36 protein-coding genes are annotated in these 41,371 nt (G+C 75.9%); 17 read left to right on the top strand and 19 right to left on the bottom strand.

Annotation, left to right across the window (positions count from 1 at the left end; translation table 11 throughout):
- On the bottom strand, positions 1–399 hold a 399-nt coding region (locus ACFU5J_RS19630; RefSeq protein WP_430579843.1), incomplete at its 3' end, for a hypothetical protein.
- A 120-nt stretch (positions 400–519) separates the two neighbouring features.
- On the opposite strand from ACFU5J_RS19630, the gene ACFU5J_RS19635 reads away from it, so the two are divergent.
- Positions 520–1,098 (top strand): YbjN domain-containing protein, encoded by a 579-nt coding sequence (locus ACFU5J_RS19635; protein WP_430579844.1) that lies wholly within the window; start codon positions 520–522, stop codon positions 1,096–1,098.
- Positions 1,095–1,682, top strand: a complete 588-nt coding sequence (locus ACFU5J_RS19640; RefSeq protein ID WP_430575215.1) for a YbjN domain-containing protein — start codon at positions 1,095–1,097, stop codon at positions 1,680–1,682. The genes ACFU5J_RS19635 and ACFU5J_RS19640 overlap by 4 nt, the downstream gene beginning before the upstream one ends.
- Before the next feature lie 18 nt (positions 1,683–1,700).
- Here the strand turns inward: ACFU5J_RS19640 and miaB are convergent, their stop codons facing one another.
- Entirely contained in the window at positions 1,701–3,344 is a 1,644-nt protein-coding gene (gene miaB / locus ACFU5J_RS19645; protein ID WP_430579845.1) for a tRNA (N6-isopentenyl adenosine(37)-C2)-methylthiotransferase MiaB, read from the bottom strand.
- A 186-nt stretch (positions 3,345–3,530) separates the two neighbouring features.
- Here miaB and ACFU5J_RS19650 point away from each other — a divergent pair, with 186 nt between their 5' ends.
- The 4 genes from ACFU5J_RS19650 (at position 3,531) to ACFU5J_RS19665 (ending at position 6,951) form a co-directional block, all read left to right on the top strand.
- Positions 3,531–4,325: an amino acid ABC transporter ATP-binding protein gene (locus ACFU5J_RS19650; protein ID WP_430579846.1), complete on the top strand. Its 795-nt coding sequence runs from the start codon at positions 3,531–3,533 to the stop codon at positions 4,323–4,325.
- Positions 4,326–4,381: 56 nt separating this feature from the next.
- A complete protein-coding gene (locus ACFU5J_RS19655; RefSeq protein ID WP_430579847.1) occupies positions 4,382–5,236 on the top strand; it encodes a glutamate ABC transporter substrate-binding protein in 855 nt (284 codons plus the stop codon).
- Between the two features lie 108 nt (positions 5,237–5,344).
- Positions 5,345–6,034, top strand: coding sequence for an amino acid ABC transporter permease (locus tag ACFU5J_RS19660; protein WP_430579848.1), 690 nt, complete (start codon positions 5,345–5,347; stop codon positions 6,032–6,034).
- Positions 6,031–6,951 (top strand): amino acid ABC transporter permease, encoded by a 921-nt coding sequence (locus tag ACFU5J_RS19665; RefSeq protein WP_430579849.1) that lies wholly within the window; start codon positions 6,031–6,033, stop codon positions 6,949–6,951. Before ACFU5J_RS19660 ends, ACFU5J_RS19665 begins: the two co-directional genes overlap by 4 nt.
- Before the next feature lie 64 nt (positions 6,952–7,015).
- On the opposite strand, the gene ACFU5J_RS19670 is transcribed toward ACFU5J_RS19665, so the two are convergent.
- The 5 genes from ACFU5J_RS19670 to ACFU5J_RS19690 all read right to left on the bottom strand — a co-directional run bounded on the left by ACFU5J_RS19670 (position 7,016) and on the right by ACFU5J_RS19690 (position 12,463).
- Positions 7,016–7,747 (bottom strand): regulatory protein RecX, encoded by a 732-nt coding sequence (locus ACFU5J_RS19670; protein ID WP_430579850.1) that lies wholly within the window; start codon positions 7,745–7,747, stop codon positions 7,016–7,018.
- A 79-nt stretch (positions 7,748–7,826) separates the two neighbouring features.
- Positions 7,827–8,945 (bottom strand): recombinase RecA, encoded by a 1,119-nt coding sequence (gene recA, locus ACFU5J_RS19675; protein ID WP_430579851.1) that lies wholly within the window; start codon positions 8,943–8,945, stop codon positions 7,827–7,829.
- Positions 8,946–9,102: 157 nt separating this feature from the next.
- A complete protein-coding gene (locus tag ACFU5J_RS19680) occupies positions 9,103–10,029 on the bottom strand; it encodes an MBL fold metallo-hydrolase (RefSeq protein WP_430579852.1) in 927 nt (308 codons plus the stop codon).
- Positions 10,026–12,170, bottom strand: a complete 2,145-nt coding sequence (locus tag ACFU5J_RS19685) for an alkaline phosphatase family protein (RefSeq protein WP_430579853.1) — start codon at positions 12,168–12,170, stop codon at positions 10,026–10,028. Before ACFU5J_RS19685 ends, ACFU5J_RS19680 begins: the two co-directional genes overlap by 4 nt.
- A 59-nt stretch (positions 12,171–12,229) precedes the next feature.
- Complete coding sequence (locus ACFU5J_RS19690) at positions 12,230–12,463, bottom strand: DUF3046 domain-containing protein (protein WP_430575205.1); 234 nt, start codon at positions 12,461–12,463, stop codon at positions 12,230–12,232.
- Positions 12,464–12,552: 89 nt separating this feature from the next.
- Here ACFU5J_RS19690 and ACFU5J_RS19695 point away from each other — a divergent pair, with 89 nt between their 5' ends.
- Entirely contained in the window at positions 12,553–17,631 is a 5,079-nt protein-coding gene (locus tag ACFU5J_RS19695; protein ID WP_430579854.1) for a DEAD/DEAH box helicase, read from the top strand.
- 9 nt (positions 17,632–17,640) lie between these two features.
- Positions 17,641–18,444, top strand: coding sequence for a DNA-formamidopyrimidine glycosylase family protein (locus ACFU5J_RS19700; RefSeq protein WP_430579855.1), 804 nt, complete (start codon positions 17,641–17,643; stop codon positions 18,442–18,444).
- A 79-nt stretch (positions 18,445–18,523) separates the two neighbouring features.
- Here ACFU5J_RS19700 and ACFU5J_RS19705 read toward each other — a convergent pair whose 3' ends face one another.
- From ACFU5J_RS19705 to pgsA, 3 genes are all read right to left on the bottom strand, one after another.
- Complete coding sequence (locus tag ACFU5J_RS19705; RefSeq protein WP_380315827.1) at positions 18,524–18,871, bottom strand: helix-turn-helix domain-containing protein; 348 nt, start codon at positions 18,869–18,871, stop codon at positions 18,524–18,526.
- 234 nt (positions 18,872–19,105) lie between these two features.
- A complete protein-coding gene (locus tag ACFU5J_RS19710; protein WP_430579856.1) occupies positions 19,106–19,624 on the bottom strand; it encodes a CinA family protein in 519 nt (172 codons plus the stop codon).
- Positions 19,621–20,223: a CDP-diacylglycerol--glycerol-3-phosphate 3-phosphatidyltransferase gene (gene pgsA / locus ACFU5J_RS19715; RefSeq protein WP_430579857.1), complete on the bottom strand. Its 603-nt coding sequence runs from the start codon at positions 20,221–20,223 to the stop codon at positions 19,621–19,623. The genes ACFU5J_RS19710 and pgsA overlap by 4 nt, the downstream gene beginning before the upstream one ends.
- A 97-nt stretch (positions 20,224–20,320) precedes the next feature.
- Between pgsA and ACFU5J_RS19720 the strand changes: the two genes are divergently transcribed.
- Positions 20,321–21,613: a CapA family protein gene (locus ACFU5J_RS19720; protein ID WP_430579858.1), complete on the top strand. Its 1,293-nt coding sequence runs from the start codon at positions 20,321–20,323 to the stop codon at positions 21,611–21,613.
- Between the two features lie 45 nt (positions 21,614–21,658).
- Here the strand turns inward: ACFU5J_RS19720 and ACFU5J_RS19725 are convergent, their stop codons facing one another.
- Complete coding sequence (locus ACFU5J_RS19725) at positions 21,659–24,475, bottom strand: DNA translocase FtsK 4TM domain-containing protein (protein WP_430579859.1); 2,817 nt, start codon at positions 24,473–24,475, stop codon at positions 21,659–21,661.
- A 64-nt stretch (positions 24,476–24,539) separates the two neighbouring features.
- On the bottom strand, positions 24,540–24,953 hold the full coding sequence (locus ACFU5J_RS19730; RefSeq protein WP_430579860.1) for a hypothetical protein: 414 nt from the start codon (positions 24,951–24,953) through the stop codon (positions 24,540–24,542).
- Positions 24,954–25,047: 94 nt separating this feature from the next.
- Between ACFU5J_RS19730 and ACFU5J_RS19735 the strand changes: the two genes are divergently transcribed.
- The gene (locus tag ACFU5J_RS19735; RefSeq protein ID WP_430579861.1) at positions 25,048–25,629 is read left to right on the top strand and encodes a TetR/AcrR family transcriptional regulator; all 582 of its coding nucleotides are present in this window, start codon (positions 25,048–25,050) and stop codon (positions 25,627–25,629) included.
- 13 nt (positions 25,630–25,642) lie between these two features.
- On the opposite strand, the gene ACFU5J_RS19740 is transcribed toward ACFU5J_RS19735, so the two are convergent.
- From ACFU5J_RS19740 to ACFU5J_RS19755, 4 genes are all read right to left on the bottom strand, one after another.
- Entirely contained in the window at positions 25,643–26,428 is a 786-nt protein-coding gene (locus ACFU5J_RS19740) for a DUF4328 domain-containing protein (RefSeq protein WP_430579862.1), read from the bottom strand.
- Positions 26,429–26,523: 95 nt separating this feature from the next.
- Positions 26,524–28,209, bottom strand: coding sequence for a ribonuclease J (locus tag ACFU5J_RS19745; protein ID WP_430575194.1), 1,686 nt, complete (start codon positions 28,207–28,209; stop codon positions 26,524–26,526).
- 22 nt (positions 28,210–28,231) lie between these two features.
- Positions 28,232–29,170, bottom strand: coding sequence for a 4-hydroxy-tetrahydrodipicolinate synthase (gene dapA / locus ACFU5J_RS19750; RefSeq protein ID WP_430575193.1), 939 nt, complete (start codon positions 29,168–29,170; stop codon positions 28,232–28,234).
- A 42-nt stretch (positions 29,171–29,212) separates the two neighbouring features.
- Entirely contained in the window at positions 29,213–29,740 is a 528-nt protein-coding gene (locus tag ACFU5J_RS19755; RefSeq protein WP_430579863.1) for an AAA family ATPase, read from the bottom strand.
- A 94-nt stretch (positions 29,741–29,834) separates the two neighbouring features.
- On the opposite strand from ACFU5J_RS19755, the gene ACFU5J_RS19760 reads away from it, so the two are divergent.
- From ACFU5J_RS19760 to ACFU5J_RS19780, 5 genes are all read left to right on the top strand, one after another.
- Positions 29,835–31,301 (top strand): NAD-dependent succinate-semialdehyde dehydrogenase, encoded by a 1,467-nt coding sequence (locus ACFU5J_RS19760; RefSeq protein WP_430579864.1) that lies wholly within the window; start codon positions 29,835–29,837, stop codon positions 31,299–31,301.
- A gap of 94 nt (positions 31,302–31,395) precedes the next feature.
- Complete coding sequence (locus tag ACFU5J_RS19765) at positions 31,396–32,106, top strand: AzlC family ABC transporter permease (RefSeq protein WP_430575190.1); 711 nt, start codon at positions 31,396–31,398, stop codon at positions 32,104–32,106.
- Complete coding sequence (locus ACFU5J_RS19770) at positions 32,103–32,423, top strand: AzlD domain-containing protein (protein WP_430575189.1); 321 nt, start codon at positions 32,103–32,105, stop codon at positions 32,421–32,423. Before ACFU5J_RS19765 ends, ACFU5J_RS19770 begins: the two co-directional genes overlap by 4 nt.
- A 71-nt stretch (positions 32,424–32,494) precedes the next feature.
- A complete protein-coding gene (locus ACFU5J_RS19775) occupies positions 32,495–33,004 on the top strand; it encodes a GNAT family N-acetyltransferase (protein WP_430575188.1) in 510 nt (169 codons plus the stop codon).
- Positions 33,005–33,120: 116 nt separating this feature from the next.
- Entirely contained in the window at positions 33,121–35,445 is a 2,325-nt protein-coding gene (locus ACFU5J_RS19780) for a glycoside hydrolase family 3 C-terminal domain-containing protein (RefSeq protein ID WP_430579865.1), read from the top strand.
- A gap of 117 nt (positions 35,446–35,562) precedes the next feature.
- On the opposite strand, the gene ACFU5J_RS19785 is transcribed toward ACFU5J_RS19780, so the two are convergent.
- A complete protein-coding gene (locus ACFU5J_RS19785) occupies positions 35,563–36,198 on the bottom strand; it encodes a TetR/AcrR family transcriptional regulator (protein WP_430579866.1) in 636 nt (211 codons plus the stop codon).
- 176 nt (positions 36,199–36,374) lie between these two features.
- Here ACFU5J_RS19785 and ACFU5J_RS19790 point away from each other — a divergent pair, with 176 nt between their 5' ends.
- Positions 36,375–37,721 carry an MFS transporter gene (locus ACFU5J_RS19790; RefSeq protein ID WP_430579867.1) on the top strand — a complete coding sequence of 449 codons (1,347 nt, stop codon included), beginning with the start codon at positions 36,375–36,377 and terminating at the stop codon, positions 37,719–37,721.
- On the top strand, positions 37,721–39,604 hold the full coding sequence (locus ACFU5J_RS19795) for a glycoside hydrolase family 3 N-terminal domain-containing protein (protein WP_430579868.1): 1,884 nt from the start codon (positions 37,721–37,723) through the stop codon (positions 39,602–39,604). The genes ACFU5J_RS19790 and ACFU5J_RS19795 overlap by 1 nt, the downstream gene beginning before the upstream one ends.
- 16 nt (positions 39,605–39,620) lie before the next feature.
- Here ACFU5J_RS19795 and ACFU5J_RS19800 read toward each other — a convergent pair whose 3' ends face one another.
- Together ACFU5J_RS19800 and ACFU5J_RS19805 are read right to left on the bottom strand one after the other, a co-directional pair.
- The gene (locus tag ACFU5J_RS19800) at positions 39,621–40,244 is read right to left on the bottom strand and encodes a response regulator (RefSeq protein ID WP_430575183.1); all 624 of its coding nucleotides are present in this window, start codon (positions 40,242–40,244) and stop codon (positions 39,621–39,623) included.
- On the bottom strand, positions 40,241–41,371 hold a 1,131-nt coding region (locus ACFU5J_RS19805), incomplete at its 5' end, for a sensor histidine kinase (RefSeq protein ID WP_430579869.1). The genes ACFU5J_RS19805 and ACFU5J_RS19800, both read right to left, overlap by 4 nt.

The raw sequence follows: 41,371 nt of genomic DNA on the forward strand, positions 1-41,371 counted from the left end.
GGCGTCGTCGCCGGGCCCGTCCGCGGCGACCTCCACCACCGCGTCCTCGTCCTCGAGCCCCGCCCGGTCGAGGGCCGACCGCAGGGCGACGAGCGCGACCGACGCGGGCACGTGGGCGGCCTCGCCGCGCGGGTCCGGCCAGGCGGCGACCGCGGGCACCCAGCGGTCCGCCACCCCGGCGCCCGCGAGCGAGGGGCGCAGCCGGCCAATCCGCCCGCCCGCCCCGCGCGGGACCGGCGCCAGCACGACGAGAGGTCCGTCACCCGCCGGCGCCGCCGTCACGAGCCGGTCCAGCGCCTCGTCGACGGCGCGCCGGACCTCGCCCAGCCGGTCGGCTCCCCCGCCGGCACCGGGCACGAGCAGGGGCGTTGCGGGCAGGACCACGGCGCGGGCAGGCACCCGTCCAACCTACCGTCGGCCCTGGCCGGCGCACCGCGCCGGGGCAGGTGGGGCGCCGCGCCCGCACCATCACCCGGCCGCGCCCGGCGACACCCGGCCGACGACGTGTAGCGTGGACGGGTGAGGTTCTTCGGTTCACGCCGGGCAAGCAGGATCCGGCCGACCTCCGTCGGCCGGGACGACGAGCTCGCGGACGACCTGCGCGACGACGAGCTCCACGACCGCATCGAGGGTCTGCTCGCCGACCAGGTCGGCAGTCCGGACGACGTGCTGTCGCCGCTGTCGCGCGACCGCGTCACCGACTGGATGGAGCGGTCCGGTTTCTCCTACTTCGTCGACTCCGACGGCGACGTGGGCGGCCTGTGGCACGGGTGGCTCTTCTACTTCCTCGTCCTGGGCGAGCGCGCCGAGGTGCTGCAGGTGCGCGGTCAGTGGCACCGCGACCTGACCATCGACCGCCTGGGCGAGATCCTCCAGATCTGCAACGAGTGGAACGCCGAGCGGATCTGGCCCAAGGCCTACGTGCGGGTGCGCGACGACGGCTCCGTCGTCGTGTGCGCCGAGGTCACCGTCGACGTGGGCAGCGTCGTCGGCGAGGCGCAGCTCGACCAGCTCCTGCAGTGCGGGCTCAGCACCGGCTCGATGTTCTTCGAGCACCTCGACGCAACGTTCCGCGACCCGCTGCGGGACGCGGCGTGACCGGCACGGACCGGTCGGGCGGCCTCGGCCGGCGGGTGCTGCGCGGCGCCCGGCGGGCCGCCGACGCCGTCGGCCGCGCCGTGCAGGACGTCGGGACGCGCGTCGCGACCCGCACCGACACGGCACCCGTCCGCCCGGGCCGGCCGGCCGCCGGCCCGCGGCCGCTGTCGAGCGCGCGCGTCGCGGACGACCTCTCGCGCCGCGGCTACCGGTTCCGCACCGACGACGACGGCGACGTCACGGGCACCTGGGACGGCAACCGGTTCTGGTTCCTGCTGCTCGGCGACCACGAGGAGATCCTCCAGGTGCGCGGCCGCTGGGCCGGCACCGTGCCCGAGGGCTCGCGGATGGCCGTGCTGCAGGCGGCCAACGACTGGAACCGCGAGCGCGTGTGGCCCAAGGTGTACACCCGCCCGGAGGGCGACGGGCTCGCCCTCTACACGGAGGTGTCGGCGGACTTCGAGCACGGCGCCACGGACGAGCAGCTCGCCGCGACGGTGTCGTGCGGCCTCGTCACGTCGTCCCAGTTCTTCAGCACCGTGGGCGCGCTCGCGCCCGGCCCGGAGCCGGACGACCTGGACTGACCGGGCGCTCCGGCCCTCTCAGGCGCGCAGCGACGGCATCCCGAGCACCACGGGCCCGCCCGCGGGGGCGGCTCCGCCGTGGCCGTGCTCGTCGTCCCCGCCGCCGAGGCGCGCGGTCTCGCGCTGCGCCCACGCGTCGCCCGACCGGGTGCGCCGGACGGCGTAGGTGCCGTCGTCGATCGCCGAGTCCGCGATGAGGTGGTGCGGGGCGGCGCGCGTGACGTCCACGGTCACGACGTCGCCGGGGCGCGGCAGCCGCGGGTCGAGCGCGTCGCGGTCCGCCAGGCGCGGGTCGTCGAGCGACACGGGCGCGCCGGTGGTGCGGTCCTCCACGGCCAGCACGTCGGCGGGCAGCGCCACGTGCACGAGGCGGTTGTCCGGGGCCCGCCCGGAGAGGCGGTGCGCCGCGCCGTCCTTCTTGCCGGCGCCCTCGGCGACGAGGACCTCGACGCGGCGGCCCACCTGGCGGTCGGCCTCCTCGCCGGCGATGCGCTCCTGGAGCTCCAGCAGGCGCTCGAAGCGCTCCTGCACGACCTCCTTCGGCAGCTGCTCCTCCATCGTCGCGGCCGGGGTCCCCGGGCGCGGCGAGTACTGGAACATGAACGCCGAGCTGAAGCGGGAGGCCTCCACGACGCGCAGCGTCTCGCGGAAGTCCTCCTCCGTCTCGCCCGGGAAGCCGACGATGATGTCGGTGGTGATGGCGGCGTCCGGCATGGCGGCGCGCACCCGGTCGAGGATGCCCAGGAACTTCGCCGACCGGTAGGAGCGGCGCATCGCGCGCAGCACGCGGTCCGAGCCGGACTGCAGCGGCATGTGGAGGCTCGGCATGACGTTGGGGGTCTCGGCCATCGCCTCGATGACGTCGTCCGTGAAGGCCGCCGGGTGGGGCGACGTGAACCGCACGCGCTCCAGCCCCTCGATCGCGCCGCAGGCCCGCAGCAGCTTCGCGAACGCGCCCCGGTCGCCGAACTCGACCCCGTAGCTGTTGACGTTCTGCCCCAGCAGGGTCACCTCGACCGCGCCCGCGGCCACGAGCGCCTCGACCTCGGCGAGGACCTCGCCCGGCCGGCGGTCGCGCTCCTTGCCGCGCAGGTGCGGCACGATGCAGAACGTGCAGGTGTTGTTGCAGCCGACGGAGATCGACACCCAGCCCGCGTAGACGGACTCGCGGCGGGTGGGCAGCGTCGAGGGGAAGACCTGCAGGGACTCCGCGATCTCCACCTGGGCCTCGGCGTTGTGCCGCGCGCGCTCGAGCAGCACCGGCAGCGCGTCCAGGTTGTGGGTGCCGAAGACGACGTCGACCCACGGGGCCTTCGAGACGATCTCGCCGCGGTCCTTCTGGGCGAGGCAGCCGCCGACGGCGACCTGCATGCCCGGCCGGTCCGCCTTGATCCCGGCGAGCTGACCGAGGTTCCCGTAGAGCCGCGTGGCGGCGTTCTCGCGCACCGCGCACGTGTTGATCACGACCACGTCGGCACGGCTCGCGGCCTCGTCCTCGGCGGTGGCGCGCGCGTATCCGGCCTGCTCGAGCATGCCGGCCATGTGCTCGGAGTCGTGGACGTTCATCTGGCAGCCCAGGGTGCGCACCAGATAGGTGCGGCGGCCGGGCGCCTCGTCCGTGGTACGGACCGGCGCGGCGGGGCTCTGCGTGGTACTGGACATCGCCTCTAGGGTACGGTGCCCGACGGCCGGGCCCCGACGTGGCGACCCACCCTTCCTGCGCGACGTGGTCGACGACGCCAGGGCTCGGGCCTGCACGCACGACCGTGCCGGCACTGTTACGCAACCGTTGCGGAACCGCACCGACCGGTGCTGGTCGCGGAAACACCGAGTGGATAGGTTCGAGAGATGGATCACGACGGCGCGACCACGACGAACGACCCCGCGGGGGCGTCGTCCTCCCTCGGAGCACCCCTCGTCGAGCTCAAGGACGTGAACAAGCACTTCGGCGACCTGCACGTGCTGCGGGACATCGACCTCACCGTGCGCCGCGGCGAGGTCCTGGTCGTCATCGGGCCGTCCGGCTCGGGCAAGTCGACCCTGTGCCGCGCGATCAACCGCCTCGAGACGATCGACTCGGGCGAGATCCTCATCGACGGGCAGCCGCTGCCCGAGGAGGGTCGTGCCCTCGCCAAGCTGCGCGCCGACGTCGGCATGGTGTTCCAGTCCTTCAACCTCTTCGCGCACAAGACGATCCTCGAGAACGTCACGCTCGGGCCGGTCAAGGTCCGCCGGGAGAAGTCGTCGGCGGCGAAGGAGCGCGCCCTGGAGCTGCTCGACCGGGTCGGCGTGAAGAACCAGGCCCAGAAGATGCCCGCCCAGCTCTCGGGCGGGCAGCAGCAGCGCGTCGCGATCGCCCGGGCGCTCGCCATGAAGCCCAAGGTGATGCTCTTCGACGAGCCCACCTCGGCGCTCGACCCGGAGATGATCAACGAGGTGCTCGACGTCATGGTCGCCCTCGCCAAGGAGGGCATGACGATGATCGTCGTCACCCACGAGATGGGCTTCGCGCGCAAGGCGGCCAACCGCGTCGTCTTCATGGCCGACGGCCAGATCGTCGAGGAGGCGACGCCCGAGGAGTTCTTCACCGCGCCCAAGAGCGACCGGGCGAAGGACTTCCTGTCCAAGATCCTCTCCCACTGAACCCGGCAGGGACCGGAACAACGGGACCGGCCTCTCAACGACGAAGGGTAAGAACGATGCGTACACGACACATGGGTGCCGCCACGCTCGCCGCACTGACCGCGCTCACGCTCGCCGCCTGCGGCGGCAGCAGCGACGTCGGCGGCGGCGGAGACGCGACCGGCGACTCCGGCGGTGGCGACTCCATCAAGATCGGCATCAAATTCGACCAGCCGGGCCTCGGCTACCAGGACGGCAGCGACTACACGGGCTTCGACACCGACGTCGCCCGCTACGTCGCGGACAAGCTCGGCTACTCCGAGGACCAGATCCAGTGGGTCGAGGCCCCGTCGGCCAACCGCGAGACCATGCTGCAGACCGGCCAGGTCGACATGATCTTCGCGACCTACTCCATCACCGACGAGCGCAAGGAGCAGGTCGCGTTCGCGGGCCCGTACTTCGTCGCCGGCCAGGACCTCCTCGTCGCGCAGGACAACACGGACATCACGGGCCCCGAGTCCCTCAAGGGCAAGAACCTGTGCTCCGTGACCGGCTCGACCTCCGCGCAGCGGATCAAGGACGAGTACGCCGCGGACGTGCAGCTCGTCGAGCGGCCCAGCTACGTCGAGTGCGTCACCGCGCTCACCGCGGGCCAGGTCGACGCCGTCACGACCGACGACATCATCCTCGCCGGCCTCGCGGCCCAGCCCGCCAACAAGGGCAAGGTCAAGGTCGTGGGCAACCCGTTCTCCGAGGAGAACTACGGCGTGGGCCTGCCGAAGGACAACGACACCTGCTCGAAGATCAACGACGCCATCCAGTCGATGATCGACGACGGCTCGTGGGAGAAGGCCGTGACCTCGAACACCGAGGGCACCGGCTACACGCCGAACGCCGACCTCAACCCGCCGACGCCCGAGCCCTGCGCCTGACCTCGACGACCGACCGATCGGGGCGAGGGGGGCGGCGTCCGGCGCCGCTCCCCTCTCCCGTCCACCGCGGCACCGCCGCACCACCCCCCCCCGGGAGGCTGACACACCGTGGGTGACTTCCTGTCCCAGATCGGGGCGCTCTTCGCCGAATATCCCATCGCGAGCGCGTTCTGGGTCAACATCCAGCTGACGTTCTGGGCCGCCATCGGGTCGCTGATCCTGGGCACGGTCCTCGCCCTCATGCGGATCTCCCCCATCGCGAGCCTGCGATGGGCGGGCACCGCCTACGTCAACATCCTGCGCAACACCCCGCTGACCGTCATCATGACGTTCCTGTTCCTGGCCGTCTGGACGCAGCTGCAGGTCAGCCTCTCGGACAACTTCGAGACGAACTTCTTCCGCTTCGGCGTGATCGGCCTGACCGTGTACCACGCGGCGTTCGTGTGCGAGGCGATCCGCTCCGGCGTCAACACCGTGCCGATCGGGCAGGCCGAGGCCGCCCGTGCGATCGGGTTGTCGTTCCTCCCGGCCGCGCGGCTCATCATCCTGCCGCAGGCGTTCCGCGGGTCGATCGCACCGCTGGGCAACACCCTCATCGCGCTGCTGAAGAACTCCACCGTCGCCGTGGCGGTGAGCGTCTCGACGGAGACGGCGACCCTCATGCGGGAGATGATCGACAGCAACGCGAACTACATCTACGCGATCTTCTTCATCTTCGCGCTCGGCTTCGTGGTCATCGTCATCCCCATCGGCCTGCTCACCACCTTCCTCTCCAACCGACTGGCGGTGCGCCGATGAGTGCCCAGCAGACCGTCCTGTTCGACGCGCCCGGGCCGCGAGCCCGCCGCCGCATCCTCATCGGCAACGTGGTGGGAGCGCTGATCGTGCTCGGCATCGCCGCCGTGGTCGTGGTCGCGCTCGCGAACAAGGGGCAGTTCGCCGCCGACCTGTGGAGCCCGATCTTCACCGCGAGCGCGTGGCAGGACTACTTCATCCCCGGCCTGAAGAACACCCTCCGCGCCGCCGGCTGGGCCATCGTCGGGGCCGTGATCTTCGGCCTCATCCTCGGGTCGGGCCGGCTCGCCAGGTCCCGGACCGTCCGCTGGATCAGCGGCGTGGTCGTGGAGTTCTTCCGCGCCGTGCCCGTGCTGCTGATGATGATCTTCTTCTGGCTGCTGCTCGGCTTCAACCAGGTCCCCGAACCCGCGTTCCTCGCGGTCGTGATCGCGCTCATCCTCTACAACGGCTCGGTGATCGCGGAGCTCGTGCGTGCCGGCGTGGGCAACCTGCCCAGGGGGCAGTCGGAGGCGGGCCTGGCGATCGGCCTCACGGGCGGCCAGACCCTGCGCTCCATCCAGCTCCCCCAGGCGCTGATCGCGATGCTGCCGGCGCTGGTCTCGCAGCTCGTGGTCGTGCTGAAGGACTCGGCCCTGGGGCAGATCATCAGCTACCCGGAGCTGCTGCGCGCCGCCCAGATCTTCGGGAACGGGCACGCCAACAACCTGCAGACCCTGACGGTCGCCGCGCTCGTCTTCATCGTCATCAACTGGGTGCTCACCGCGGTGGCGCGCTGGCTGTCGCGGTTCCTGCAGGGCCGCACGTCCGGCGCCACGGCCACGGGCCCGGGGATCGGCAACCCGGTCGCCGGCGCCGGGGCCGGCGGCAAGGGCCCGGGCCACCGCGTCGTCGCGGGCGAGCCCGGCGGGGCCGCCTGACCACACCGCCCGCCACGACGAGGGCCCCGGACGTCCATGACGTCCGGGGCCCTCGTGCTGACGGTCAGTCGAACCCGCCGGGGTAGTCGTCGGCGTCGTCCGCGCCCTCCTCGGAGAGCGCGTCCCGCACCACGCCGAACGAGACCCCGGGCGCGTACCCCTTGCGCCCCAGGGCGCCGACGGCGCGCCGCACGCGCACGTCACGGTCGAGCCCGCGGGTGCGCGCCACGTGCTTGCGGGCGAGGGCGAGCGCGGCCTCGTGCTCGTCGTCGCCGTCCACCTGCTCGAGCGCGTCCGCGGCGGTCTCCTCGTCGATCCCCCGCCGCCGGAGCTCCATCGCGAGGGCGCGGCGCGACAGCCCGCGCTCCGCGTGCCGGGTGCGCACGAGCATGTCCGCGTAGGCCGCGTCGTCCACCAGGCCGACCTCGTCGAACCGGTTGAGCACGGGGGCGACGACCGCCTCCGGGTACCCCTTGCGCGCGAGCGACTGCTCGAGCTCCGCGCGGCTCTTGGGTGCGGCGGTGAGGATCCGCAGCAGCGTCTCGCGGGCCTTCTCCGCGGCGTCCTCGAGGCTCAGGTCGCCCGACTCCAGCCGCTCCGCCACGGTGCGCCGCGGCTGTCGGGTCCCCGACCGGCGCCGGCCGCCCGACGGGTCGTCCTCGGTCTCTCCGGCGGCCGCGAGGCCTGCATCACCGGCCCCGTCCTCGCGGGCACCGCCCCAGCCCTGCGGGCGCGTGCCCTGCCGGCGGCCGCGACGCTTCCCCACGCCGCGACCGCCCAGGGCGTCCGTGGTCACGCGAGCCTCCTGGCCGCGACACGCCATCCTGCGCGATGCCGCCGGAGGGCGACGCCGCACACGCCGGTGACCGCGCGGATCAGAACGGCGCCTTCTTGCCCTTGGCGCCGGCCTTGACCGGCACCGGGTCGACCGCCAGCCCGGTCGCCGAGCCGGCGCCTGAGGCCGGTTCACCCGCGTCCTCCGCGGGGGCGTCGAGCTTCGCGCCGACGCCCAGCTTCTCCTTGACCCGCTTCTCGATCTCGTTCGCCAGGTCGGGGTTGTCGCGCAGGAACGCCCGGGCGTTCTCCTTGCCCTGGCCGAGCTGGTCGCCCTCGTAGGTGAACCACGAGCCGGACTTGCGCACGAAGCCGTGCTCCACGCCCATGTCGATCAGGCCACCCTCGCGGGAGATGCCCACGCCGTACAGGATGTCGAACTCCGCCTGCTTGAACGGCGGCGCCATCTTGTTCTTGACCACCTTGACACGGGTCCGGTTACCGACCGCGTCCGTGCCCTCCTTGAGGGTCTCGATGCGGCGGATGTCCATGCGCACCGAGGCGTAGAACTTCAGCGCCTTGCCACCGGTGGTGGTCTCCGGGGAGCCGAAGAACACGCCGATCTTCTCGCGGAGCTGGTTGATGAAGATCGCCGTGGTGCCCGACGCGCTCAGCGCGCCGGTGATCTTGCGCAGCGCCTGCGACATCAGCCGCGCCTGCAGGCCCACGTGGCTGTCGCCCATCTCGCCCTCGATCTCGGCCTTGGGCACGAGGGCCGCGACGGAGTCGATGACGATGATGTCCAGCGCGCCGGAGCGGATCAGCATGTCCGTGATCTCCAGCGCCTGCTCGCCCGTGTCCGGCTGCGAGACCAGCAGGGCGTCGGTGTCGACGCCGAGCTTCTTGGCGTACTCCGGGTCCAGGGCGTGCTCCGCGTCGACGAACGCCGCGATGCCACCGGCCCGCTGGGCGCTGGCGACCGCGTGCAGCGCGACCGTCGTCTTGCCGGAGGACTCCGGGCCGTAGATCTCCACGACGCGGCCGCGCGGGAGGCCGCCGATGCCGAGCGCGATGTCGAGCGCGATCGAGCCGGTGGGGATGACCTCGACGGGTGCACGACCCTCGTCGCCGAGGCGCATGACCGAGCCCTTGCCGAAGCTGCGGTCGATCTGGGCGAGCGCGGCCTCGAGTGCCTTCTCGCGGTCTGCCGTTGCGGGCATGTCGGTCACCTTTGCGTTCTGGGCGCGGCGGCTGCGCGCCGGCGTTCGTGGCTGCGTGCTCATGTTGTTGCCGACCGTACGCGGGGCCACCGACACGGTCGGGGCGGTCCGTCGCGGGTGTGGACGACGACGTTCGAGGACCTCCTGGGGACAGACTCTACCCGAACACGTGTTCGACGAGCCCCTCGCCGTCCGGCGTGTCGCGCCACGACTCCCCCGGCCGCAGGACCACCGCCCGCACCTCGGGCGCGACCCGGCGGACGGCCGCCGCGAAGGCCTCCCCGGCGTGGTCCATCCACCCTCGCGGCAGGTGCTCCCCGCCGGGCACGTGCAGGGTGCCCCAGTGCACCGGGATCGCCACCCGCGGCCGCACCCGGGCGCACACCTCCGCCGCGCCGCCCGGCCCCAGGTGTCCGCCCGACAGGCGCGGACCCCACCCCGAGACCGGCACCAGGGCCACGTCGACGCGGCCGCCGGCCAGCTCCCGCACCCGGCCGATGCCGGGGAAGTGCTCCGTGTCGCCGACGGCCCAGACCGTGGGGCCGCCGCCCCCGTCCCCGCCGGCGCGCACCAGGTGGCCCGTCGCCGCGTTGGGGCGGTGCGGCATGGGCCGGTCGCCGTGCACCGCGGTGACCAGCCGCACCCGCGCGCCGCCCACCTCGTACCAGGCGCCGCCGTGCGCCACGCCCTCCTGCGCGGGGCGCCCGCCCGGCCCGGTGCGGCCGAGCGAGCCGGCGGGCGGCTCGAGCCCGACGCCCCGCAGGCCCTTGCCGCGCAGCCACCGGGCGTTCGCCGGCGCGGTGAGGACCGGCACGTCGCCGAGCAGGCGCAGCGAGCCCAGCTCGGCGTGGTCGTGGTGCAGGTGCGACAGGAGCGCCGCGTCCGCGCCGCGCCACGCGTCGGCCGCGGGCCGGTCGCCCCGGCGCCGCAGCACCCCGGCGTGCCGGCGCAGCAGCGGGTCGGTCACGAGCCGCGTCGTGCGGCCGTCCGGGCCGGCCAGGTCCAGCACGGCGGTCGAGTGGCCGAGCCACGTCACGCGCAGCGCTGGGGCGGGGCCGGGGCCGGTCCCAGGGGCGGCACTCATGCGCCCTCCCGCAGGCCGAGCTGCGCCAGCCAGCCGACGAGCCGGCGGTGCACCGCCTCGGCGCCCACCAGCATGCGCGTGCCGTCGACGTCGTCGCGCTCGTCGTCCGGCACCACGAGGTCGTCGGGGTACAGCAGGAGCGCCTCGCACTGCGCGCCGCCGAGCCCGCCGTGGGAGCCCACCAGCTCCTCGAGCGCGTGCACGCGCCCCAGGGGACCGACCGCCGAGACCACCACCAGGTCGCCCGCGTCCTCGAGCCCCGCGACGCGCACCAGGTCCGCCCGCGCCCGCGAGCCGTACCCCGCGAGCGGGTCGCGTCCCGACACGAGGCCCGACGCCAGGTGGTGCGTGCCGCCGGGCCCGTGCGCGACCGGCCCCTCGTCGTCGTGCACGACGACGAGGCCCACCGCCGGGCTCGCGAGCAGCCCCGGCACCAGGGCCGGCCACCGCAGGGCGACCTCGGCGGCGCCCAGGCGGCGGGGCTCCCGGCAGAACCAGACCATCCCGAGGTTGCCCGAGCCGATGACCGCCACCTCGGGTTGCGCGGCGGGCGGCGTCGCGGACGCCCCCTCCGCGGGGGGACCCGGCGGGACGTCGCGGTCCGGCCCGACGAGGACCCGGCCCTCGCCCGCGCGGCCCGGCCGCAGCGCGTGGAGGGCCGTGTTCGCCGGGCCCCAGGCCTCGCCGTCCGACCGGCCGCGACGCGACGCCGCGCCGCGCGGCGCGACGTCGCGCGCCGGGGGCCGCTCGCGCAGCAGACGCCGGACCTCGTCGCCGAACGAGCGCCCGACGACCTGCTCGAAGGTGTCGCCGAGCGACTGCCCGTGGTCCGAGACCACCACCACCCGGTAGCGCCGCGGCGCACCGCGGGCGATCTCCTCCCACAGCCCGAGCACCCGGTCGAGGCCCTCCAGCGCGCGCAGCGCCTCCGGCCGCAGCGGCCCGGCGTGGTGCGCGATCTCGTCGTAGTCGACCAGGTCGACGCACACCACGGGCGCCCCGCGCACGAGCTGCTCGGCCACGAGCGCGGTGTTGAGGTCCCGCAGCAGCACGTTCGTCACGGCGCGCAGCACCGGGTACCAGCCGCGCCGCGAGACGCGGGGGCGCACGCCGCGCACCACCTGCTGCCACCCCTGGTACAGCTCCTTGAGCGTCTCGCCGACCGTGCCCGCCACGGCCCGCACCAGGACGAACGGGCTGGCGAAGAAGCGGACGAACAGCTGGCCGGGACCCAGCCCCTCGGACGCGCGGCTCATCACCAGCAGGCTGGTCGGCGCGTCCCCGGAGAACATCGTCGACACCGCCACGCCGCCGTCCGCCAGCAGGCCCCGGCCGTCGGACGCCCCGCGCTCCACCGCGGCCGCGTCCGCCGGGCGGTTGGTCACGACCATGCGCCCGAGCCGCCGCGACCACCACCGGAACGCCGGCACCGCGTCGGTCGTGCCGTGCAGCAGGCCGAGAGTGCTGGCCGGGGTGGTGCACGGCACCCGCGCCCACCAGGACTCGAGGCGGTGCGAGCCCGAGCCGAGCCACCGGTCGAGCGTGGGCGCCAGCCCCGCCTGCAGCGCGTGCTCCAGCGTCGGGCGGGCGACGCCGTCGAGCATGACGACGAGGACGCCCGCGGGCCGCTGGTCCGCCGCGGGCCCCGAGCCGTCGTCGCCCGCGCCGTCCGGCCCGGCCGCGGTGCGCAGGGCGGCCCGCGGGAGCCCTGCGGCCCGGCGGGCCCGGCGCAGCAGGTCGCCCACCACGTAGGCGTTGTCGCGCGCGCCGAGCACCCAGTGCCCGCACGCCATCACGACCCCGGCGACGACCAGCACGGCGAGCACCGCCGTCCACGAGGTGCTGGTGATCCCGGGCAGGAAGGTCAGGGCCGCCCAGACCACGAGGACCTGCGCCCCCAGCCCGAGGACCAGCGCCCCGACGGCGCCCCCGGCCCGCGCGAGCCGGCGCAGGGGCGCGCGCAGCAGCGCGTCGCCCACGCCGACCACGAGCGCGGCCAGCAGCACCGACCAGGGGTTGGTGGCGTGGACCCCGTCGACCAGCGCGATCGCGACGCCGAGCCCGGCGGCGGTCGAGACCAGCGACCAGAGGGCGGCGCGGACGTCCGCCACCGTGACGAGCGGGGGGCGGGCGCGGGGCATGGCGCCATGATGCCGCGCGCGGCGGACGTCGGCGCGGGCGCGGCCAGGCCGGGGCGCGGTCAGCGCGGGGGCGGCGCCTGCCGGCGGTCGTCGTGGCCCCAGCGCCGGGGCTCGGGCACGTCCAGCGCGTCGCAGAGCGCGTGCCAGACGTCGCGGGGCTCGACGCCCGCCTCGAGCGCCTCCGCGGGGGTGCGCCCGTCGAGCCGCGGCAGCACCTGCTCGCGGACGAGGGCACGCCCGTAGGCCGGCCCGAAGACCTCGTCGACCAGCTGGGCGAACTCGCGATAGCGCACGTCACCAGCCTCGCACGGGTCCGGGGGTGCCCGGTCCCCGGGGCCGCCCCGCCCTGCGGGCTGTCGGTCCCCCCTGCCAGGATGGCGGGGTGGTCGTCCCCCCGTCCGCCGTCCCCGGCAGCCCCGACGACGTGCTCGCCCGGTTCGGCCCCGCGACGCGCGCGTGGTTCGCCGGCGCGTTCGAGGCGCCGACGGCGGCCCAGGCCGGGGCGTGGGAGGCGATCAGCTCCGACCGGCACGCCCTGGTCGTCGCGCCGACCGGGTCCGGCAAGACGCTCGCCGCCTTCCTCTGGGCCATCGACCGCCTCACGACCGAGCCGCCGCCCGAGCGCGCGCGGCGCTGCCGGGTGCTGTACGTCTCCCCCCTCAAGGCGCTGGCCGCCGACGTGCAGCGCAACCTGCGCTCCCCGCTCGCCGGGATCAGGCAGGCCGCCGCCCGCGACGGGCTGTCCGTCGAGGAGGTGACCGTCGGCGCCCGGACCGGCGACACCCCCGCGTCCGAGCGGCGGGCGTTCGCCACCCGGCCCCCGGACGTGCTGGTCACCACCCCGGAGTCCCTCTTCCTCGTGCTCACCTCCCAGGCGCGGGCCGGTCTGGCGGGGGTGCGGACGGTCGTCCTCGACGAGATCCACGCCGTCGCCGGCACCAAGCGCGGGGCGCACCTCGCACTCAGCCTGGAGCGCCTCGACGAGCTCCTCGACCGGCCGGCGCAGCGCATCGGGCTGTCGGCCACGGTCCGCCCCGTCGAGACGGTCGCGGAGTTCCTCGCCGGGCACCGCACGCCCGACGACGGCGGCCGCGAGGTGGTGGTCGTGCAGCCCGAGGCCACCAAGAAGTGGGACATCGAGGTCGTCGTGCCGGTGCCCGACCTGGCGGACCTGGACGCGGCGTCGACCGTGCCCGACCCGACCGCGCCCGGCCCGGCGTCCACGGCCCCGCAGCCCGGACCGTCCCCCGGGCTCGGGGACGAGGAGGTCGACCTCAGCGGCGACGCCGCGTCCCCGCTGCGCCGGGCGTCGGTCTGGCCGCACGTCGAGGAGCGGGTCGTGGACCTCGTCGCGGAGCACCGCTCCACGCTGGTGTTCACCAACTCCCGCCGCGGGGCCGAGCGGCTCACCGCCCGCGTGAACGAGATCTGGGCGGAGCGCTCCGGCGTCGAGCTGCCGGCGGCCGGCACCCAGTGGCCCGCGCTGGCGCAGGGGCAGTCCGGCGCCGCCGTCGGCCTGCCGCCCGCCGAGGGCGGCGGGGCCGAGGTGCTCGCGCGGGCCCACCACGGGTCGATGAGCCGCGTCGAGCGCACCCGCACCGAGTCGGACCTCAAGGCCGGGCGGCTGCCGGCCGTGGTCGCGACGTCGTCCCTCGAGCTCGGCATCGACATGGGCGCGGTCGACCTCGTGGTGCAGGTCGGGGCCCCGCCGTCCGTCGCGAGCGGCCTGCAGCGCATCGGCCGGGCGGGTCACCAGGTCGGCGCCGTGTCGCACGGCGTGGTGTTCCCGACGTTCCGCGGCGACCTCGTGCCGGCCACCGTGGTGGCGCAGCGGATGCGCGCGGGCGAGATCGAGCACCTGCACGTGCCGTCGAACCCGCTGGACGTGCTCGCCCAGCAGGTGGTGGCGGCGCTCGCGACCGACGACTGGCAGGCCGACGACCTGCTCGCCGCGTTCCGCCGGGCCCACCCGTTCCGCGCCCTCGGCGACGCGACCTGGCGCGCCGTGCTGGACATGCTCGCCGGCCGCTACCCCAGCGAGGACTTCGCGGAGCTGCGCGCCCGGATCGTGTGGGACCGCGCGTCGGGGCGCCTGTCGGGCCGGCCCGGCGCGCTGCGGCTCGCGGCCACCAGCGGCGGCACCATCCCCGACCGGGGCCTGTACGGCGTCTACCTGGCGACGGAGCCGCCTGCCGCGGGCTCCCCCGCCGGGGCCGGCGGCGACCGACCGCGGGGCGGCAAGCGCGTGGGCGAGCTGGACGAGGAGATGGTCTACGAGTCGCGCGTCGGCGACACCTTCACCCTCGGCTCGTCGACCTGGCGCATCGAGGAGATCACGCCCGACCGCGTCCTCGTCACCCCGGCCCCGGGCCTCCCCGGGCGCCTGCCGTTCTGGAAGGGCGACTCCCCCGGCCGCCCCGCCGAGCTGGGGCGGGCCGTGGGCGCCTTCGTGCGCGAGACGGACGCGCTGCTGGCCGACGACGAGGCGCGCGGGCGCGCCGGCCTGCGGGACGCCGGGCTGGACAGGTGGGCGGCCGACAACCTCGCGTCGTACCTGGGCGAGCAGCGCCGCGCCACCGGCCGGCTCCCGGACGACCGCACCGTCGTCGTCGAGCGGTTCCGCGACGAGCTCGGCGACTGGCGGGTCGTCATCCACTCGCCGTTCGGCGCCCCGGTGCACGCGCCGTGGGCGCTCGTCGTGGCCGCGCGGCTGCGGGCGCGGTACGGCACGGACGTCGCCGCGATGCACGCCGACGACGGCATCGTGCTGCGCCTGCCGGACGCCGGCGACTCCGGGTGGGATCTCGGCGGGCCGGGCTGGGACGGCGCGCCCGGCCAGGACGGCGGGCACGGCGGCGCGGGCGGGGACGGGCCGGCCGTCACCACGGAGGACCTGCTGGTGGACCCGGACGAGGTGCTCGGCGCGGTGCGCGACGAGCTGGGCGGCTCCGTGATGTTCGCGGCCCGCTTCCGCGAGGCGGCCGCGCGGGCGCTGCTGCTGCCCCGCCGCCGGCCCGACCGGCGCCAGCCGCTGTGGCAGCAGCGGCAGCGGGCGTCGCAGCTGCTGCAGGTGGCGTCGCAGTTCCCGGACTTCCCGATCATGCTCGAGGCCGCCCGCGAGTGCCTGCGCGACGACTTCGACGTCGCCGCGCTCGCCGAGCTCATGGGCGACCTGCAGGCGGGGCGGGTGCGCCTGGTGGAGGTCACCACCTCCACGCCGTCGCCGTTCGCGCAGGCGCTCCTGTTCGGCTACACGGCGCAGTTCCTGTACGACGGCGACGCCCCGCTGGCCGAGCGGCGCGCGGCCGCCCTGTCCCTGGACCCGGACCTGCTCACCGAGCTCCTCGGCGAGCAGGGCGCGACCCCGCTCGCCGACCTGCTGGACCCGGGCGCGGTGGAGCGGACCGAGGCGCAGTTGCAGGCGCTCGCACCCGACCGGCAGGCCCGGGACGCGGAGGGCCTGTGGGACGTGCTGCGCCGCTCCGGGCCGCACCCGCTCGCCGGCCTGCGGGCCCGCACGCGCGAGGAGTCCCGGGACCACGTCGCCGGCTGGCTCGCCGAGCTCGAGCGGTCGCGGCGGGTGATCCGGGTGCGCCTCGGCGGGGGCGGCGCGCGCGGCGACGACGCCGAGCAGTGGGCGGTCGTCGAGGACGCCGGCCGGCTGCGGGACGCCCTCGGCGTGGCGCTGCCGGTGGGGGTGCCGGAGACGTTCACGGAACCGGTCGCCGACCCCTTGGGCGACCTCGTGCGCCGGCACGCCCGCACGCACGGGCCGTTCCCCGCGGCGGACGTCGCCCGGCGCTACGGCCTCGGGATCGCCGTCGTGGGCCAGGTGCTGGCCCGGCTCGAGGCGCTGGGCGCGGTCGCCCGCGGGGCGCTGCGCCCGTCGTCCCTGGGCGGGACGGGCGACGAGTGGTGCGACCCGGAGGTGCTGCGCACGCTGCGGCGCCGGTCCCTCGCCGCGCTCCGCGCCGAGGTGGAGCCGGTGGAGCCCGAGTCGCTCGGCGTCTTCCTGCCGCGCTGGCACGGCATCGGCGTGCGCGTGGGCGGCGCCGGGTCCGCCGGAGGCTCCCTGCGCGGGGCCGACGGCGTGCTGCGCGCCGTGGAGCAGCTCTCCGGGGCGGCGGTGCCGGCGTCCGCGCTCGAGACCCTCGTGCTGCCCGCCCGGGTCTCCGACTACTCCCCGGCCGTCCTCGACGAGCTCACGACGGCGGGCGAGGTCCTGTGGTGCGGGCACGGGCGGCTGCCCGGCTCGGGCGGCGGCGACGGCATGGTGAGCCTGCACCTGGCCGACGGCGCTCCCCTCACCCTGCGCGAACCCGACGCGGTCGAGGAGGGCGGGCCGCTCGACACCGACCTGCACCGCGCGGTCCTCGACCTCCTCACCGGGTCCGGCGGGTACTTCCTGCCGCGGCTCGCGGAGCTCGCGGACGCCGGGCAGGGCGCCACCCTCGACGCGCTCTGGGACCTGGTGTGGGCGGGATGGGTCACGAACGACCGCCTCGGCCCGCTGCGGGAGTCCCTCGGCGGCTCCTCGCGGCGCGGTGGCGGCGCCCACCGGGCCCCCGCGGCGCCGGCCCGCGCCCGGCCGGTGCGCCCGTCCCGGTTCGGCCTGGCCCGGCCCACGTCGGTCGCGGCCGTGCCGCGCACGGGCGGCGGGCGCTGGGCGGCGCTGCCCGCCGTGGAGCAGGACCCGACCGTCCGGGCGCACGCGCTCACGCAGGTGCTGCTCGAGCGGCACGGGGTGCTGACCCGCGCGGCCGCGCCCGCGGAGGGCGTGACGTCACGGTTCCGGGACGTGTACCGGGTGCTCACCGGCCTCGAGGAGCGCGGCGCGGCGCGACGCGGCTACTTCGTCGAGGGCCTCGGGGGGTCGCAGTTCGCGCTGCCCGGCGCGGTCGACCAGCTGCGCACCGACGCGGCGGACCGGGACCGCGCGCTCGACGCGCTCGTGGAGGGCGCGGGCGGCGTCGCGGCGGCCGGCGCGGGCGTCGCGCCGGGCGCGGTGCTCCTGGCCGCCACCGACCCGGCGAACCCGTACGGCGCCGCGGTCGCGTGGCCGCGCGCCGGCAGGGCCACCGTTCCTCCGGGCCCGGCCGGCGCGGCGGGCACCTCGGGCAGCGGGAGCACGGCCGGCGACGACGGCGCGGGCGCGCACCGCCCGGGCCGCAAGGCGGGCGGCGTCGTGGTGCTCGTGGACGGCGAGCTGGTGCTGTTCGTCGAGCGGGGCGGGCGCACGGTGCTCTCCTTCGGGCGCGGCGACGCGGGGGACGGCGCGCGGCTGGCCGCGGCGGCGCGGCTGCTCGCCGCAGAGACCCGCGCCGGCCGGCTCGGGCGCGTGACGGTGCAGCGGGTCGACGGCGTCCCCGCGCTCGCCGCCGCGCGCGACCGCACACCGGCCGCGGCCGCCCTGCTGGACTCCGGCTTCGGCGTCACGCCCCGCGGGCTGCGACCGGCCTAGGCTGCGACCGTGCCCGAGGGAGACGTGCTGCGGCTCACGGCCGAACGGCTCGGGGCAGCGCTGTGCGGCTCGCCGCTGGTGCGCGCCGACCTGCGCTGGCCGTCGGCGGCGGGCGTGGACCTGGTGGGCGCGACGGTGCGCGAGTCGGTCGCTTACGGCAAGCACCTGCTGCTGCGCACGGACGACGGACGCACGCTGCACACGCACCTGCGCATGGACGGGTCGTGGCGCGTGGCCCGCACGGGGTCCCGGGAGGCGGCGGGCCGCTCCCCCGCCGTGCGGGCCGTGCTCGCCACGAGCACCTGGACCTGCCTGGGCCTGCAGCTCGGCATGCTGGACGTGCTGCGCACGCACGACGAGCCCCGCCTGCTCGGCCACCTCGGGCCCGACGTCCTCGGCGACGACTTCCCGGACCGTCTCGACGAGGGCGCCCGGCGGCTCGGGGCCGACCCGCGCCGCCCGGTGTGCGTCGCCCTGCTCGACCAGCGCACCGTCGCCGGCATCGGCACCATCTGGACGGCGGAGTCGCTGTTCGCCACCCGCCGCTGGCCCTGGACCCCCGTGGGAGACCTGGACGACGCGGCCCGCCGGGAGCTGCTCGCCACGGCCCGGCGCCTGATGTCCCGCAGCGTGGAGGTGGGACGCCGCGCGGGCCTCGGCGCCGTCGAGCAGGCCGTGCACGGGCGCCACCGCGCGCCCTGCCGCCGCTGCCGCACCCCCGTCGCGCTGGGCAGCACGGCCGGCCCCGGCCTCCGCCCGGACGGCGGGGAGCGCGCGATCTACTGGTGCCCCACCTGCCAGGCACCGCCCTGACGGTGCCGGACACGGCAGGAGCCGGCCCCGCGAGTCGTGCTCGCGGGACCGGCTCCGTGGAGTTCCTTGCGGCTGCGGGTCAGCCGACCGGTGCGAGGTCTCCTCGCAGCGCCTGGTCGGCGTCGCGCGACTCGCCGCGGCTGAGCATGCCGGCGAAGACGTCCGCCGGGATGGTGTCGGGGATGTGCAGCCCCTCGGCCACCGCGATGCGGTCGCTCACCTCACGCAGCACGAGGGACATCGGTACGTCGAGCGCCTCGCAGATCGACGCCAGCAGCTCCGACGACGCCTCCTTCTGCCCGCGCTCCACCTCGCTCAGGTAGCCGAGCGAGACCCTGGCGGCAGAAGACACCTCACGCAGGGTGCGCCCCTGGCGCTGCCGCGCATCACGCAGCACGTCGCCGATCTCACGTCGCAGTACGACCATCTCGCGCCCCCTCTCCGTGGCCGATCGTCCCGGGTTCGGACCGGTCGTGACCGGATTCCTCGTCCGTCCTGTCGTTCCCCTGGCAGCAGGGGTGGCACTACCGTACCGCGCGCGCGGTCCGCCCGGCCTGGCGTGGCGCGGATCGAGACTGGTTCGTGCCCTGTCACTCATCACACCTGCGCAACGCGCGCACCCGGGGCCTTGTTCCCGCGCTCCCGGGCCCCGACAGGCTCGTCACGCCTCCTTCACAGGTGCCGGTGCGTCGCCGCCCTCCTCGGCCTCGAGGGCCAGGGCCAGCACGGCCCGGACGGCCGCGGCCCGCACCGCCGGTCGATCGCCCGGGAGGTCCAGCCGGCGGACCCGGTCCCCCGCGGGCGTGCTCACCGCGACGTACACCTCCCCCGGTGCGTGCCCGTCCTGCGGGTCCGGGCCGGCGACGCCCGTCGTGGCGAGCCCGACGTCGGTCCCCAGCGCCCGGCGCACCCCGGCCGCCATCTGCGCCGCCACGCCCGGGTCCACCGGCCCCCGGCGCGAAAGCAGCGCCGCGTCGACGCCCAGCACCGAGCCCTTGACGTCCGTGGCGTACGCGACGACGCCGCCACGCACCACGGCGGACGCGCCGGGGACGTCGACGAGCGCGGCGACCACGAGGCCGCCCGTCAGCGACTCCGCGGCGCCGAGCGTCCACCCGCGGGACCGGGCGCCGTCGAGCACGGCGCGCGCGAGGTCCCCGACCGGGGGCGTCGCGGTCATGCCGTGGGGCGTGGTCCGGCGGGCCGGCGACCCTCGGCCATCAGCCGCCAGCCCTGCACGAAGTAGTCGACCCCCGTCACGACGGTGACGACGATCGCCAGGCCCAGCACGACCCAGGCCACGACGAGCACCGCGCTCGGCAGGGCCGCCAGCGGGAGCAGGAAGAGCGTGATCGCCACGGACTGCAGCACCGTCTTGAGCTTGCCGCCGCGCGACGCGGGCATCACGGCGTACCGCAGCACGACCATCCGCAGCACGGTGACGCCGAGCTCCCGCACGAGGATGACGGTGGGCACCCACCAGGGCAGCTCGCCCAACGGCCAGCAGAGCAGGATCAGGGCCGTGCCGATGAGGGCCTTGTCGGCGATCGGGTCCAGCAGCTTGCCGAGGTCCGTGACGAGGTTGCGCGACCGGGCGAGGTAGCCGTCCACCCGGTCGCTCACGGCGGCCAGCACGAACACGCCGGTGGCGACGAGGCGCCAGGTGACGGAGTCGCCGCCCTCCATGAGGAGGGTCCAGGCGAAGACAGGAACGAGCGCGATGCGCACGAGGGTCACCGCGTTGGCGACGTTCCAGGGCGAGGGCGCTTCGTTGACCACCGGAACACCCTATCGGCGCGAGGGGTCCGCGGTCGCGCCCCGACCGCCCACCGCGCAGCGCGCGCAGAGGTCCGGTGGGCGGCAGTACCCTCCTGCCGTGCCCCACCACGTGTCCGACGACGGACCTCGGCGACGACGCCGGGCCGGCCTCGCTGCGCTCGTGGGCACGGGCGTCGGCGTGGCCGCCGCCCTGGCCCTGGGCGGCCTCCTGCCGGGGGGCCGGCCGGGTGACGCCCCCGCCGCGCAGGGCGACGGCACGCCCGCGGTCTCGACGCCCGCGCCGTCGCCGTCCCCGACGCCCGGGCCGGCCACGTTCACGCTCCTCGCCGCGGGGGACGTGCTGCCGCACGGCCCCGTCGTCGACTCGGCGGGCGGCGACGCCGATCCCGACTTCTCGCCCCTTCTCGCGGGCGTCGACCCCTGGGTCCAAGGTGCCGACCTCGCGCTCTGCCACCTGGAGGTCCCGGTCGCGCCGAAGGGAACCCCGCCGAGCGGGTACCCGCTCTTCGGCGCGCCGCCCGGGCTGGTCCGCGACCTGCACGAGCAGGGGTGGGACGGCTGCTCGACCGCGTCGAACCACTCGGTCGACCGCGGCTACGCCGGGGTGCGGGCCACGCTGCGCCGCCTGGACGCCGCGGGCATGGGGCACGTCGGGACGGCGCGCAGCGCCGCCGAGCAGGACGCGCCGCAGCTCTACGTGCTCCGGCGCGAGGACCGCGAGATCACCGTCGCCCACCTGGCCGCGGCATACGGGCTGAACGGCCTGGCGATGCCGTCCGACGCCCCCTGGGCGGTGGACCTCATCGACGCCGACCGCCTGATCGCCCAGGCGCGCGCGGCCCGCGAGGCCGGGGCCGACGTCGTCGTCGTGAGCCTGCACGCCGGCGTCGAGTACACGGAGGTGCTCACCGAGCAGCAGGAGGAGGTCGTGCGGCGGCTGGCCAGGTCCCGGGCCGTCGACCTCGTCATCGGGCACCACGCGCACGTGCCGCAGCGGATCGACCGGGTCGGCAAGGGTCCCGGCGGCCGCGGCATGTGGGTGGCCTACGGGCTGGGCAACCTGCTGTCCAACCAGAGCGCCGACTGCTGCGACGCCCGCACCAGCAACGGCGTCCTGCTCACCGCGACGTTCACGCAGCGGACCCCCGACGCGGCGACGCGGGTGACGGGCCTGCGGTGGACGGGGACCACGGTGGACATCGCGGCCGGGCACCGCGTGCACGCCCTGCCGGACGTCCTCGACGACCCCGGGAGCACGACCCTCTCCGCCGCCGAGCTCCGGGCCCGCGAGGACCGGGTCCGCGAGGCCGTCGGCGACGTGGCGCGCGAGCGACGCGAGCCGACGGTGACGACCGGGCCCCCGCCCGAGGTCGTGCGGCGGGACGACTGACCTCGCTGCCCTCGGGCCCCGCGCGACGACCACGGCGCCGAGGGCTCAGCGCCAGCCGTGCTCCGGGTGGGTGTCGGCGTCGTCGTGGTAGTCGGTTGCCACGGGCGGGGCGTGCCCGTCCGTGCCGTCGGCGTACGGGTCGGCCGGGGCGTCCGCGCTCGCGTCGGCGTCCTGGTCGTAGGCCTGCGGTGTCTCCCCGCGGATCAGCGCGAGCGCCGACGGCAGGTCGTCCGGAGTCACGAGCACCTCGCGCGCCTTGGACCCCTCGGACGGCCCGACGATCTCCCGCGACTCCAGCAGGTCCATGAGCCGGCCCGCCTTCGCGAACCCCACCCGCAGCTTGCGCTGCAGCATCGACGTGGAGCCGAACTGCGTGGTCACGACGAGCTCCGTGGCCTGCAGCAGCAGGTCGAGGTCGTCGCCGATGTCCTCGTCCACCTGCTTCTTGGCCGCCGCCGGCGCGGTGACGTCCTCGCGGTAGATCGGCTTGAGCTGGGCCTTCACGTGCTCGACGACGCTGTGCACCTCGGACTCGGTGACCCAGGCGCCCTGCACACGCATCGGCTTGGCCGCGCCCATCGGCAGGAAGAGCGCGTCACCCTGGCCGATGAGCTTCTCCGCGCCGGGCTGGTCGAGCACGACGCGGGAGTCGGCGAGCGACGACGTCGCGAACGCGAGGCGCGACGGCACGTTCGCCTTGATGAGGCCGGTGACGACGTCCACGGACGGCCGCTGCGTGGCGAGCACGAGGTGGATGCCCGCGGCGCGGGCCAGCTGCGTGATGCGCTGGATCGAGGCCTCGACGTCGCGCGGCGCCACCATCATGAGGTCGGCGAGCTCGTCGACCACGACCAGCAGGTACGGGTACGGCGCGATCTTGCGCTCCGAGCCCGGCAGCGGCTTCACCTTGCCCGCCCGCACGGCGGCGTTGAAGTCGTCGACGTGCTTGTACCCGAACGTCGCGAGGTCGTCGTAGCGGGCGTCCATCTCGCGCACCACCCAGTCCAGCGCCTCGGCGGCCTTCTTGGGGCTGGTGATGATGGGCGTGATGAGGTGCGGGATGCCCTCGTAGATCGTCAGCTCGACGCGCTTCGGGTCGACCAGGATGAGCCGCACCTGCTCGGGCGTGGCGCGCATGAGGATCGACGAGATCATCGAGTTGATGAAGCTCGACTTGCCCGCGCCGGTGGCGCCGGCGACGAGGATGTGCGGCATCTTCGCGAGGTTCGCGACGACGAAGCCGCCCTCGACGTCCTTGCCCACGCCCATGACCATCGGGTGCTCGGTGCGGCGCGCGGCCGACGACCGCAGCACGTCGCCGAGGACCACGGTCTCGCGGTCGGAGTTGGGGATCTCGATGCCGATCGCGGACTTGCCGGGGATCGGCGAGAGGATCCGCACGTCCGCGCTCGCGACGGCGTACGCGATGTTGTTGGAGAGCGACGTGATGCGCTCCACCTTGGTCTTGGCGCCCACCTCGATCTCGTACCGGGTGACGGTGGGGCCACGGGTGAATCCCGTGACCTGCGCGTCGACCCCGAAGTCCTCGAAGACCTTCGTCAGCGACTCGACGACGCGGTCGTTCGCCGCGGAGCGGGTCTTGTGCGGCGCGCCCTCCACGAGGGAGTCCTCGTTCGGCAGCAGGTAGACGGTGTCGCCGTCGAGCATCGGCTGCTCCGCGCGCCCCATCGGCGGCAGGTCGCCGGCCGGGGCTGGTGCGGCGGGGTCGTCCGGCGTGGTGCCCGCCGCGGCGGAGACCGACTCGACCGGGGCCGTCGCGGCGGCGCCGACGCGCTGGGTGGCCTTCCCGCGCGCGGCCTTCGCCCCGCGCGCCGCGGCCGCCTCCTTCTCGAGGGTCGCCGCCTTCTCGAACGCCTCGTCCCCGGCGTACTCGTCGAGGCCGTCGGCCTCGGCCGCCTCCGCGGCCCGCTGGGCCTTGGTCTTGCGGGTCCGCTTCTTGCGCGGGGCAGGGTCGGAGCCGTCGTGCCGGGAGACGCCGTCGGCGAGCGGGAGCCCGTCCTCGTCGAGGCCCTCGGGGTCGTGGTGGTTCCCGGTGAGCCGGTCGTAGAGGCCGCGCAGCCGGTCGGGGATGCGGTGCACCGGCGTGGCCGTGACGACCAGGAGCCCGAAGAAGCCGAGCAGCAGGAAGAGCGGCACGGCCACCCACTCGGTCAGCCCGGTCACCACGGGGGTGGCCGCGAGGTAGCCGATGATGCCGCCGCCGTCCTGCAGCGCGGCGAACCCGTCCGCCGGCGCCGGGGTGCCCTCGGCGATCGCGACGAGGGCGCACACCGAGACGACGATGAAGGTGAGGCCGATGGCGACGCGGGAGTTCGCCCGGGCGCGTTCGGGGTGGCGCATGACGCGGAAGCCGAGCCACAGCAGCAGCACGGGCACGGCCACGCCGGCCAGGCCCACGGTGCCCGCGACGACGGCGTGGACGACGGTGCCGAACGTGCCGGAGATCCCCCACCACTCGCGCGCGGCCACGACCAGCGCGAGGGCGATGAGGAAGAAGGCGACGCCGTCTCGGCGGTGCTCGGGTTCCAGGTCTCTTGCTCCCTTGGTGATGCTGCGGGTCAGGCTGCCGACCCCGTGCGCGACGCCCAGGTACAGGCCGCGCACGGCGCGGACCGGCCAGGACGGCCCCGACCGCGCCGGCCGTCGGGCCGGCGCGCGGCGCCCGCTCCCCCGGCCGGTGCCCTTCCCGGAGCTCCTGCCCGACCCCTTGCCGGACCGGCCGGACGACGAGGTGCGAGCGGGCGCGCGCCGGGTGGGGGCGGCCACGGATGCGGTCCGCCCCGTTCTCGCCGTGCCCCGCGGAGTCCCGGTGATCCTGCGGGCGGGTGTCCGGGTCGCCATGATGCTCCCACGGTACCCGGGCCCGGGGTCACGACGCCGCAGGTCCCGGGCGCGTGTTGCCGGGTCAGCCCGCGGCCAGGAGCCCCACGGCCAGGGTGACCGCGCCGGCGGCCAGCACCGCCGCCCCCGCGGGGAGCAGCACGACCGCCCGGCCGGGCGCGGTGCGCCCGGCGCCGGCGGCGGACAGGAAGAACCCGGCGGGCATGAGGATCGCGGCGACGAGCACGCCGGTGGCCGCGAGCCACCGCCAGCCGCCGGTGAGGTCGGTGGCCTCGGACAGGACGAGGCAGACCAGCCCGAGGATCACCAGCACCCCGGCGTGCGCGTGCCCGGCACGGAAGAAGGAGGTCTGGAACGGTGTGGCCGCCACCCTCCCGGTGACGACCTTCACGAGGAAGTACCCGCCGGACTCGATCCCGACGACGGTCAGCAGCACGACGCCCGCGGTGATGCGGGCCGCGTCGGTGAGCTCGAGCACGGGGACCTCCAGGGGTCGGGAGACGGGAGACGTTTACGAACACTGTTATAAAACAACGTTCGCAAACTGTCGTCAAGGGGTCTACGCTCGCGGCATGCCCCGCCCGCGCCTCCACGACGACGCCCTGCGCACCCGCCTGCTCGAGGTCACGTCCGAGGCGCTGTCCACCGGCGGCGAGCCGGCGGTGACGGTCCGGACGGTGGCCGCTGCGGCGGGGACCAGCGCCTCCGCCGTCTACGCCCTCTTCGGCTCCCGCGAGGACCTCCTCGCCGCCGTCAGCGCCGAGGGCTTCCGTCGCTTCGCGACCCACCTCGCCGACGTGCCGCGCACGGACGACCCGGCCGGCGACCTGCGCGCCCTCGGGGTGGCGTACCGCCGCAGCGCGCTGGCCGACCCGCACTTCTACCGGACGATGTTCGACCGCGCCGTCCGGCCCGGCGCCTGCGCCCCGGCCGCCACCGAGCAGCCCACGTTCCGGGTGCTGCGCGACGCCGTCGCGCGCGTCCTCGCCGCTCCCCCGGACGACGTCGAGCCCGTGGCCGTCGGCCTCTGGGGCCTGGTCCACGGGCTCGTGTCGCTCGAGCTGTCCGGGCTGCTGCCCGGGGACGAGGGCGCGCGCGCCGCGCGCTACGACGCCGCCGCCGGCGCCGTCGGGCCCGCGCTGCTCGCCCGCTGAGGTCCGCCGCGGGTCAGGCCCCCGGCGCGGTACGGGCCTGCAGGCCCCGGGTGATCTCGCGGACCATGCCGACCCACAGGATCGCGCCGGCCACCGTCGCCACCGCGGCGATCCCCTCGAACACGGGGATGGTCCCCGGGTCCCGGGTCCCGAGGCCCGACCCCGCGAACGCGGCCTGGTTCGACGCCCACAGGCCGACGAGCCAGCACGCCCACCACCAGCCGAACCCCGCGGACGGCCGACGCCCGACCGCCGCGGCGCGCACGTCGCGCACCACCTGGAACGGGAACCACAGGGACACCACCGGCACCACCCAGCCCAGCCAGACCCACACCGGGCCGCGGACCTGGCGCGCCCCGGGCGACAGGGCCGTCGCCGCGGCGCGGGACTGCTGGAGCCACAGGCACGCGACGACGAACGTGGCCACCTGCACGGGGATCGCGACCGACCCCAGGCCGTCGTACGCCGTCCAGACCGACACGGCGGACGTCCCCGACGCGAGGGCCCGCTGGTACGGCTCGACCGCGGCGAACGACGTCGCCAGGAGGACCACCTGCATCGCCGTCCAGACCACGGCCATCACGACCGTCGCCGTCGCGAGCCCGGTCGGGACGGCGGGCGCCGGGACCCAGCCGGCCGGCCCCCGGGGCCCCGGCACGGTCTCGGCCGGCGGGGCGCCGGGAGTCCCGGCCGGAGCGTAGGCGCCGTACCGCGGCTGCGGCGGCGACGGCGGCACGACGGGCGCGGAGGCGGGCGGGACCGCGCCGGACGGCGGGGCGAACGGGTCGGGCTGCGTCATCGGAGACCTCCAGGAAAGGCGGCGGGGCCGCGCCAGCATAGTGGCGCGGCCCCGCCGCCTCCGGTCCCGCCCGAGGGCGGTGCGGTCGACCGGCCTCAGGCCTCGACGACCACCGGGACGATCATCGGGCGGCGGCGCAGGCGCCGGTTCACCCACTGGCCGATGACGCGTCGCATCACCTGCTGCAGCTGGTAGGTGTCGGTGGCCCCACCGGCGATCGCCTTCTCGAGGGCCGCGACGACGTCGGGCTGGACCTCCTCGAAGACCGCCGCGTCCTCGGCCATGCCGCGCGCCAGGATCTGCGGGCCCGCGAGCACCTTGCCCGTGGCGGTGTCGACCACCGCGAAGACCGAGACGAAGCCCTCCTCGGACAGCGTGCGGCGGTCCTTGAGCTCGTTCTCCGTGACCGCGCCGACCGTCGAGCCGTCCACGAAGACGTAGCCGCAGGGCACGGCGCCGACCACGGAGGCCTTGCCGTCCACGAGGTCGACGACGACGCCGTCCTCGGCGAGGACGACACGGTCCGCGGGCACGCCGGTGCGGACCGCGAGGGCCCCGTTGGCCACCAGGTGGCGCACCTCGCCGTGCACCGGCATGACGTTGCGCGGCTTGAGCACGTTGTAGCAGTACAGGAGCTCGCCGGCGCTCGCGTGCCCGGAGACGTGCACCTTGGCGTTGCCGGAGTGCACGACACGCGCGCCGAGGCGGGTGAGCCCGTTGATGACCCGGAACACGGAGTTCTCGTTGCCCGGGATGAGGGACGAGGCCAGGATCACGGTGTCGCCGTGGCCCACCTGCACCTTGTGGTCGCCGTTGGCCATCCGGCTCAGGGCGGCCATCGGCTCGCCCTGCGACCCGGTGGACATGTAGACGATGCGGTCGTCGGGCAGGCTGGCGGCCTGCTTCAGCTCGATGAGGACGCCCGGCGGGACGTCGAGGTAGCCCAGCTCGGCGGCGATGCCCATGTTGCGCACCATCGAGCGGCCCACGAGCGCGACCTTGCGGCCGTGCGCGTGCGCGGCGTTGAGCACCTGCTGCACGCGGTGCACGTGGGAGGAGAACGACGCGACGACGATGCGCTTCTCCGCCTGCGCGAAGGCGGCGTCCAGCGCCGGCCCGATCTCGACCTCGTTGGTGACGAACCCGGGCACCTCGGCGTTGGTGGAGTCGACCATGAACAGGTCGACGCCCTTCTCGCCCAGCCGCGCGAAGGCGCGCAGGTCGGTGATGCGGCCGTCGAGCGGCAGCTGGTCCATCTTGAAGTCGCCGGTGTGCAGCACGGTGCCGGCACCGGTCGTCACGGCGACGGCGAGCGCGTCCGGGATGGAGTGGTTGACCGCGACGAACTCGCAGTCGAAGGGGCCGAACCGCTCCGTCTGGTCCTCCGCCACCACGCGCAGCACCGGCTTGATGCGGTGCTCCTTGAGCTTCGCCTCGACGAACGCGAGCGTGAGGCGCGAGCCGACCAGCGGGATGTCCCGGCGCAGCCGCAGCAGGTACGGCACGGCACCGATGTGGTCCTCGTGCCCGTGCGTGAGGACGATCGCCTCGATGTCGTCGAGACGGTCCTTGATGTAGTCGAAGTCCGGCAGGATCAGGTCCACGCCGGGCTGGTGGTCCTCGGGGAAGAGGACGCCGCAGTCGATGATCAGCAGCCGTCCCTCGTACTCGAGGACGGCCATGTTGCGGCCCACCTCGCCCAGGCCGCCGAGGGCCACGATGCGCAGCCCCTTCGACGGGAGGGCGGGGGGCAGGGGAAGTTCGGGGTGAGGGTGGCTCACGGGGCCTCCTGGCCAGTCGGTCTTACGGAAGTGTGGTGGCGCCCGCACGGACGCCGTCGTCGAGGTAGCCCGCCGTCACGAGGGCGTCGCGCACGAGCGCGACGTCGTCCTCGGAGGCGGCCACGTTGGGGAGCCGCAGCTCACGGTTGTCGAGGACGCCGAGCGCCTCGAGCGCGGCCTTGACCATCACGGCCTGCGCCCCGGCGCCGTTCAGCGCCTCGATCACGGGCAGGGTGGGCAGGAAGGCGGCGAGGGCGCCGGCGGTGTCCCCCGCGTCCCAGCGGCGCACGACCTCGGCGAACGCGCCCGCCACGACGTGCGCGGAGACGGAGACGATGCCGGCGCCGCCCATCGACAGGAAGGGCAGCAGCAGGCTGTCGTCGCCCGAGTACCAGGCGAGGCCGGTCCCGGCCGCCAGCCGCGCGGCCGAGGCCACGTCGCCGGTCGCGTCCTTGGTGGCGACGACCTGCGGGTGCCGCGCGACACGCTCGTAGGTCGCCGCCGAGATCCGGACGCACGTGCGGCCGGGGACGTCGTAGAGCATGACGGGCAGCTCGGTCGCGTCCGCCACGGTGGCGAAGTGCCGGTACAGGCCCTCCTGGCTGGGGCGCGAGTAGTACGGCGAGACGACGAGCAGTCCGTGCGCGCCGGCCTCCGCGGCCTGCTCGGCCATGCGGACGGCGTGCACGGTGTCGTTGGAGCCCGCGCCGGCCAGGACGAACGCGCGGTCGCCCACGGCGGCCACGACGGCGGCGACGAGCTCCGCCTTCTCCGGGGCGTGCGTGGCGGGCGACTCGCCGGTCGTGCCGGACAGCACGAGCCCGTCGTTGCCGTCGTCCACCAGGCGCTTCGCCAGTCGCACCGCACCGTCGAGGTCGAGGTCGCCCGTGGGGGTCATGGGCGTGGCCATCGCGGTGAGGACGGCGCCGAAGGGGCGCGCGGCGGTGGGGGCGAGCGTCATGAGGTCAACCGTACCGGGCGCGACCGGCGGAGACGGACCGGTTCAGCCCTCGAGCAGGGCCCGCACCCGGCCGGCGACGGCGTCCGCGTCGCCCGTCCCGGCGTCGACGCGGACCACGCCGGGGAGCCGCGCCACCTGCCGCAGGCCGGCCGCGTAGGCGGCCACCGCGTCCGCGTCCAGCCCGCGGCGGTGGGCGGCGTCGTGGTCGGCCACGCGGCGCGCGAGGGTCGCGGGGGCGGCCTCCAGGACCGCGTGCGCGAACCGCGCCCCGCCGTCGGCGGCCGACCGCGCGAACCTCCCCACCTGGTCCGGCCGCGCCACGAGCTGCGGCACCACCACGTCCCCGCCGGCGCGCAGGTACGAGCGCGCCATGTCGAGGGCGAGCCGGCGCGCCGGCTCCGCGGTGCCCGCCGGGTCCCCCGAGATGAGGGCGCGCACGACGTCCACGTCGAGCACGAGCGTGCCCGGCCGGACCGCCGCGAGCGCTGCCGCGACGCTCGACTTCCCGACGCCGGGCAGCCCGTTGAGCAGCAGCAGCGTCACCCCGTCCCCGCTCCGCCCGTCGCCCACCCGTCGATCGTAGGGAACGTCGCCGGGAACCGGCCGCGGGCGAGGTCTGCCGTTCCCCGTGTCGAGCGGACGGGCGCCTGTGCATACTCGGGGCATGAGCTCGCTCTCCCCCGCGCTCGTGGCCCACCTGCCGACCGGCATGCTCGTCGACGGGCAGTGGACCGCGGCCTCCGGCGGGCGGACGTTCGAGGTGACCGACCCGGCCACGGGAGAGGTCCTGTTCGACGTCGCGGACGCCTCCCCCGAGGACGGCCTCCGGGCGCTCGCCTCCGCCGCCGACGCGGCGGCCGCCTGGCGCGCGGTGGCGCCGCGCGAGCGGTCCGAGCTGCTGCGCGCGGTCTACGAGCGGATCGTGGCGCGCGCCGACGCCTTCGCCTCCCTCATCACCGCCGAGTGCGGCAAGCCGCTCGCCGAGGCGCGGGCCGAGGTGGCGTACGGCGCGGACTTCCTGCGGTGGTACGCCGAGCAGGCGGTCCGGGCCGACGGGCTGGTCCGCACCGCGCCCGCCGGCGCGAACCGCCAGCTCGTGCACCGGCGCCCCGTCGGGCCGGCGCTGCTGATCACGCCCTGGAACTTCCCCATCGCGATGGCGACCCGCAAGATCGGCCCGGCGCTCGCCGCCGGCTGCACCGTCGTGGTCAAGCCCGCCCACCAGACCCCCCTCACCACGATGCTGGTGGCCGAGGTGGTCCGGTCCGAGCTCGCCGACCGGGGCCTGCCCCGCGGCGTGCTGAACGTCGTCCCGACGGCGACCTCCGGCGACCTGGTCGCCCCGCTCCTCGGCGACGACCGGCTGCGCAAGCTCTCCTTCACCGGCTCCACGGCCGTCGGGCGCACCCTCCTGCGGCAGGCGGCGGACCAGGTACTGCGCACGTCGATGGAGCTGGGCGGCAACGCCCCGTTCGTCGTCTTCGCGGACGCGGACCTCGACGCGGCCGTCGACGGCGCGACCGTGGCCAAGCTCCGCAACGCCGGGCAGTCGTGCGTCGCGGCCAACCGCTTCCTGGTGCACGACTCCGTGGCCCGGGAGTTCGCGCAACGGCTCGCCGACCGGTTCTCCGGGCTCCGGGTGGGCCGGGGCGACGCCGACCGCGTGGACGTCGGCCCGCTCATCGACGCGAAGGCCGTCACCAAGGTCACCGAGCTCGTCGACGACGCCACGAGCCGCGGCGCCCAGGTGCTCACCGGCGGAGGCCGCCCCGACGGCCCCGGCACGTTCTTCGAGCCCACGGTGCTGGCGGGCGTCGACGCGGACGCCCGCGCCGTGCGCGAGGAGATCTTCGGCCCGGTGGCGCCCGTGGTCGGGTTCGCCGACGACGACGAGGCGTTCGCCCTCGCCAACGACACGGAGTACGGGCTCGCGGCCTACGCCTACACCTCGTCCCTCGACCGGGCGCTGCGCGTCGGGGCGGAGCTGGACGCGGGCATGATCGGCATCAACCGGGGCATGGTCTCGGACGCGAGCGCGCCGTTCGGCGGCGTGAAGCAGTCCGGCCTCGGTCGCGAGGGCGGCGAGGCGGGCCTCGAGGAGTATCTCGAGACCGTGTACGTGGCGCTCTGAGCGTCGTCGCGCGCCGACCCCTGCGTCGCGGACGCGGCCGGCCGCGCACCGGGACGGTTTCCCGCGGTGCGGGGACCCGTGGTCCACTACCGGCGTGACTGGTGCCCCTCGACGAGACCCGGCGGTGCGGGCCGCCGTCCGCCAGGGGGCGTCGGTCGCCCTGGCCACCGGCCTGTACGGGATCTCCTTCGGGGCGCTCTCCGTCGTGGCGGGCGTGAGCGTGCCGCAGACGATGGCGCTCAGCCTCCTGCTCTTCTCCGGCGGCTCGCAGTTCGCCCTGATCGGCGTGGTCGCCGCGGGCGGCTCCCCCGTCGCCGCGATCGCCACCTCGACGCTGCTCGGCGTCCGCAACACCCTCTACGGCGCCGTCGTCGCGCCCCTGCTCGGGGCGCACGGCTGGCGGCGCCTCGCCGCCGCGCAGCTCACGATCGACGAGTCGACCGCGGTGGCCGTCGGGCAGCGGGAGCGGGCCGCGACGCGCGCCGGGTTCTGGGTCACGGGCGTCGGCGTCTTCGTCCTGTGGAACGCGTTCACCCTGCTGGGCGCGCTCGCCGGCGACGCGCTCGGCGACCCCCGCGCCTGGGGCCTGGACGCCGCGGCCGGCGCCGCGTTCCTCGCCCTCGTCTGGCCGCGGCTCGCGTCGCGGCAGGCCCAGCTCGTCGCCGCGGTCGCGGTCGCCGTGACCGCCGCGCTGATCCCGCTGGTGCCCGCCGGCCTGCCGGTGCTCGCCGCGGCGGCCGCCGCGATCGTCGTCGGGGTCGTCGCCGGACCGCGACCCGCGGACGGCCGGAAGGAGACGGCATGACCACGACCGTGCTGTGGGTCACCGTGCTCGTCGCGTCCCTGCTCAGCTTCGCGCTCAAGCTCGCCGGCCACCTCGTGCCCGAGCACTGGCTCGCCACCGAGCGGGTGCAGCGCACCTCGACGCTCGTCACGGTGGCGCTGCTGGTCTCCCTCGTGGTGGTGCAGACCTTCGCGGACGGGCAGGCGCTGGTCGTCGACGCCCGCGTGCCCGCGCTGGCCGTCGCGGCGATCGCCCTCGCGCTCCGGGCGCCGTTCATCCTCGTGGTCGTGCTCGCGGCCGCCACGGCGGCCGGCCTGCGCGCCCTCGGCTGGGGCTGAGGCCCCGGTCCCGGCCTCGGACCGGCCCGGACCGGCCCCGGACCCCGCCCCGGACTCACTAGGGTGGCCCGATGGCACTCTTCCGCGAGACGGCCGACGTCTCGGTCCGCCCGGCCGTCCCCGGCGACGAGGACGCGGTGACCCGCGTCCAGGTGTCGGCGTGGCGCTCGACGCACGAGACGGCGCTGGGCGACGGCGTCGTCGACGCGCTCGACACCGCGACGATGCGCGAGCGCTGGTCGCGGGCGATCTCCGCGCCGCCGGGGCCCGGCTTCGCGGTGTTCGTCGCCCTCGACGGCGCCGAGGTCGTGGGCTTCGCGGCCGTCGGCCCCGGCCAGCTCGTCGCGCTGGAGGTGGAGCCGCGGCACCAGCGCGGCGGCCACGGCTCGCGCCTGCTGTCGGCGGCGGTCGACCGGCTGCGCACCGACGGCGCCGAGGAGCTCGTCACGTGGGTGCTCGACGACGACTCCGCCCGCGAGCGCTTCCTCTCCTCCGCGGGGCTCGGCCCCGACGGCATGACCCGCACCCTGGCGACGGGCGTGCGCGACGTCGTCGAGCGGCGCTGGTCCGCCGGGATCTGACCCGCGCTCCCCGGGCGCGGCACGGGCGCGACGGCGCGACGACCATTTTCCTACCGCGCGGTAGGTTTCTTGTTACGGTGGGCCCGTTGCACCGTCGCCGACCCTTGGAGCGCCCCGTGACCCTCGACCAGACCGCGCCAGCCCCCACGCCCGCCATCGCCCCCGGCGCGCCCTTCGACGTCGAGCACGTGCTCGCGTCCCTCACGCTCGAGGAGAAGGCGTCCCTGCTGTCCGGCCTCGACTTCTGGCACACCCAGCCGATCGAGCGCGACGGGAGCACCCTCGTCCCGTCCGTCATGGTCACCGACGGCCCCCACGGCCTCCGCAAGCAGGACGAGTCCGCCGACCACCTCGGCCTGGGCGGCAGCGTTCCCGCCACCTGCTTCCCCACGGCCGCCGCGCTCGGGTCCAGCTGGGACGTCGACCTGCTGCGCCGAGTCGGCGAGGCCCTGGGCCGCGAGACCCGCGCGAACGACGTCGCCGTCCTGCTCGGCCCGGGCGTGAACATCAAGCGGTCGCCGCTGTGCGGGCGCAACTTCGAGTACTTCTCCGAGGACCCGGTGGTGGCCGGCGACCTCGGCGCCGCGCTGGTGGAGGGCATCCAGTCCCAGGGCGTCGGCACCTCGCTCAAGCACTTCGCCGCCAACAACCAGGAGGCGGACCGGATGCGCGTGTCCGCCGACGTGGACGAGCGCACCCTGCGCGAGATCTACCTGCCGGCGTTCGAGCGCGTCGTCACGACGGCGCAGCCGTGGACCGTGATGTGCGCCTACAACAAGGTCAACGGCGCGTACGCGTCGCAGCACGACTGGCTGCTGACCACGGTGCTGCGCGACGAGTGGGGCTTCGACGGCCTCGTCGTGTCCGACTGGGGCGCCGTGCGCGACCGCGTCGCCGGCGTCGCCGCCGGCCTCGACCTGGAGATGCCCTCCTCGGGCGGTCGCACCGACGCCGAGGTCGTCGCCGCCGTCCGCGCGGGCGAGCTCGACGAGGCGCTCGTGGACGCCGGCGCCCGCCGCGTGCTGCGGCTCGTCGCCCGCTCGCTCCCGGCCGCCGAGGCCCCCGGGTCGTTCGACGTCGAGGACCACCACGCGCTGGCCCGCGAGGCCGCCGCCGCGGGCACCGTGCTGCTGAAGAACGAGCCGGTCGGCACGGCGTCGGGCCGCGCCCCGCTGCTCCCGCTCGCCGACGTGTCCGACGTCGCCGTCGTCGGCGAGCTCGCCCGCACCCCGCGCTACCAGGGCGCGGGCTCCTCGCAGGTCAACCCGACCCGGCTCGACGACGCGCTCACCACCCTGCGCGAGGCCGCGGGGGCCGACGTCCCGTTCGCGCCCGGCTACACCCTCGCCGAGGGCCCGGACGACGACCGGCCGGTCGAGACCCTGGTCGCCGAGGCCGTCGAGACGGCGCGCGGCGCGGGCACGGTCCTCGTGTTCCTCGGGCTGCCCGCCGCCTACGAGTCCGAGGGCTACGACCGCGACCACCTCGACCTCCCCGCCGACCAGGTGGCGCTGCTGGCGGCCGTCGCGGCCGTGAACCCGCGCGTGGTGGTCGTCCTGGCGGGCGGCTCGGCGATCTCCGTCGCCGGCTGGCAGGACGCCGTTCCCGCGCTGCTCACCGGCTGGCTCGGCGGGCAGGCCGGCGGCTCCGCCGTCGTCGACGTCCTCACCGGCGCCGTCGCGCCGTCGGGCCGCCTCACCGAGACCCTGCCGCTGCGCCTCGAGGACACCCCGGCGTACGGGAACTTCCCGGGCGAGCTCGGCCACGTCCGCTACGGCGAGGGCCTGCTGGTGGGCTACCGCTGGTACGACGCCCGCAAGGTCGACGTCGCCTACCCGTTCGGCCACGGCCTGACGTACACGACGTTCGCCTACGACGAGGCTGCCGCCGAGGTCACCGGCGCCGGGGCAAGCGCGCGCGTGCGCGTCGCCGTCCGCGTGACGAACACCGGCGCCGTCGCGGGCGCCGAGGTCGTCCAGGTGTACGTGGGCGACCCGCAGGCCCAGGTGCAGCGCCCCGAGCGCGAGCTCAAGGCGTTCGCCAAGGTGGTCCTGCAGCCCGCCGAGTCGCGGGTCGTGACGCTCGACCTCGACTCCCGCGACCTGTCGTACTGGCACCCCGTGCTGCGCCGCTGGGTGCTCGAGGGCGGCGAGTTCCGGGTCGGCGTCGGCGCGTCGTCGCGCGACCTGCGCGCCGAGCTCGCGGTCGACGTCACCGGCGAGGACGTCACCCTCCCGCTGCACGAGCTGTCGACCCTCGGCGAGGCGCTGGCGCACCCCGTGGCCGCCGCCGCGATCCGGCCCGCGCTCGAGGCCTCGCCGATCGACCCGACGATGCTCGCCATGGCCACGGACATGCCGCTGGCCGTCATCGCCGACTTCGGGCTCGCCGGGTTCGACCGCGCCGCGCTGGCCCAGCTCGTGGCGGCCGCCAACGCCTGACCGAGGCCCCCTTCGAGCACGGGATCTGTCCCGCCGTCCGGCCGGACGGCGGGACGGATCCCGTGCTCGAAGGGGACAAGGGCGCCCCCCAGGGGCTCGCCCGTCCGGAACGGCGGGTCAGACGCCCGGGTCGACGAGGATCAGGTCGAGGTAGGCCCGCAGGTCGCCGGCCATGTCGACCCGCTCGGCGCGCGGTCGCTCGAGCGAGTACAGCCACTGCACCTGCAGCCCGTCCATGAGCGCGACGATCGCGCGGGCGGCCACGCCCGGGTCGACGCCGGCGCGCAGGCGACCCGCATCGGCCTGCCGGTCGAGCTCCGCCCGCAGGCGTGCCACCGTGACCGGGTAGCGGTCGGCGAAGTACGCGTGGGCGGGGTGGTCGGTCGACGTCGCCTCGGCGGCGAGCCCGGTGAAGACCTCGACGACCGGCCGCCGCAGCGCGTTGCGCTGCACCAGGCGCACCAGGGCCTCGAACATCGTGCGCCCCTGCTCGACGTCCGTGTCGAAGTCCGCGAAGTCGACCGCGTCGCGGTGCTCCAGCACCGCCTCGAGCAGCGCCGCCTTGGTCGGGAAGTGGTGCAGCAGCCCGGGGTGGGAGATGCCGACGCGGGCCGCGATCTCCCGCAGCGACGCCCCGTGGTACCCGACCTCGCCGAACGCGACGATCGCCGCCTGCAGGATCTCCTCGCGCTTCGCGCGTCCCTTCGCGTACCCGCGCGTGCGGCCGGTCGTGTCCGTCGTCGTGTCGCTCACGTGCGCCATTGTCCCCCGCCGCCTCCCCGGAGCCCGTCCCCGCGCGCCCTGTCACGCCGAACCTCTTGGAATCAATACCTACCATGCGGTAGCCTCCGTTCACCGACCATCCGGTAGGTATTGGTCGCAGGCGCGGGCCCGACGGCGGACCCGGCAGAGACACACAGGAGTCGTCCATGGCAGACGTTCAGGCCCCGGCACCGGCCGGCCAGTCCCCCGCGTCCCCCACCCTTCCGCCGGCACCACCGGTGCCGGCCGGCGCCGCCACCGGCCCGGCGGCGCGCGACGGCCGTGTCGCCGGCAAGGGGGTCGTGGTCGCCTACGTCCTCGCCTACTTCACGCTGTACATCGCGCTGCTCACGCCGGTCATCAGCACGCTGGCGCTCAAGGTGGACGCCCTGTCGACCCCCGACGACCGCGCGGGCAACCTCGCCCTCGTCACCGGCGTCGGCGCGTTCTTCGCCTTCGTCGCGAACCCGCTCGCCGGCGCGCTGTCCGACCGCACGACGTCGCGGCTCGGCATGCGCCGCCCGTGGCTCCTGTGGGGCGTGCTGCTCGGCAGCGTCGGCCTCCTGCTCATCGCCGCCGCCCCCACGATCGGGGTCGTCGTGCTCGGCTGGGCGATCGCGCAGATGGCGTTCAACGGCACCCAGGCCGCGCTCCAGGCGATCCTGCCGGACCAGGTCGCCGAGCAGCAGCGCGCCCGCGTCTCCGGCCTGCTCGGCATGGTGCAGCAGCTCGCGCCGCTCGTCGGCATCGGCCTCGCCTTCGGGTTCACCGCCGCCGACGCCGACCAGATCTGGATCTTCGTGGTCCCGACCGCCCTCGCCCTGGTCGGCGTGCTCGCCCTCGTCGCCGTCCTCAAGGACCGCCACCTGCCGAAGGGCGACCTCGAGGCGTTCCGCCTGGGCGCGTTCCTCCAGGGCTTCTGGGTGTCGCCGCGCCGCTACCCCGACTTCGCGTGGGCGTTCGCCGGTCGCTTCCTCATGCTGTTCGGCTTCGCGCTGTACAACACGTACCAGCTCTACTTCCTGTCCGACCGGTTCGGCTTCGACAGCGCCACGGCGCTGAGCTGGCAGCTGCGCCTCATGGTCGTGCAGGCCGTGCTCCTCGTCGTCGCCTCCACCGTCGGCGGCGCGCTCTCGGACCGCACCGGGCGCCGCAAGGTCTTCGTCGTGGTCGCCACGCTCCTCGCCGGCTCCGGCCTGGCGGTGTTCGCCGTCGCGCACGACCCGGCCGTGCTCTACGTGGGCGCGTCCCTGTTCGGCGCCGGCCTCGGCGCCTACTTCGCCGTCGACCTCGCGCTCGTGACCGACGTGCTGCCCAACGCCGAGACCGAGGCCGCCAAGAACATGGGCGTCTTCAACATCGCCAACGCCCTGCCGCAGTCGGTGGCGCCGGCCCTCGCCCCGGCCTTCCTCGCCCTCGGCGGGGGCGGCAACTACACCGCCCTGTTCGCCATCTCCGCGGTCATCGTCGCCGTCGGCGCCGTGGCCACCATGTTCATCCGAGGAGCCCGCTGATGGCCGCCGACCCGTCCGCCGCGACCCTGCCCGCCGTCCCCGCCGACGCCCCGTACCGTGACGCGTCGCGACCCGCCGACGAGCGCGTCGCCGACCTCCTCGGCCGCATGACGCTCGAGGAGAAGGCCGGCCAGCTCTTCCAGACCATGATCGAGGTGGGCGACGGCGGCACGCTGTCCGAGGGCCCGTCCGCCATGGGCGTGCCCGCCACGACCGACATGGTCGTGAAGCGCGCCATGACGCACGTCAACGTGCTCATGGCGCCGCCCACGGCGCGCGAGTTCGCGCTCTGGCACAACCGGCTCCAGGAGCTCGCCGCGTCCACCCGGCTCGGGATCCCCGTGACGGTCTCCACCGACCCGCGGCACGCGTTCACCGACAACCCCGGCACCGCGATGCTGTCGGGTCCGTTCTCCCAGTGGCCCGAGACCCTGGGCCTCGCCGCCACGCGGGACGAGCGCCTCGTCGAGGAGCACGCGGACGCGGCCCGCCGCGAGTACCTCGCGGTCGGCATCCGCACCGCGCTGCACCCCCAGGTGGACCTCGCGACCGAGCCCCGCTGGGCCCGCGCGAACGGCACCTTCGGCGAGGACGCGGAGCTCACCGGCCGGATGGGGGCCGCCTACGTGCGCGGCTTCCAGGCCACCGGCGACGTCGCCCGCGAGGCCGGGCTGCCCGGCACGTTCGGCGCCGGCTCGGTGTCCACGATGACGAAGCACTTCCCCGGCGGCGGCCCGCAGGCCGACGGCGAGGACCCGCACTTCGAGTACGGGCGCGAGCAGGTGTATCCCGGGGGCCGGTTCGCCGAGCACCTGGCTCCGTTCCGTGAGCTGCTCGCCGCCGGCACCCGCCAGGTGATGCCCTACTACGGCATGCCCGTGGGCCTCGAGGCCGACCTCGGCGACGGGCCGGAGGCCGTGGAGCAGGTCGGCTTCGGCTTCAACCGGCAGGTCCTCACGCGGCTGCTGCGCGAGGAGCTCGGCTTCGACGGCATCGTCTGCACGGACTGGGGCCTGGTCACCGACGCCGAGATCATGGGGCGCCCCTTCCCGGCCCGCGCCTGGGGCGTCGAGCACCTGACGCCGCTGGACCGCGTCGAGCGGATCCTCGCCGCCGGGGCCGACCAGCTCGGCGGCGAGGCCTGCCCCGAGCTCGTGCTGGAGCTCGTCCGCGCCGGGCGGGTCACCGAGGACCGCCTCGACGCGTCCGTCGCGCGCCTGCTCCGCGAGAAGTTCGCGCTGGGCCTGTTCGACGACGCGCGGTTCGTCGACCCCGAGGCCGCGGCGTCGGTCGTCGGGCACGCGGACCTGGTCGCCGCCGGACGGCGCGCGCAGTCGCGGTCGGTGACCGTGCTCGCGTCCGCCGCGGCCGGCACCGCCCGGCTGCCGCTCGCCCGCGGGCTGCGCGTCTTCGTGGAGGGCGCGGGCGACCTGGGCACCGTGGCCGGGCTCGACGGCGCGACGCTCGTCGCGACCCCCGCGGAGGCCGACGCCGCGCTGCTGCGGCTCAAGGCGCCGTACGAGGACCGCGGCCCCGGCTTCGAGGGCTTCTTCCACGCCGGGTCGCTCGACTTCCCCGCCGACGTCGTCGCCCGCGTGGCGGAGGTCGCCGCGCAGGTCCCGACCGTGGTCGACGTGTACCTCGACCGGCCGGCGATCCTCGCGCCCGTGCTCGACGCGCTCGGGGCGCACGGCACCCTGGTGGCGAACTTCGGCGCCTCGACGCCCGCGCTGCTGGACGCCCTCACCGGCGCCGTGCCGCCCGAGGGTCGGCTGCCGTTCGACCTGCCGCGCTCCATGGCGGCCGTCGAGGCCTCCCGCGAGGACGTGCCGTTCGACACCGCCGACCCGCTGTTCCGGTTCGGCCACGGCCTCGAGGTCTGACGCAGGCCCTCGCGGGTCAGGCGAGGATGCCGCGGCGGCGCGCCTCGGCGACCGCCGCGGTGCGCGAGGCGACGCCGAGCTTGTCGTACACGTGGGCCAGGTGGGACTTCACCGTGGCGCGGGTGAGGAACAGCTCGCGGGCGATCTCGTCGTTGCTGCGCCCGTCGGCGACGAGCCGCAGCACCTCGATCTCGCGCAGCGTGGGCGCGACGCCGGGCGCGCGCATGCGGCCCAGCAGCCGGCGCTGCACCGCCGGTCCGAGCACCGCCTGCCCCGTCGCCGCGGCGCGGACGGCGGCCGCGAGCTCGTCGGTCGGCGCGTCCTTGAGCAGGTAGCCGGCGGCGCCCGCCTCGACGGCGGCGAGGATGTCGGCGTCCGAGTCGTAGGTCGTGAGGATGAGCACGGGCGGCCCGCCCAGCGCCACGACCTGGCGCGTCGCCTCCACGCCCCCGAGCCGGCCGTCGCCGAAGCGCAGGTCGAGGAGCAGCACGTCCGCCGGCTCGCCGCGGCGCACGCGCGCCACGAGGTCCTCGGCCCGGCCCAGCTCGGCGACCACGCGCACGTCCGGCTGCGCGTCCAGCACGGCCCGCAGCCCGGCCCGCACGACCGGGTGGTCGTCGGTCAGCACGACGTCGATCACGGCCGCTCCCCCTCCGTCCCCCCGCCGGGCTCGCCGGCGGGCGCCACCGGCAGCTCCACGGCGAGCGCCGTGCCCCGGCCGGGCGCGGACTCGACGCTCAGCGTGCCGCCCAGCTCGGCGGCGCGCGAGCGCATCGCGACCAGCCCGTAGCCGCCGGACCCCGCCTGCACGGCGGGCGCGTCGGGCGCCGTGGCGTCCGGGTCGAACCCGACGCCGTCGTCCACGACGTCGAGCGCCACGGCGTCGTCGAGGTAGCTGAGCGTCACCGCGGCGGCCCGCGCGCCCGCGTGCTGGGCGACGTTCGCCAGGGCGGACTGGGCCACGCGCAGCAGCGCCGTCTCGACGGGGGCGCCGACGGGCCGGGGCGTGCCGGTCACGGTGACGCTGACGGTGGGGCCGCCCCGCTCGGCGACCCGGCCGGCGACGCGGCGCAGCGCGGCCGTCAGGGCCGTCCCGTCCGCGCCGGCGAGGTCCGCGGGGGCCAGGTCGCGGACGAACCGCCGGGCCTCGGCGAGGTTCTCCCGGGCCACGTCGCGCGCCTGGTCGAGCCCGGCACGGGCGGCGTCGTCGTCGCTGCCCACCCGGGCGCGGGCCGCGCGCAGGAGCAGCTCGATCGCCGAGTAGCCCTGCGCGAGGGTGTCGTGGATCTCGCGGGCGAGCCGCTCGCGCTCGGCGGCGACGGCGCGGTCGCGCTCGGCGTCGGCCAGGTCCTCCCGCGTGGCCTGCAGCTCCGCGAGCATGCGCTGGCGCTCCTGCGTCTCGCGCACCATCGCCTCGAGCCCCAGCACGACGCCGACGGCGACCGCGCCGCCCAGCAGCGGGCCGAGCACCGCCCCCACGACGAGCGCGCCGGACCACCACGCCCAGGCGGCGACCGCCGCGAGCGCCGTGAGCGCCACCGCCACGACGCCGCGGTGCGGGCCCAGCACGTGCATCTGGAGCAGCATCAGCGGGAACGCGACCCAGAGGGCCCCGGGGGCCGCGGCGGCGAGCGCCAGCCACAGCACGCCCAGCACGAGCATCCAGGCCCCGCCGGGCCACCCGGCGCCGCGCGGCGCGGTGATGGGGCGGTCCGCGACGCGCTCGCGCAGGCGGCCGAGGGCGTGGACGGGGAGCACGGCCGGCGC

Origin of the sequence: Isoptericola sp. NPDC057559, assembly GCF_042801555.1 — a bacterium.
GTDB lineage: Bacteria > Actinomycetota > Actinomycetes > Actinomycetales > Cellulomonadaceae > Isoptericola.

Excerpts from the sequence above, each read along its gene's own strand:
- miaB (WP_430579845.1), bottom strand. The coding sequence starts at position 3,344 with ATGTCCAGTACCACGCAGAGCCCCGCCGCGCCGGTCCGTACCACGGAC.
- ACFU5J_RS19650 (WP_430579846.1), top strand. The coding sequence starts at position 3,531 with ATGGATCACGACGGCGCGACCACGACGAACGACCCCGCGGGGGCGTCG.
- ACFU5J_RS19655 (WP_430579847.1), top strand. The coding sequence starts at position 4,382 with ATGCGTACACGACACATGGGTGCCGCCACGCTCGCCGCACTGACCGCG.
- ACFU5J_RS19665 (WP_430579849.1), top strand. The coding sequence starts at position 6,031 with ATGAGTGCCCAGCAGACCGTCCTGTTCGACGCGCCCGGGCCGCGAGCC.
- recA (WP_430579851.1), bottom strand. The coding sequence starts at position 8,945 with ATGCCCGCAACGGCAGACCGCGAGAAGGCACTCGAGGCCGCGCTCGCC.
- ACFU5J_RS19680 (WP_430579852.1), bottom strand. The coding sequence starts at position 10,029 with ATGAGTGCCGCCCCTGGGACCGGCCCCGGCCCCGCCCCAGCGCTGCGC.
- ACFU5J_RS19685 (WP_430579853.1), bottom strand. The coding sequence starts at position 12,170 with ATGCCCCGCGCCCGCCCCCCGCTCGTCACGGTGGCGGACGTCCGCGCC.
- ACFU5J_RS19705 (WP_380315827.1), bottom strand. The coding sequence starts at position 18,871 with ATGGTCGTACTGCGACGTGAGATCGGCGACGTGCTGCGTGATGCGCGG.
- ACFU5J_RS19710 (WP_430579856.1), bottom strand. The coding sequence starts at position 19,624 with ATGACCGCGACGCCCCCGGTCGGGGACCTCGCGCGCGCCGTGCTCGAC.
- ACFU5J_RS19725 (WP_430579859.1), bottom strand. The coding sequence starts at position 24,475 with ATGGCGACCCGGACACCCGCCCGCAGGATCACCGGGACTCCGCGGGGC.
- ACFU5J_RS19735 (WP_430579861.1), top strand. The coding sequence starts at position 25,048 with ATGCCCCGCCCGCGCCTCCACGACGACGCCCTGCGCACCCGCCTGCTC.
- ACFU5J_RS19740 (WP_430579862.1), bottom strand. The coding sequence starts at position 26,428 with ATGACGCAGCCCGACCCGTTCGCCCCGCCGTCCGGCGCGGTCCCGCCC.
- dapA (WP_430575193.1), bottom strand. The coding sequence starts at position 29,170 with ATGACGCTCGCCCCCACCGCCGCGCGCCCCTTCGGCGCCGTCCTCACC.
- ACFU5J_RS19760 (WP_430579864.1), top strand. The coding sequence starts at position 29,835 with ATGAGCTCGCTCTCCCCCGCGCTCGTGGCCCACCTGCCGACCGGCATG.
- ACFU5J_RS19770 (WP_430575189.1), top strand. The coding sequence starts at position 32,103 with ATGACCACGACCGTGCTGTGGGTCACCGTGCTCGTCGCGTCCCTGCTC.
- ACFU5J_RS19775 (WP_430575188.1), top strand. The coding sequence starts at position 32,495 with ATGGCACTCTTCCGCGAGACGGCCGACGTCTCGGTCCGCCCGGCCGTC.
- ACFU5J_RS19790 (WP_430579867.1), top strand. The coding sequence starts at position 36,375 with ATGGCAGACGTTCAGGCCCCGGCACCGGCCGGCCAGTCCCCCGCGTCC.
- ACFU5J_RS19795 (WP_430579868.1), top strand. The coding sequence starts at position 37,721 with ATGGCCGCCGACCCGTCCGCCGCGACCCTGCCCGCCGTCCCCGCCGAC.